Origin of the sequence: Candidatus Accumulibacter phosphatis, assembly GCF_012939955.1 — a bacterium.
GTDB lineage: Bacteria > Pseudomonadota > Gammaproteobacteria > Burkholderiales > Rhodocyclaceae > Accumulibacter > Accumulibacter delftensis.
In genome coordinates, this window is sequence record NZ_SPMY01000019.1 from 172,210 (window position 1) to 219,813 (window position 47,604).

Here is a 47,604-nt window from a genome sequence, read left to right on the forward strand (position 1 = left end):
CAGATCCGCTCCCAGCCCCACCGAGCGCAGAAAGCCATCCTCGATCCTGACAATCCCGGTCTTTCCAGTATCAAAGGGAGGCGCCTGAACCAGCGCCTTGCGCCCCCCAGATTGCCACCACTGCCTGCTCAGGCAGGGCGTCAGCAGTGCCGGCAAAACGCACCCGGGACCCCTGAAAGAAATCTCTGACAATCGGCTTCTTCCAACCTGAAAAACCAATCGCCCCTATCTCAGGCGGAAAACGCTCACGCATCCGTCGCCGCAGACCCATCCAGTCGAGCAGGCGCTCCACTTCGCAGCGCTTGCCTGTTTCGGGATCAATATAGCGCGCATAGTCCACCAGCGTCGCATGCACCAGGCTCTCCAGCGGCACCGGCTGGCGCCGCGAAGGCGCCTCGAGATCATCCACCGTGAGGCCCCAGCCGGCATAGAAAGGCATGCCAAAGCTGCGCACCCGCTTTCCCCAAAGCAAGCCCTCGAAACCCATTTGCGAGGTCACGACATAAACCGCCTCGGCATTCTCCACGAGCATCACCGGATGAACATCCTGCGCCAGAACACACACCCGGGGATCCCTGGCCGAGGCGACGAGATCGAAGTGCCCCAGCTTGGTTCCCGCCGCCACCTCGGGATGGACTTTGAGTAGCACCTGGCAATCAGGATTCTCGGCCAACGCGGCCGCCAGCATCGCGTGAAAACTGGATGCGTCGGCCAAGCCATAGCGGATCGAAGCGTCACCGACAGTTTGATCGACCGCCAACACGTAGCGCCGCGCCCCGACAAAGTGCGCGGCACTCACGCCTGATCCGGAGCATGGCGGTGTCGACGGACCGTCCCGGTCTTGAATGGGTGCCTGCAACGGCGGCAACCATTCTCGAGCGTGGTTGTATTTCGACACCCTGGCCGCCCGCCAGCGCGCGATCAAAGCTTGCGCCCGGACCTGCCGGCCATCCGTCAGTGCGGTGGCGACCAGCCCTTCCAGGCGCGATGGATTGCTTGCGTCATAGTAGATGCCCAGATCGTCGACGACAATCGAAAGCGGCGGATCACTATTGCCCAGCCCTAGCGAGCGCAGGAACCCGTCTTCCAGGCGTACGAGCGGCATGCCAAGGCCTTTGGCGACTTTCTCTGCCTTCGCCGCACTCGGCTTGCGGCCCCAGGCAAGCACCCCGGAAAGCCCCTGCCTGTGCGTCGTCAGGCCCAGATACGTGACTTCCGCGTCAAGCAAGGCAGGAAGTCCCGGCAGGCGCGCCATGGCGCGCGACGTGGTGCCGAACACAGCCGTGGTCAAGGCTTCCGCCGAAAGCTCAACATTCAATCCCTGCTGCTGCCAGTTCCGCAGGAGCATGCGTTCTGCTGGCCAGTTGTGGCGACTCCCTGCCAGCCGCCGGCTATTGGCATGATGATAGGGCATCAATCCGCTAGCCGTGCTGCCAAAACCTAGGCCACGAACACTTGACCACGATCCCAGAAAAGACTTCACCCAAGCCAGAAACAACAGCCCCGCGCTGGGCGGCGCCTGCAAGGCTCTCACCAGTTCGGACCAAGTTTGCAGTGGCACGGTCAGCAGCCGGGTTCCGTCCTGCCAGGACGCTTCAAATCGACGCCAATCCTGAAGTCTGAACGCCATTTCCGGGCCGCTCACCACCACCCATTGCACCCCTTGCGGCACCGGCCCCGAAAATCCCGGCGCCGTGACCCACACATCGACGCGAGCACCAATATCGACCGCGCGACTGGAGCCCCCGTTGAACTGGTTGAAGCGCACCACCACGCCATGCCCATCGATCTCACTACCCAGGCCCGAGCCGATCAGGCTGCCGCCGTTGCCAAGCACGCAGATGCCATGGGCACTTCTGTCCAACAGCCACTGAGCGAACTGCTCGCGCCACTCTCCTTGCATGAGTCGTACACGGCTCTTGATTTCACACGCCGGACAATTCGCGATTGGCGCTCCTGGCGGGTATCCCGCCTCAGTCAGCAGATCAAATGCCATCCGCTGCTGCGACCCAGCCAACTGCTCTGATGCCTGCACCAGGAACGGTCGATGCCGCTGTACCAACGGCCGCCCCAGATCACGCCGGAACGTCAGATAGCCCAGCAAGCTCTGCGGACTTCGCCCCCGGGCCCAGATTCTCTGGTACAGGCGCAGCGTGCGCTGGTCGTACCAACCGGCAGCGCGGCGGCGCCGTGCGATCCATGCCAGCACTGCCAGCGGCGCCCAACGCGTCCACCGCGGCAAGCTGTTTTGCCCACGCCAGCCAAGCCAGTTTGCTTTCGGATTCGTGATCGTCATCACGCCGCGCAGGACTTTCCCTCGACGAACTGCAGGAACGCGTCTGCATTCCGCCAGACGTCAGCCTGCGCCAGCACTCGTGCCGAGAGTTCGTGCGTCGTCGCGGCATAACAGGCAGGCACGAGTAAGTTCTGCAGCGCGGCAAGACACTCCTCAGCATCGGACGCAAACAGTGCCCCGCAGGGGAGAAAGCGCTCGGCATCGGGTAGCGGCGAACACACGGTCGGAGTACCCCAAAAGCCCGCTTCCAGGACTTTCAGCGCCGACTTGCATTGGGTGAACGGCGTCACTTCCAGCGGCGCGAGATTGACCCATGCCGTTCGCACACGTTCAGCGAAGGCAGCAAAGGGGACTTTTTCGTGGTGCACAACCTGACCCTGGCGGGCTCGCAGGTCGAAGCGCAACGGACCAGTGACTTCCAGCCGTGCCCGAGGATTGGCGTGCAGGAAGCTTTCAATTCCAGAAGCATACACATCGAAATCTCGATCATGGCTGCGTGTGCCCGGAAAATAGGTGACCACAGGCTGATCAAGAGTTGCTCCGCAATCTCTTTTGGCATCTCGCCAGCTCATATGTACCGCGTTCGGCAACACCAGAACTGCCACGTCCGGAAAACAACGTCGTACATGCGCCGCCAAGGCGTCCGTCGAAACGCTCACCCGGTCGAAACAGGCGAGTGCTGCCGCATGCTCGGCAAACTGCCGCGTGACCTTCGCCAGCGCCATTTGCGCATTGACCACACCCGGGCTGTAGCGCGACAGCTGCGGATCGAATATCAGATCGTCCACTTCCGCCAACACGGTCGTCCCCTGACGTCGCAACCACCACAACAGCGATCGCCAGATCAGGGAATAGCGCGGACGATGAAAGACCGCCACGTCGAAGCGCTGCCCGGGGCGCAGCTTTGACCAATGCAGCCAGGTCACTCGGTGACCGAGCTTCTGCAGCGCCAGGCCCAGGTTTTCGCAGCGATACACGAAGGAAGGGTCCCGCCAAAAGAGCTGTGGATTGCGGTTGCACGCCAGAAAGGCGATGTTCAGCAGCGATGCCCGAGAATCGGCAGGCGGCACCTTTAAGGCAACCACGGCTTGCTGACTGCTGGCGAATGGCTCAAGGAGAAATCCGGCCGCTCGTAGCTCAGGTTCGGATTGTAGAACGGGTCATGATGGAGAATGCCCTGCCAACGCTTGCGCATGTATTGCACTTCTCGCCGCGCACGCCTGATTTTTTCCGGGCTGTCCTCCTTGCCCCGGGAAACCGACTCGTGGTGATACAACTCGGCATAGGGCGTCCATACCACGCGGCGCTTCGCGTCGCGAACACGCAAGCAATAATCAACATCGTTGAATGCCACGAGCAGGTTGACGGCATCCAGCCCCCCGAGATCCTGATAGAGCTTTTTCCAGGTCAACAGGCACGCTCCGGTGACCGCTGACAGGTCTTGTGCCTGCACAGCCCGGCCGCAATAGCCCGGCGCATCGTGCGCCAGGAAGGAATGCAGATGATGGGCCAGGCCACCCGGACCGACGGTGTCGCCCGCGTGCTGCACCCGACCATCGCCGAAATAAAGCTTGGCACCAACCACGCCCACGTCCGCCTGGATCAGATGGCCGAGCATTTCCTCGAGCCAGTCCGGAGTGATGACTTCGGTATCGTTGTTAAGCAAGCAGAGCACCTCACCGAAGGCGTTTGCAGTAGCGAAATTGTTGATCGCCGAAAAGTTGAAAGCCTGTGGATAGCGCAAGACACGGACCTGAGAACGCCCTTCCAGTGCCCTCAGATACTGCAGGGTCTCCGCATCGCTACTCTGGTTATCGACCACCAGCAACTCGAAATTTCGATAGGTACTCCTGGACAACACGCTCTCGACGCAGGCATGCAAATGATGCAACTCGTCGCGCGTCGGAATGATGATAGTGACCATTGGGCCAAGCGCCGGCAACTTGTAACGCACCCGGCAATAGTGGTGTTTGGACAACGTGGTGTCCGCGTCGACCCCCAAACGCGACAAGTGCCCAGCCACCGGCTGAATCAGCAGCGCTTCGTCACCCACAAACCCGTCGCCTGCCGGCTTTGGCAAGTGCAGCAATACGGCCGTTATGTGTTGTATCGCCGCAGAAGGAATTCGCTCTGTCGCGCGCAGGAGATAAGCATGCAAACCTTCCCCCGCCATACCATTTGCGAGAGCCATGGCAACACTCTCGAGCGCTACTGACGACACTTCTGCCACCAGATCCGCGCGTAGCGCCACCGCCGAGCGAAGATAATTTGACGAGCGCAGCAGTTCGAGCGACCAATCCGGTTTGAACTCCGGCTCAACGCGGCAACCGTCAGCGTCCAGATGGTCATGATCCGAGTAAAGCAGCCTGCTCTGCGGAGATGACAAGGCCGTACTGGCGTACCAATACAAGGCGTGCTCGGCAAGAACCGCCCCGGCTGGGATCGTCATCCACCAGTCGTGTTCGCCGTGCCCTGAAACAGAACTCTCGTCGGCACGCTGCAGGCCTTGCAGCGAGTGCACACTGAGCCACTCGGGGCCGATCGAGAGTGCTTCCCGCATGTCTGTCAGCTCGTTTTCCGGTGCCAGCACCAGCACACGCACATGGAGATAGAGCTGGCTCTGGAGTGAGTTTAGAGTGATCTTCAGTTGATCGATCTCTGTCACCCCGGCGAAAACCAGCAGCCCGAAAGCTGGCCGTTTCCGCCACTGCTTTGAGTGCCGAAGCATACCTCGGCGGTCATCACCGGTCAGGGCATCAACGCGCTCCAGCCATTGAGCATAGCTCAGGGTGGGGTAGTAGCCCCGCAGGCGACCTGCAAGCTCATACGATTTCTTCAAACCCAGGAGTGGCGTATGCCAGTGCAGACCGATTTTTTCACGCTGACTGCGTGGCTTGGTGAGGAAAATGTGCCGTACTCGCTGCACTCGTCGCAGTGCTACCCCGGCGGCATTGACCTTTTGCAGGGAAAAGTTCAGCAGTTCGAAACTTCCGCCCCCCCCCATGGGCTGAAACTCCAGCCGTACCACACCAGGCTGAAAATAAAGGAGTTCAAGAATGGTGCCCTTGAGCGATACCGGAATGTGGTACTCGACCCAGGTTGTGGAGGGACCCGCAACTTCGGCCAGCAGCGCCGTCGTGAAGTCCATACCCCGGCGATGAAGTTCACCTCGTAACAACACCCAGCCGCTGAGGTAGTGCCCGCTCTCCGGCAGCAATTCCAATCGCGGCTCCGGCCCCGTCACCAGCCATTTCCCCGTGCCGTCCTCGTGGGCGACATCGGCCAAGCCCTGTGCATTCAGAATCACCCTGCGCAAAGGCCTCGGCGACGGCGAGTGGCCGGGAATGAATTTGTGCCACATTAAGCGACAGCTTCCGAAGACGAGTGCGGTGCCGCTACGGGTATCCTCATGGCACCGCGCTCAGCGTCGACGCCACAGCCTTGCCCCCACTCCTGCCAAAATTTTATGACTCAAAGACGGCTTGCCGGGCGTGCGTTGCGCGATGCCGAGGCGAGCGGCCGGCACCTCCTCTCCGTTGACGATAAATCCGAACTCCATCCCCGCTGGCAGCTCGTCTTTTCTCAAGCCAGAGAACTGAAATCCACAATAAGCCAGCGTCTCCGGTACCGTGGGCAGGTGCTTCAGGCGCAGCTTGACGACATCCTCCCGCCGCTTCTCAAGCTTGAACACCTGCTGCACGCCCTTCAAACGAACGTAGCACCGAACCCCCTCGACATCCAGGTCGCTTGGCAACGCCCAGCCGGAGACGGTGAATCCTTCATGCTCGGTAAGAAGTTGACCATTGACCGGCTGGTCCAGATGCCAGCCGGAAAAAAAACTGCGCCAGAGCCGGTGAGCTCACTCTCTTGACCTGAAAGGCCACGCCCGCCGATTCGCTAGCCGTCAGGTCAAGTAGCGATTCTGCATACCTGCTCGCCTTCTTGGCGGCGTCGCCAGGGCCAGACATACTCTTTTCCATTTCCCAGTTGAGCACTACCGGTACGTAGCCTCTCTCGTCGAAGGCAGCCTTCACCTCCTGCTGATATTGTTCCGGAATGTAGGAGTCAAGCGCAAACTCGCCTCCGCCACCCTGACGGCACCATACTTCAACCAGATCGCCCGCCAAGCCCTGCGCAAACACCTTGTCCGCTACCCGGTCATACTGCGGTGAAAAGTCCTCACATATGACCGATGCCAAGGCCTCCGACGCGGGGATCTGGCGATCTGAAAGCTTCCGGTAGGTAAGGTCGCCGGACACCACAGGCACTTTCGCTTTCGCAAAAAGAGTCCGACAGAGCGTCGTCTTGCCCGAGCCCGGTGATTCGAGAAGCAGGAACACAAACGGCCGCTGGCGGCGCACATGGACGACGTAACGTGACAAGGGATCGCCCGCCTGTTGAACGCTGTAGCCGACGATCTTCCAGGCATACTCCGCAAGGATTTCGGCGAGCTTGCCACGGCTGGGAAACAGGCGCTCGTCGATGCTCCTCTTGACCGAAACCCATTCACTCTTGCCCGAGGGAGCTATGCCCATCTCCAGCACCAGTGTTCCATTGTCGGACAAGGAATCCATCAAGCGATGAATCAGAGCTGCCTGATCCTCCGCATAGTGGAGTGCGGAAGCGAGCAGGATGACGTCGAACCTGCCGTCCGGCAACTGTTGCCAAGACTGCGCAAAGAAGTGGCAGTCCGGAAACCTGACCTGTGCCCGGCTGACGGCAACCCTGGATTTATCAATTCCGATAGCCTCGGATGCGCCATCAAACCGGGCATAGCCACAAAAGAAGCCTTCATTACAGCCGACATCGAGGAAACGCTTGCCCTGAAACGAAGGCAGGCGCAACGCCTTGAGCTTGGCGACAGACTCTGAAGCCCCATTTACGCCCGGAAAGCTTTGATACTGCGTCATTCACCTATTTCCTATTGCTTGATTCATCCAGAGCTGCGGACCAGCCGGCGACGCGCACGGGGCCAGGCGCCCAAAAAGTGGGCTTGCGATGCCGTCTTCAGCCCGCCGGATGGCGCAGAGGCACGACGAAGCTAGCTGCCGAGAAGATCACAAAAACCGCGCCAAGGCGTCACCGAGCGCCGCTTTCAAAGCGGCTGCGTCATAGTTCCTCGCGGCATGAGCCCTCGCCGCCTCGCCCATGCGTCGCCATAGCTGCGGGTCCTGAAACAGCAACTGCACCCGCGCGGCCACCGTCGCCACATCGCCCGGTACCACGAGGAAGCCGGTCCTGCCCTCCACCACCAGTTCCGACAAAGCGCCGCGATTGTAACAAACTACCGGCCGCCGGGCGGCCATCGCTTCCAGCACTGTGCGGCCAAAGGACTCCTCGACGCTTGAAAGGCTGAGCACGACATGCGCCTCGGCCAGCGCTGCCTGCGGCGTGGTGGCGTAGCCAGAGAACAGCACATTGTCACTCACCACACCTTCTCTCTGCTGTGCTCTCAAGGCCGCAATCGCTGGCGTCTCCGGGCCAACCAGCAAGCAGCGTATTCCGGGCGCGAGCGTGGCCAACTGCCGTGCCACTTCGACGAAGTCGGCCACTCCCTTCTTGGCCTCATTGCTACTGATCATGGCCACCTTGAAGCCGTCATCCTGTGCCGGGAAGGGCAAGTCGAAGTGGGAGCAATGCACAATATTCGGCACGACATGTATCGGCATCTTTGCTGTGTCGCCACTCTCGCCCTGCAGGTAACGCAACACCCTCCGCGAGTTGGCAATCAAGCCGTCCGCATGCGTCAGTAGTCGCTGGCGGATTTGCTCCGCGCTGGCCCCAAGAACGCCGCAGAGTGCTGGATCGCTCTCCGGCACTTCGCGGACGTGAACTGCCACCGGCAGCTGCAAGCTTCTTGCAGCCAATAGAGGCTCATCGTGCACCAGCGTATTCAGGTAGACGAGGTCCACCTCATGGGCTCGTATCAGGCGTTGAAAATTCATCAAGGTCGCCGCGCACGGTGCCATACCCTGCTTCCACCAACCATACGGAAGCACCGCGATGGCAGTCGCGCGCTGCCTGATTTGATCGAAATAACCCGAATGGTGCACGCCGGGGAGAGAGACCAACACGTTCATCCGCAGCTGATTGAGTCCGTCCAGAACATCGAGGAGAGAAATCTCGGCACCAAACAGCTGTGGCCCCGCCAGATGTGCGCACACCAGAACCATGGGAGCGTTGGCGCGCCGGGTCAGCGCCCCTGCAAAGGTCGGTAGAGGCTCCAAGCCCTTCTCTCCGCTGCGTTCGAGATAGTCGATCAGCGCACTGATTTCTGGAGCCGTTCCCGCGCCCTTCGTTGCGTTGGCAGCGCACGGGAGATGGCGCACCCGATAGCCACTACTGCTGAAACCCGGTCCCGGATCACGATCTTCACGAATGCCGTGGGCGAGAAAATGCCACAGGCCATCGACTCCTTTGTCGGCCAAATCCGGGTAACGCCGCATGTACCAGTCGGAATCGAACAATCCGGAATCCAGTACCCGCCACCCAAGGGGCGGCTTCGGCAGCCCGCCGACGCTGCGTTGAACCCTGCCAGCGCAACTGATCCAGACTGGCAAGACGGGAGTCTCCCGTGGCTCGGATTGCTCGCCAAGCAGCCAGGCATGATCGAGCACCTCCACCGACGGCGCATCGTCCAGCGGCAACGCAAGCCCGGAATGCGCCCAAAGAAACAGTCTCGAACAACGCACCGTCTGGCCTGGCAAGACCGTAAGCACCCCACGCTCTCTTAGCAAAGTCCGCACAGCTTCGCTGACCCGACCCAAGGTCGGTCGTGTAACGTCCGCAAGATGGAAAACGGCAAGTTGGCCAGCAAGCTCCGACAACTGGCGCAGGCAATCCTCGATCGTCGCGGCCTGCGGCGAATCGCTCGAGAAATCAGCCACCAGCAATCGCGCGAACTCGTTGGCAGGTGGCTGACGCAACATCGTTTCTGGCGCCGGAAAAGGGCGCTTCAGCGGTTGCGCAGGCAAGGGAGAAAAGCCTGCCCGCCGTATTTGCCGGTGCCAGGATTCGAACGACTCCTGGTACTCCCGCCGCAATCCGTAATCCAAGCTGCGGGCGTGCGTTTCCGATCGCTGGGTCAGTGAATGCGGGTGATGCCGCCCAAACGACAAGGGTACGCCGGGTAGCACTTCCTTGATCGCCCGCCCCCCATAAAGGCTCAGGATGCGATAGTAGTATTCGGCGTCAGCACCCACCGTAACGGCATCCCAATAGCCCAGGACGTCCACCGCCTCACGACGAACCATCAGCGAGGAAATATTGCCGTGTACCCACTGCGCCTGCGGACGCGGATGCTGTTGCGCGAAGACAAGCGCGGAGCTACAACGCACCCAGTTCGAAACCGACGCCTGACAGGCTGGCGAAGCGAGCAAGGCCTTTACCTGCAAGGCCAGTTTCTCGGGGTGCGACCAATCGTCTGCGTCGTGCGTGGTAACAAAAGCTCCCGAGGCATGTGCCAGCCCGGTGTTGCGCGCGGCATAGGCGCCCTGGTTGGCGCCATGTTGCAGCAGGGCCACGCGCTCATCGCGCCGCGCCAGTTTACGCACCAACTCGACGCTGCCATCGGTACTGCAGTCGTCCACCACCAGCACTTCGAGGTTGCGCCAGGTCTGCTGCAGGACACTCTCCAATGCAGTGGTCACGGTAGCGACGGCGTTGCAGAGTGGAACGATCACACTCACCTTCGGCTGGGACCCAGTCTCGATTGCGGGAACGGGCGCAAGCGCAAGGTTATCGAGCGACAGCGGCTGCCCTGGGTTTCTAAACTTAACTGCTGCCAGCCCCCCCAGCAACAAGGCCCGATTGATCCATTCCAGGCGCCGCCCAGCCGGCTCATCGAACCAGGTGTTGGCATAGGCCAAATACAGGTCAGGCGTGTTCGGTCGCTGCGTCAAGGCAAGCCTCAGCACTCGCCTGGCATCAAGCAGGCATCCCTCGCGGCGCAAGGCATCGCCTTCCAACAAGACCGGTCCGGCCGGGCTCAGGCAGTTCGCCGCATGGGACTGCGCAGCAAGGCTTGCCGCCCTGCACCAATTCCCATCCTGAAATGCCAGCCAACCGGCCAGCACCCAGGCCGCATAGGCGCGCTCCTCGGGGCGCGCGCCATCATCGACCAACAGCCTCTCCAGCGCGTCACGAGCCCACTGCGAAAAACCACCCCACAGCTTCGCTTCGAGCAAGCAGGCTCGGTTCTCCCTCGGCAATCGCCCCTCGCGACGACCGTACGCGAGGTAGTGCTGCAGCGGATCAATTCCAGCCGCGGCAACATCGGGATAGGTATGCAAATACCAGTCCGGACTGAAATGATCATCCCGTTGGGGCAAGGCCGGCTTTCTGCTACTCACGTATCGCCTCCAAGAACATTCCGCCGGCCCGACTTCTCCACCGCAATGGCAGCCTTTTCGCGCACTCGAGCCGCCCCCGCCACTCCCACGCCGACCCGCACATCACGTAGGTCGAGCGCTTCAACTTCGTTGCCTTGAAAGAATTATCACCGCAACGCTGACGCCGCTCTTCGCAAACCCTGTGGCACACTCGCCAAAGCCGCAGCAATAGGCGCAACATTGCGCTCCCAGCTCAGCATCTCCAGAGCGCCACACTCGGGCAGTGACGTAGCACAAGCGGTGGCGAACAAGACCTCGACCAGCTTTTCCGCCAGCGAATCCACCTGCCCCTTCTCGAAATAAGTGAAATTTTGGGACAGCTCCGCCAGATCGGCCAGAGGAGCAACATTCGACATCAACACTCGCTTTCCCCGTGCCACGGCCTCCAGTGGTTTCACCGGGGAAACCATTTCGCACACCGCAAACGGGCGACGCGGAATCACCACCAAGTCCAGCAGCGCGTAGTAATCGGACGCTTCGTCAGGGCCCACTCGACCGGGAAGAAACACGAATTCAGTAATGCCTAGCCGTTGCGCCAACGCGCGATAGGCCACACTGGCGGAACATTCGCGCACAGCGTCTGCGCCGACACCCATTGATGCCGACGATCCAACAAGCAGTAGCGAGACATCCACACCGCGTCGCCGGACAACTGCCGTCGCCTCGATCAAATCCTCCAAGCCTTCGTAGACATTGAAGGAACCAACATACCCCACCACGAAACGCGTTGTAATACCCACATCACCTTTCCCAAGGGGTGCTGGTCGCGACCGTGCAGGAAAATCAGAAAAACCATTGGGCACGAGATCCACTTGATCGCGCGCGACACCCCGCCGTACCAACTCGTCGCGCATGAAGCGGTTGATCGTAAATACGCGTTCCGCCGCCTGCGCCACGGCGGTTTCGCGCTCGACCACCTGCCGGTACTCGCTGGTATTCTCCCAATCCGGCTCGCGCGAAACACGCGAAATTTCCCAAAATCCGCGCACCTCATAAAAGAACGGCAGCCCAAGTGTCCTGGCTGCGAGCGCCACCGGCAACGCGTTTTCCCAATTCGACGCCGCCAATACCGCGCTGGGCTTGAACACACGCAGCAACTCGCTCACTGAATCCACCGCCCGAGCCAGATACATTGCCGGAGGGAGGCCGTGCCGGCTTGGCCTGCGGCTATGAACATAACGGACACCCTCAACCCGATGCGAGCTAGCGTAATCAGAACTGCCGAACCCTGGTTGATCCCACGGAACACCAGGCCGCGTCGCCGCGATCACCGAAACCCCTTCGCGAACCAGGGCCCTGGCTATACCATGTGTGCGTACCGCATAACCGTTGGACGAGAACGGAAACGAATGGTTTACGGCATAAAGCAATCTCCCGGGCATGCGATATCCAGAAGAGAGAGCCACTCTTGATGGACAGAGGTCGCTTAAACGATGCAGCAAGTCATCCATAAGTTCACCGAAAATCGTACCTACAGAGCGGCACATTGCTCACGAAAACAGAGATTTCCATACGGAACCGTAGGGAAGCGTTGATCAATTAGCTGTCGATGCGTTTCCCAGCCGCGCGGCAGCGGATTTCTTTGCATCCCGCTGCAATTTTGGTCAAACTGCTCAAAATTTCGCAGTTTTTGACCATTTTCGGCCACTTCCCGGGCCTTTCGTCCTATTCAGGACGCAACTTGTCTGTTGAGCGCCAATAGTTTTCGCTTCGTAATCCTCAGATTGGCCAGGGCGAACAGCGTGTGCAGTTGTGCCGCGTTTGTTCCAGCCCCTTGTAGCGCACCTTCTTGTAGTGGAAGAGGTTCTTCACGATGTGGAAAGGGTGCTCGACTTTGGATCGGATACTGGCTTTCAGCGATTCCAGCTTGCGCAGCAACCGACCAAACCCGCTCTCTTCCGAGACGGCTTTGAGCTTGCGCGCTTCATGGCGATCTGCCAGTTGACGTCCCGGTCCTTGAGCTCTTCCCGCTTGTCGGCGCCGATATAGCCCGCATGCAGGAAGACGTCCTTCTCTTCCCCGTGCAGCAGATGCTCGGTCTGCGTAACGTTCGGCTCGTTCGCCGCCGTTCCGACGACGGTGTACACCAAGCACGATCTAGGCATCGACGCCAATGTGGGCCTTCATGCCGAAGTGCCACCGTTTGCCTTTTTTTTGGTCTGGTGCATGTCCGGGTCACGGGCGTTGGCTTCGTTCTTGACCGACGACGGTGCGGCGATAACATGCGGCTCCAGCAGGTGGCGGAACTGCAGCACGGTGGTCGCATCCGGTGCGACCTCTCTGCACAGGTCGATTCCGACAAACGCCCGTAGTGCCTGACTGTCGGTGATGGCGTCGTCGACGCCTTCATCCGATAGACCATTCCACCGGTGAACGACGTACACCCGCAGCGTCGGCTCCAGTCCTACCTGCGGTCGGCCTCGCCTGCCCTTCGGGTAGTGCGGCTCGACTACCGCGAATAATTCTGCCCGCGGCATGATTGGCTCCATCTCGGCAAGAACCTCCTCGCGTCGCGTCCGTCGCTTCTTACGTTGAAACTCGGCCTGTGAAAAACTCATCTGCTTCATCGGAGGGTGGTTCGCGTAAACGTGAGAGGCGAATTATATCATAGGTATATGTGGTGATTAAATCAGCGTTTCCTTAACAAAAAATGACAGCAATAAACTACCAACCGGGCCTCTCTTGATCAGATCAACCCTGTCATGCCAAAACTCACGCGAAAAAGAAAAATCAGAAGACTCAAGATCGCTAAAAAGTGTTAATGCGGAGAGTCACACTATCGGAACCAAATTCAACGGTTGTATCGGTTCCGAATTGATTTATCTGCAGTTGCTCAACAGCTGTCACCCCCTGCACCCCTCAGGTCAATTGCATCCAACCCATCCTCCCAGTCGACTATAATATCATGGCCAGATCCCGTAAAAAAAAAACGAAAGTGTCATTTCCGGCATTGCCAAAAGCGATATCATCTCCCCCCCCCCGGAAATTATCGTGTCATCGCCTTCTCCACCGACTAAAATATCATTTCCACCCTGGCCGTCGACCAGATCGTTTCCTGCAGAACCGTAAAGTGTATTGAAAAAAGTCGTCGCCAATCACGACATCGTCAGACTTGGTCGCGTACACGCTCTCGACTGAAACTAAAAACGTCTGAGTTCACACTTGACTGTGCGCGGGAAACACGCAAATCAACAAATATATTGCTTTTTTAACCAGTCGTAGAAAATTATATCAGTACCGTTACCACCATCAACATAGTTTACTCCCGATCCGGCACTGAACGAATCATTGCCATTTTCTCCAAACAATACATCATCGCCAGCTCTGCCGAAAAACCTATCATGGCCATCGCCACCGATTAAGGTATCGTTTCCACCGTGACCGTCGAGTAGGTCGTTGCCTGCCGCAGCATAGAATGCATTGGCATAATCGTCGCCAATCAGAGAATCGTCAAGGCTAGTTGCATACACCTTCTCAACGGAGACTAATGTATCCGAGATCTCCCCTGACTGTGCGTGGGAAACACGCAAGTCAACGGAAAGCATTTCTTTGGACCAATTGTAGTAAACTATATCAATGCCTGCACCACCATCGACATAGTTGACTCCCGACCCTGGATTGAAGGCATCGTCGCCATTTTCCCCGAATAGACGATCATTTCCGCTCCGCCCGTATAGCCTGTCATTACCATCGCCACCCACTAAAGTGTCATTACCGCTTTTACCGTCGAGCAGATCGTTGCCTGCAGAACCGTAGAAAGTGTTAAATGAATCATCTCCAATCAGGACATCGTCAAACCTAGTTGCATAAACCTCCTCAATAGAAACTAACGTGTCTGAGTTAAAGCCAGATTGAGCAGTTAACGCCCCTAAGTCAACCGACACTCGTTCCTTCAGCCAATCGTAGAATATTATGTCAGTACCTTCGCCACCATCCACATAGTTTACGCCCGCACCGGCATTAAAGGCATCATTTCCCTCTTCACCAAGCAAGCGGTCGTGCCCACTGCGACCGAATAGCCTGTCGTCACCGGCACCCCCGTCAATCCAATCGGCACCCCTCCCCCCTTGCCAGCGCTTCGCCGTTCTCCGTGCCAACAACTGTCAAGTCGTCAACACTGATCAATGGCTTATTAACCATAACTTCCCCAGCGCCACAAATTTCAACAATCCATCGGTTGTCGATATCGGCGACGTACACCTTCTTCAGTTGATTTTCCTGAGGGGCATTCAAGAAAAACCCTGATGGTACGCTATTTTGTGCGTAAATTGTCGATAAAAAATGTGACATCCTTCGCAGTAGCCGTTATTGTTAGCGCAGGGGCTGCTCTCATAGAGAGAGTTGCTTCAGTTACCCACCCTTGTGGCTTGTCGCCCGACACGCCTGAAACAATGGACATCGAAGTCTCTGTATCGGATAAAGTCCGAATCGACAAGCCGATTTCTGCAATTGAGGCGAACGCAAAAACGATTTAGCGTTACCGCGGCATCTGGGTCGAGATGAAAGATAAGATCATAGGTGTGCTGCCGATTAGCGCTAATTGTATCGAATACGATAACAAACTCGTCTTTGAGATGAATCAGCGTACGGGCGTGGGTTGCGTCAGGTATATTCTGATGCGATGCGGTAACAAATGACGCATACTCACTATCACCTGAACCAAGCAGCGTTGAGCCTAGGTCAACAAAGTCTTGATCATCGGCAATTATTACATTGTGGGCGCGCGAGGCTTGAAAATAGTTCTTACTCCAGGCGCTTCCATATGAATATGGTCCACCGGAATCAACAATCATATTCTCACCATATGCATGGAATACAAAAATTTAACGCATCAGCGTGCCCATGAGCTTCTCGAGGACCAGAAAAAATCGAAAATAACACGAGCATCATTCGCCGGCGCAACACCACCAAAACCGTAATTCGGGCGAAAGATTGCGTACCCGGCCGCAGGGTAGACAAGCAAGTCAGGCGGAAGCTCGCCGGCAGCGCCATTTGTGATCACAAACTGCGCGTATGGTGTTGTAGTCTTAGGCGTGTAACGAAAGTTCGCAGATTGGAAAAGCATGCCGAATGGCGTGTCGCCTATAGCCGGTATAGCCCCATCCCCGAACCGAAAGAGTGCGGCGACTTCCAACCCACTCTCAATACGCTTTTGGTAGGCGTCAATACCGGAATGCCCCGTCTGCAGCACATAGTTTTGCGCATCATCAAACAATCGCAGCATATAGTAGTGATAACCAAACGATTGCTCGACGCTGAAGCCTTCGGTCTCAAAAATCATGTCATCGAACAATTGGTTTAACCGTGCCAAAGCGCCAACGTTCCATGCTTCGGCACCATATTCATCCGCAAATGCTAAGCTGGCATCAAAAACAGCCATCGCATCCATAAACCCATGGTTATTCGCTTGAAGGGCTGGGTGTTCATATAAGGAAACAAGGTAATCGACATGCTCGACAGCATACCCCCCGCAGTTCTGCATCTTCAGCGGGCGACAAAAACGTCTTTCAGAAATTTGTTATAAAAGTAGCCAATTTGAGCAAGTCGAAAAGCGGTAGGGTGATCATACCAGACAAACGGATTCGTACCTTCAGCTGTCGTCGGATTGGCGCGCAAAAAAATCAAAGAGCAGGATTTTCAGCTCCGACAGTGAGTCGACATTCCCATTCTCTACGCCATCATAGAGAAGAGCGTTCATCCACCCAAGCGAGTTATAGTAGATCATCCACGTATTGATACCAAATGGATTCTCACGCCAAGTAGGCGAAGTTGGAAGCGCCCATACCGGTGCACCTTTGTATAATTCAATTTCCCTAGACGTGATAAAAGTTTTTTGCTGAAGCTTGATTGTAAAATCTGTATTTTTCCGGGGCCCATAAAGTTTCAGGTTCAATCAAGGCTGACATTTAAATTCCTCTCTTATGGAATAATAGGAAATCGAACGACACCAACGAATGTATATGCATTGTGCGCCCAACGTTGTCCGGTTTAAATCAGCGTTGCCCTAGTGCGGACCCGCCCACCGTGAGGCGCATACCCATCCTGAGTAGCCTGTCGTCTCAAGCGTGTGCGGGCACAAGCTCGAAGAGAAAGTAAAAGAGCCCAAGATTTGTTGGCAACGGCATCGGGCGCGAAACACAACTCCAGTTCGGAAGTGTTCGCTTGACGAGTTCCTGATAGTCCCAAGAATACGAATACGGAGTGGTCTCGATATCACGAGACAACGCCCGGTTGTAATTGCGTACCACTTTTCCTTCATCTCCAAGCCACGGCTCAAGCAAATACACGGCTATTCGGGAGATGCGCGCCAATTCCTTCAACGCGACTTCAGGATGAGGCAAGTGATCTAACACAGAAACCGTAAATGCAACATCAAAGGCCCCATCTGCCAGCTCCTTCAGCGAAGACTCGTCGCTAACTTGCACGTTCAGCCCGAACCCCTTGGCCACCGCGACGGCCGCGCGATTAACGTCAACGCCGGCCAATAGTGTGTTGGGCATCCTGTCGCGCATCGCGAGCAGGTTCTTTCCAGCGTTGCAACCGAACTCAAAAACGCTCTTCGGTGAATGCCGGGCAAGCTCTTTTGCCAAGGCCTCCGACCACTCTTGACGCTTGGTGTAGGTCGCATGAGAGGCGGCGTCCAGCGACGACCAATACGCTTTTGCATCATCGGCTTCCGACTCCGGAAAAGTTGCTGCTGGCCGGATTTCATGAGCGCCCGGCTCGGCTCCAACGCAATGTACCTGAATTGCCTCTTCAGACACCGAGATCACCGGCCTAGGCGGCACCGGCGCACGAGCTGTCCTAATATTGCCAAGAGAGTCACGGATGAAGGCTATGACATCCAGCCGGTCGCCTCCGCCCGCATGCGAAAAACACGCGCAGGGCTCGTTCGAATACCAGCGAGCGTCTACTCGCTGACCGTCAACCAGCAAATAAAAAGCGGATTCCGGGGCGTATCCGCCTTTCGAAGCGCCGAGCTCGCACCGCGCCAATACCTGTCCGTCGCGCCACTCTGCTAACGCGGTCAGAAAAGGGGCGCCATCCACATCGAACCAGACAAGCGGCTCCTCCACGCCTTCCTTGTCGTCCAATAGGACGGCGACTTGACTGGCCGAGTTACCGCCAGCAAGCGCAGCAAGAATTTTCTCCAGCATCGCCTTGGGCGGTACCGCGTGACCCGTACCCCATTTCCCGAACCAGCAAGCCATTTCTCCCTGCTTTTGCCGGAACGAATGGGCTGACAACCGTTCCCAGGTTGCAGTTCGCAGGTACGGCCCGGCATGCTTGAGGAGGTGCCAGTCGCCGCGGTTCTGTAGGTAGAGCAGTTCCCCTATTCCTGCCTTCTCCCGTCCGGTGAGATCATGGTCGATTCCCGATTCAGCGAGAATTGCCTGAATCGAAAACCGCTGAACCTCGTCCGACGCGTCGCCATTGAGCCCATTTTCATCGGCGGAACGCGGAAAGGCCGCCCTAAGATAGCTTGCAACTGCGGACGCGCCATATTCGCCAATCGACGTTTGAGGGTTCCACACCAGGCCGGTCGCTCGCAAGCGCAGACGTGGCAGTACCGACAGCACGGCGAAACCGCCGCCGCTGCCGCCAATTAGCAAGGGCTTGCAGCTAAACGTTTCGGAGAAGTGATCGACGATCTCGGCAATCAGGTCAGGCAGATTCGGCAAATGGTCATTGCCCGCATACCACGCCAGCGACACGTCGCCGCTCCGTGCCATGGTTGGGTCGGATACGGCCAGAAGAGGCAGCTTTAGCGCTTCCGACAAGCCAAGCCCTGAAAAAAAAGGAGCACGCTGATCATTCCGATTAGATACGGCACCGCTGAACGGAACCAGCAGCGGCTGCCCTCCCCGCCCTGCACGGAGTATTTCGCTGCCTTGAATCATCAGATCAATCGATTCAACCCCGATAAGTATGCGGTAGATGCCATCGCGCGGGAAACCCGTCTCCAGCGCCACATCCAAACTTGGGTAGGTGAATACGGGCTTGTGCCATCGATCGTAGTCACACAAGCGAACGGTAGGCGAAGATGGCAGTGTTGCGTCTTCACACAATTCTGCTCCATGCGACTTTTGTAGATTTTTCAGACTGGTCAGCATATCCAGGGCAACAAGATAATAGTCCTCTATGTAGTGAAATGGGCTGATACCCCAGCGGTGATTCACCGCCCCTCTCATCAATTCTATTGGAAACTGCATGAACTGCTCAGCGCCAAAATCGCGACTCATGCGCCGGTACATCTTGTCTAGCAGGCAATTGGCATTGGCAATCCGTGACTCGCTGAACATTGCGCCAAATGCCTCGCCAGTAGCGGTCTCCCTACTCCAATAAACCTTGTTGACGCATACTTTTTTTTAACACTCCTGTGCCCCGAAACTTCTCAACGAGAAAACTCCACCCCGCCTCCCACAAGGCAAAAAACTCACCGCTGCCCGACCGTACTATCGATCCCCGCCCGGCCGAGCAGTCGAACTCGGTGCCCAGGAACTCGTTGGAAATCGTGCATCCGGTTCCGTCTTTGGTGACATACAGATCGAAGCGCTCATCAATAAGATCTATCCGTTAAAACGTCAAAAGACCAATTGTCGATTTCGGCCAAAAATAGTTTCTTGATGTCCTGCGTGACCATCCGGCGCTGAAATGTTGACTTTATTTTTTTTGAGATGCACCTCTTCATCCAAAGGCTGTAGTGCGAGTGACGCCAACGAGCTACGCGCGTAATAAGCGAAAAAGTTCGAATTCACCATGCACGCCACCATGGTTAAAGATGTCACGCGAAACACAGCTGCCTAGGATTAGCACCTTGAGTTTGGACGGTATCGCCACTTGGGTTCAGTGTTTCTGAAAGTAGCGACCAACCGAAAGCATCGGCACGCCATCGAGGTTGTCAGGCGTGTATTCGACAAAGACAAGCGCAATGGTATTGCCGTCCCTTTGTACCGGCAGCATCAGCTTGTTGTGTCCAAACTCGTCAAAACACCCGTTTCCGTTGAAATCGTGGCCGTATTCATGGAGTACGTACCTGAGGCCTTCACCGCGCATAGGAAGTATTGCTAGACTGTTGTGAACCCAAATCGGAAAACGCATCCGCTTGAGTACGTCCGGATGCCCAGGTTGCGAGTAGGAGGCAACGTCGGCCCGATCTGAATAGCGACGGAACTTGCGAACATCTATACTTGTAGCCGTGTGCTTCCACTCTGCCGACACGCCTGCGAGCGTGTCCTTATGGTCGATTTCTCCGCTAAAAAATCCACCAAGCTGTTCGATCCCGGTAAGCTCGGACGCCGACCCCGAACCTTGGTAGGCATACCCGACAGCCTGTTCAAGAGAACCACCGGTGCGCAAGTTTTTTTACGCCTGCCAGAAAATAGGAACCTTTTGTCGAATGATCCTGAGTCCACGAATACGTGTAAGTTCCAATTGTCAACGTCAGAGCCTTATCTCCTTGCTCTACGGTCACTTGGTTGGTCACGGAAGCAACGCCTTCAACTGTTGTCAGATATTCATCATTGCAGTTCAAACGCGGATACGGAGCAACCATTTGGTGACGGAGCCCAATTGGTCGGCGCGAATAGTTTTCCTTTCCAGAAAAGCTCTCCACGGACGCGCACCAATCGCTCTGGCATCGATAAATAACCCCTAGCTGCACCTCGTTTTCTGGCTGACCAGCGATCGTACGCCACCCGACCGCAAACGAAAAAGCCTTGGTATCGGGCTCTAATGCGGCCGCACGAAACGAAATCGTCAAAAAACAGATTGCCACAACAAGAGCAAGGACGGTCTTCACTTGGCGTCCTACTTCAGCGAAAAAAGCTTGAGTTCAACGCCAATCAACTCGCTTGTAGCGCTTTGCCTCCTGACGCGCAGGCTGGCTTCCCTGGAGAGGCGGAGGAACTCCGCGGGCTCCGAATACAGGCGAGAAATCGCCGCCGCCATTGCTCGCCAGTCTTCCCCGGGGACGGCAAAGCCACACGTCGCATCGACAAATTCCGGAATCGCTGTTACGTGGTTGGTTATCGGAACCAACCCAGACGCCATCGCCTCATCGCGAGACACTCCCTGTGAATCCATCCGCGTTGGGCAGAGAAAGACTCCGTACGTCTGGTGCAGCTCGGCAATTTCCCGCTGTGAAAGAAAACGTCGCTCGATGTACACGTTCTTGAAGTGCCGCAGCGGCTCAAGAATCTCGTCGAATAGCGGTCCATCGCCGATCATATGAAATTCCAGGTCGTTGAAAAACGGCTGCCTGGAAAGTTCGACGATCGTCTTGACACTGAGGTCGTTGGCATACTTTGCCGAGGCGTAGGGACGAATCGACAGGATCTTCTTACGCTGCTCCACCGGTTTTGAATGGTAGGCAAAGAGATCGGTATCGATCGGGTTGTGTATGATTGAATAACTTGTTTCCGGCAAACGGAAACCGAGGTCTTCCATAACCTCCTCGGCAAAATACCGTGAGACGAAAATGAGCTGGAAATTCCTTGGCAACGGTTGCAACAAGTTGCGCCAAAAGTGCATTCGCTTGCCGCTTTCCGCCTTTGCCGCTTCGCGCTCCCTTTCGTTCTTGAAGTTGTAGTCGCGACGGTGCCATGGCTGTATTTCGGCGCCATGCACCCAGACGAACACCTTCACACGGTCTAGGTACTGCTGCAGAACCTGCCACATCGACTCGTTGAGGAAATGCACCAGCACACTCTTGTACGGCCCGTGCGTCAGCATCTTGTGCAGTGCTTCCTGCGACCCGGTGGTAACATCAACGTCATGAAACTCGTGGTAGCAGAGCGCCTTGGCCGGCTGCAGGCGAAAGACGTCGACCTTCACCCCACGCGCGCGATAGGCGGCCACCCGGCTATGGACGAAGCCGTTGCGGTAGAGGGCGTCGTACGAAGGGTAATGATTGGTCAGCACTAATGTCTGGCTACGGCACAGCAATTGAGCCGGTTCCAAATTGCAGTGTCCCCATAACAAGGATCGGACTGTCGCCGCCCCCGGTCCCAGAACTCGCCAAGCCAGCCGTAGAAACCTCGCACCGTCAGGTTTGTCTAAAACATGGTTGCGATTCGCCGTATGAATCACATGGCTAATCTTCTGTTTTTTTTGCGTCCAAAAAATTGCAGCATATATTGAACGTCGAGTCCTGGAGTCAAGTCCAGATAGGTTTGAATTTCCCCAACCGCCGGGACATCGGACAGAGCAATGTCGCTTTTTGCATAAAAAATATTGATGCTTGCCTTCCTGGAGCCTTGATTCGATACGCAACTCGCCAAACATGGACACGAAGGAGACCTCCGAGCTGCAAACATTGCCGAAGATCTCCATAAGCTTTGGCGCTCGCCATTTTGGCAAGCTGCTTTGGTCAAGTGGTGTCGCCGGGATCCTTTCGGCCACTGAGACCAGTTCGTCAATGCTAATGCCGCTGTCGAATGGCAAGTCATCGACACGGGCCATCATTTGAGAAAGATCGCTCGTCCTACTGGCATCTTGACAATAGTTGAAAGGGTCAATCGCCAAGCCGGGATTATCCCAGAAATGTTCTTCCGCGTTCAGCAAAGCGCCGATTGTCTGATTTGGCGCCCACAGTGCGGTAGTGGTGAGACTTGACCGCTTGGCTAGACGGTCGCCAAAGTGATAGGCCGATCCCACTTCGGCACGGGCGACGCTATCGGATGACCATCGATAACGCTCCACCTTGCCAACCACTCGCCTGTCTGTGTACTGCGTGGCTATTACCAAATCAAGGAGGTAATTAGGTCCGTAGTAGTCATTCGCATCGAGAATGGCAAGGCATTCTCGGTTGCGGAGATGATCAGCAAGCAATACGTTGTTCGCCTCCGCATCGCTGAGCAATGCGATGTTTTCATCGGCAGGTAGTTGCCAACCTTGCCCTAACAAATTGGTTGAGGCAACCAGGGACAGTCGCTTATGCTCATGTCTCTGCCGTTGAAAGCTGGCGATAATATGCTCGCCTTCAGCCTTGGTGGAAGCGCGAGCGAGGCAGCAGACGACTGGCAAGAAATCACCGGGGCTGCGCATGAACGCTTTGCTTGCAACATAGGCTAAACGATGTCGATAAGTGTGCTCCAGCATGACTTTTCTGAGCCCGGCCAGTCGATATTTTTCTGCTGACTCACCTTCTAGTAGCGTCAACCGCTGTACGATTTCCTTGCCGCTATCGCTGGAGATAACCAGATCGCCGAACATCAGGCGCACACCACGCGAGAAATTGCTAACGGTGATGGTGTTCGACCCGAGCAGTTCATAAACCCGGCGTGCGAACATGGTTTGCGACTGCTTGATGGAATTAAGATTGATCGAGTACCGGTAGCCTTTGTAGGCCTTGTCGATCTCGTCGAAGGTCAGAGTGCCGACGATGTAGGGTTGGTATTCAGGCGGAAATTGGTAGTTGGTATCGGTTTTTCCGAAATTGCGGTCAAATATTTCGAGCGGACGGAACCTTGGGAACTCCGCAACGTAGTTTTCCAGATCGCGTGTGCGCTCAGGATAGCGCACGTAATAGGCACCGGCAAAGCAGAACGCGTCCTTGCGATTGTATAGTTCGATTGGATTGTGGATTTTTGGCTGGCAGGCGAAGGGCAGAAGATAAACGTTATCATGAGCGAGCATTGCCTTGTATCGAGCAATGCAGTCAATGTCGGTTGTGAAGACGATATCAAATTCTTTTGCGGTGGTCAGGAACGTTTCGAAGTGGACCGGATCTTCCTTGTTCCAAAAAATCCTCGGCACATGATGCATGCGACACCATTGCAGGACATCCTTCAGCTCATGACTCAAGCTGCCAATCTTGCGATTCCACAGCCCATCCTTGCCTTGCCACGCAGATTCGATGAAGAGTATATCTGGACGAAAAGACTCTAGCTCCTTCAGCGAATTTTCTGGAGATAGTTGGAACAGGTCGCATTCCGGCGCGTAGGAATGGAAGGTGAATTCATCCATAACACAGGCGACCTTGAGGCTTTCCAAGGATATCGTGTTTGTATCAAAGCATCCCAATGAAAGTCTAAGGTGCTTTTGGCATAAGTGAATGTTACTGCGGAAATGTTTCTCGCCCAGCAAAGCCCCTGCTTGGCGATACAAATCCACAGCCGCCGAATAGTTACCGCTGCGGTATTCAGCATACGCGCGCCGGACAATGGATTTTTCCTCCATGATTACCCCCCTAATGATGATTTCTATGCCAAAAATCAAAACATACCATCCATATTCGGTGTTTCTTGCGTTCCACTGCAGAATCGATAAACGTTCGATGCCTGACAACGACATATACCACGTCGGAATGGTGCAGAGTCCTTTACAGGGATGTCAGTAATCGACGTTTGTGGACTATCGGTCACAACTTCTAACGACATTACGATTTCCAGCGTTTTCGGTGCGAACTCCCACTATCCCCGTTCTCCTTCATGCTGCAGGTGAAATTTACCCAACCCGACGGATTGGGGCATGCCCATATACGTGACAATATCGATAATGGTGGCCCGGACACGGGATTCGGTAATTTGCCGCTCGGAGGTTCGGGAGAGCAGGCAGTCGCCCAGTTGCTTCAGCCAGCACATCATGTTCTCCGCAAAGCTGCATCGGTCGTAGCCGCTATCGCTCTTCCAGGCGGGGTTTCCCTTGGCGTCGATATTTTTGAGAATGGCGCCAGGGGAATGACCGTCTCCCCAGTAAAGAGCGCCGTCGCCCGACGGAATGGTCGCACGGGCGTCCCGGTCCGCAATGGCGATATGGCAGCCTTTCGGGTTGTAAGCGCCGGCAGACACTTGGGAGACTTCGCTTTCCACTTGGTCAAGCAGACACCCGGGAACACTTCGTCGTCTGCCCAATCAGTCGTCGTAACTTTAACGATCATTGCAGAGCGGGTAGCCACCCCGTATCATGAAACATATTGAGGCGCGGTATGCTCGCCGACCAAAGTTAGAGGCACCAGGGGTGGTGCTTGACAGAGGCATCAGAGTGGGTCCGCCCGGCTCTTTTCCTGGCATCGCGACGTCATTGTCGGCGATGCTTTTTTGCGTCCGAAGATGGCGTTGTTTCACATTAACACCGATGATGTTCTTGGTGGTCTTCTCGTTGACGGCCAAGTGGAGCTGGCACCAGGTGCTACGCTTGCCGACTCTGTGCGGACGTACGCTCCATTCGCCTTCGCCGAAAATCTTCATGCCGGGCGAGTGGGCCACGACATACGTCGGCTCTTGGCGTGATCGGCCCTGGATCGTCATCGAGATCTCATGAGAGGTCTGGATGGCCGTTTCCGAGTACTGCAGCCCGGGCTTGGCCCCGATTGAGCAGCGAACGGTCGTACGCCGGCCAGTTCGTTACCCGATAGCGCTGCTTTAGCTCAGCGTTGCCAGCCTCCGTACTTAGCTTCGCTGGCATCGCGCCGTCGGGGGAAAAGCAGCTTGGTCTCAGACATGGCGGCCGCCTGACCACCATCAATGACCAAATCATTATGGCGTGGGCACCAGGCCCAACCGAAAAGCATTGAGATACTTTTCACAGACTCAATCAGAAAAATGGGAGACCCAAACGGATGGCGGCCAGTATACGGTGCGAGGCTTTGCCGTCTCCGTACGGATTGATGGCCCGGGCCATGGCTTGGTAGGCATCGTCGACGTCCAGAAGGCGGAAGCTTTCCGAAATGATTCGATCGATGTCAGTACCGACCAGTTTGACCGTACCTGCCTCGAGCCCTTCGGGTCTTTCGGTGGTGTCACGCATCACCAGGACAGGTTTACCGAGCGATGGCGCTTCTTCCTGGACGCCCCCTGAATCGGTGATGATCAGACTAGCCCTGCTCATCAGGTAGACGAAGGGCAGATAATCCAATGGATCGAGGAGGTGTACGTTCCTAGCAGCGCCCAGGATGCGGCGCACCGGCTCTTGGACGCATGGATTGAGGTGTACCGGATAGACGATGTCGACGTCCGGACGGCGACTGAGCGCCTTCAAAGCCTGGCAGATGCGCTCGAAGCCATCTCCGAAGTTTTCCCGCCGATGGCCGGTGACAAGAATTAGGCGTTTGTCGGGAGAAAGGTAGTCAAACTGCCGCCGGAATTGTTCGTTCAGCGCCGGGGTGGACTGAATTTTTTCAATGACTTGTTGGAGGGCGTCGATAACTGTATTGCCGGTTACATGAATGCGGCTGTTGGCAATCCCTTCGCTGACCAAACATTGCCGAGCTCGCTCGGTGGGGGCAAAGTGCATGGCAGCAAGGCGGCCGACGAGGCTCCGGTTCATTTCTTCGGGCCAGGGAGCATAGATGTTACCCGTGCGCAATCCGGCTTCGACATGGCCAACCGGGATTTTTTCGTAATAAGCAGCCAGCGCCACTGCCATCGTCGTGGTGGTATCGCCGTGAACAAGCAGAAGATCGTAGCGAGTGCGCTTGAGAAGATCGCGCATGCCCAGCAGGATGTTGCTGGTGATATCAGTGAGGTCCTGGCCCGGTTTCATAATGTTCAGGTCATGCTCGGGGCGAATCTCGAACAGGTCTAGTACCTGGTCAAGCATTTGCCGGTGCTGGGCCGTCACGCAGACTTCGATTTGCACGTCCGGAGCTGACTTGAGAATGTTGACAACGGGTGCCATCTTGATGGCCTCGGGGCGCGTCCCAAAAACGGAAAGGATTCTCATTTCTACCTTAAGTGCGATGAATTGGCGACAGATAGCAGACAGGCGTCTTTTTCCAGTCTGGTCTCTGTTACTTCGAATCGAAGATTTGCAGCGGCAAACTCGCCTTGCCAGAGTTGCACGATTTCCTTCTCATCTTCGCGGATGTAGTCGTCGAGCAGCAGATCCACGCGAGCGCCCTTGAAATGGCCAAGAATAAGCGGGGCAGCAGGGTAACGGGCATGCTTACCAGTAGCGGACGGCGGGCCATCGACCAGGACCAGCAAACGCAGTTCGGTGGCGAGCTGGCGTTGAGCAAGCTTAGCGAGGATATCGTGGCAGTCGTAATAGGAATAGGCGTTGCCGTTGGCAGCAGCGTAGTCTTTAAGCGGTACCAGATGGAGCTGTACGGCTTCTGCCAAACCGGCTTGTTGGAGTTGATTCAGCGTCCTGCGGTAATAGTGCTCCAGGTGATCGAAGGAGACGACTTCGATGCTCCGTTTGCCTTGGCGGCGAAGGGACATCTTGGAGACAGCCTTGGCGATGATCACTGTGGAGATGCCTGAGCCAAATTCGAGAATCAGGTCATAGTCGTTGATTTCGAGCAACTCGATGAGATAAAGCGCGAAGTCGGGGCTGATCGGCCAGCTATGACGTTCGGTGTTGATGTTCGGAAGTTCGCCGGTGGCGAAGTAACTGTGTAAGCCAACCACAGCTTCGATTTGCTTGGCGGCATTGGCGACTTCTATTTTCAGGCTGGAGTCGAGGAACTTGCGAACTCTAATGAGGTCGTCGGCTTGTTTCTTGAGCTGAGCCGCCAAGTCGGTTTGTTGTTGCCTGAGCATGTGAGTAATGTCTTCAATGCCTTTGGCGACGGAGGGTAGTGTTGAAGCGTTAGCGACCACCACTTCCCCAGTCCCAACCTGTACGAGAGGGGGCCCACCGGGAAGGCCGAGTTGAGCAAACTGCTGCCGAGTTCTCGCCTCAACAAGCAGTCCAAATTCCGCGCCCGGGGTACCAACGGCAATGGCGCTCTCGAAATGCTGGAGGGCTTGCGACTGCCGGCCAACAACGGCTGCCGCACGCCCAAGGCTGTTATGAACCCCGGCGACCAAGATCTGGGTGAGAAGCTTCTTACTACAACCCCAGTCTTTGGCAAGTCGAATGAATTCCCGGGCAACCCCGGAGTTGTTGGCTTGCAGGTTACCGGCGGCAGCGAGGAGCGCAAGCTTGGCGCGGTCAGGGTGGTGCTGCAGGGCACCGCGTTCTATCTTGGTCAAACCGTCCCAGTCACCAAATTGCCACTGGATGCGGGCGCGTTCGAGTAGGTTTTCGTCGTAGGGAACAAGGGCTGATCTGGCTCAACGTCGACGATCTGCATCGGTATAGCTTGTACCTTCTTGGCCTTACGGCGCCTGCTGGCCGGTTTCTTGCTCACAACGCGGGCTCCCGCAAGAGCAAATCCTTGATCAAGTCGATTTGCGCTTCTGCCCTTACCAGTTCTTCATGCATTCGCTGCTGGCGGTGGATAATTTCAAGGTTGTCGCTTTCTTGCTGCTGCAACCGTTGCTGCGCGTCGTGGAGCCGTCCAGTCAACACCAACGTTTCCTTGTCCAGCTCCGCCTTCGCCAATTTCAACTGCTCGATCTGTTGCGCCTGTTGCTTCAGCGCTTCAAGCTGCGCCAGCCCCTCCGCAGCCAGCTTGGCCTGCTCGTCCCGAGCCTGGGTGAGCTGTTGAATCTGCACCTGCCGGTCGGCAGCGAGCTTTTCCTGGGCCGCTTTCGCCTGGTTGGCTTGCTCCAGTTGGGTTTTCTGCTCGGCGACTTGCTTGGTCGCTGTATCGCGTTCCTGCTGCAGCTTGTCGAGTTGAGCCTGACGCTCGCCAGCCAGCTTGGCCTGCTCGTCCCGAGCCTGGGTAAGCTGTTGAATCTGCACCTGCCGGTCGGCAGCGAGCTTTTCCTGGGCCGCTTTCGCCTGGTTGGCTTGCTCCAGTTGAGCATTCTGATCAGCGAGTTTCCCGGCCTGCTCATCGCACGCCTGGTCTAACTGCCTCAACTGCGCCTGTAGACCGGCGACCTGTTGCGCCAGCTCCAGGCTGCGGAGTTGCAGGATATTGCGTTGCAGTGTCCAGCACGGGCAATCGGGATCCTGGCTATCATCTTCAGACAATAAGTCGAAGCCATGGTCTTCCAACCAGCGTACTATCCGCGGCGCGGGCTCAGCCCCCTCGTAAAGGGGCTCGCGGCCACAACGTAGTTTCACCTGGCTAAACCGTTGTAGTTGTGTTCCGTCCCACAGCGCCTGCAGAACCGGCAGCTCTTCGCCAGGCAGGTCAATCACGAGCAGATTGTCCCCTCCCGCGTCCACCTGCAGCGGTTCAAGCAAGGTCCTCGCAGCAACGGCTTCAATCGGCACTTCCTCCAGGGGTTTCAGCCCCGGCAAAAGCTGCAACAGGCCGGTTGCCGGGTGAAGGCTGCCGGTTTCGGGCAGGCTGTACCGATGAAAAACAGCCGGCCCTGCGATGCCGGCAACGGCATTGCATAGCACCTGCACATTGGGCAGCTCGTCCGTCCGCACCCGCAAGGCTGCAGCGACTTGCGCGTCAGCCTCAACGAGGACTAGCCTTTTCGGCTGCAGGGACAGATAGGCATCGAGTTCGCTGCATTGGCCAGAGCCAAGATGCACAAGGGTATCAATTACCTGCTGCGTCTCCCACTCCTGTGCGGTCGATCCTTCTTCCACGGGCGTCATTAGTGCCTGGCTTTCTAACCGCATGCTTGCCTGCCTTCCGAAATGCCGAATTCGATGTAGTGGACGAGCGGATTAACGCCAGCTGCTGCGACGTCCGGATTCGATTGTAGATAGTACCTGGTGTCAAACATAGGAGAGGGATTGCGACCTTCGGCAGTGCCGAAGCGGAGGTAGTGCTCGGCTGGATCGATTCTGCCGGAGATCACATCCGGATATTCGGCGAGATACCACTCCTTGTCAAACAGCCCCGATCTATTGAGTACCTCAACCTGTCTGCGAAGCTTCTCTTTCTTTCTGTCTGGACGCCTGAACGGTCGGACAAGAGTACGGAGGAATTTTTGGTTTGTCCAAGCGGCGGCTTTCTTCTCGGGAGCTTTTAGTTGAAGCTCCCGTGCAAGCTCTGTTGATTCCTCCACTTCTGGGGATTTCTCATCGGGAACGGGGTTTTCACGCGTCAGAGTTTCCTGATACTTCAGGAAGTAGAATTCAAGCTCTTCCTGAACTTGGTGAAGTTGTTCGAGGAGCAACTCGTTCTCTTCCAGCGCTTCGCGCTTGCTCGCTTCAATCGTCTGATTGTTGACGTCCCCCTCTTGACGAGCCTTCTCGATCAACGCCATCCGGGCGAGCATCTGCTGCAACTCCGCGCCCGTCGCCGCTTGTGCCTGCTCAAGCTGTTGCTTCTCCAGGATACCTTCTCCAGTCTTTCCTGCACCTCGTGCAGTTGTATCGAGCAGCAGACCATTCTCTTCCAGCGCTTCCCGCTTGCTCGCTTCAAGCGTCTGATTGCTGATCTCCCCTTCTTGCCGAGCCTTCTCGATCAATGCCATCCGGGCGAGGATCTGCTGCAGCTCCACGCCCGTCGCCGCTTGTGCCTGCTCAAGTTGTTGCTTCTCCAGGAATACCTTCTCCAGTTCTTCCTGCACCTCGTGCAGTTGTATGAGCAGCAGACCATTCTCTTCCAGCGCTTCCCGCTTGCTCACTTGCAGCGATCGATTGCTGCCTTCCAGTTCTTCACCAGCCCGCTCCAACTTCAACGCGCGTGCTTTGAACTCCTCCAACTGCGCACCGGTCGCCGCATGAATTCCTTCGACCGTTTGCTTCTCCAACACCACGCGCTCAAATTCGCATTGCACCAAGTCTAATTTCGACCGAAGCTGATCACGATCTTGCCGCGTCTGAAGATAGCACTTGAGCAAGGCGTCGAGAGCGACCTCCGATGCTCGAGGCGGCAGGTCGCCTAATGGCTGCGCTCTGGCGTCCAACTCACTTTCCAGAGCACCTATGGACGGGTTGTCAGTTACTAAACGCCGCGCCAGGAAGCGCTCGGTTTCGCCGGACGAAGGCGGTTCCCGGCCTACCGATTCCGTTGCGACGTTCAGAGCAAGCCCGATTGTTCGCGTGGTTTCGGCTAGTGTGTGTGGGTTTTCGTTGGCGGACTCCGCACTCAGCAGGAGAGCGCGCTGACGATAACGACGCTGAAAGCGGATCAAATGACGTGTGTTGACTTCCCAGTCCTTAATAAACTGGAAGGGCTCAATGCCGCACATCAAAGCCTGCGCCAAGGCAGTTTCAGCTCGTGTAAAAAACAGCAGGAACTGCGCATCCGGATAGCGGGCAGCCCAGAAGTCGAGCAGCCACGGGCAGCGGTTGACTACTAGACGCTCGGAATCGGGGTCGTCGTCCGTTAGCAGCGACGCAAGCGCTTCCTGCATTGACATATCCGGTTGCAGGGCCTGCCGTAATTGCAGCGGATCTGCGACACTACTGGTCGCCAATAGTTGATCCTGCCACCCGGAAACGGCATCGTCGGCAGCCTCTAGTCCCGCGTCTGCCAAAGTGGGAACCACCATTTCCCAACCGGTGTAAGGACAACCTGTAGCAATTACCAGCTTCATGTCTATCTGATCCCGTTATTTGGAACAATGCCACATCGCACGACGACGACGGCCAAAGCAGCATCTCCCCTTTTCCGACTCTGGCTGTATAGCCGTCAACCGTTCTCCGAACAAGACACTCAACTCACACCGGCCTGGTGCCCATCGTAGTCAGTCCAACAGACTCAATCCTCCATCGGGAAAGCCCCCTGGTGTAGGACTGTATTCTTAACGAGACTTCCAGCACGTGCGAAATAGGGTGAAAAACCTTGTGCTTGCTGGAAATCGGCGATCCTGCCCTGCGTGAAACAGCACACTAGAAGTTATTCGCCACCCCCACAATGACGGCAATCCGGAACAAGGCCTCCACCACATCCCTGAATATCTGACGAGACTTCACGTCGATTTTCGGGAGCACCATGATCCGGTCGCCCGCGCGTACAGTCGGCGCACTGCCTCCAAAAAAGCCGCTCTTGGCCTCGTCAAAGCTGCCATCGCGGTGGGCAACGACCACTCTTGAGGCATCGGCATTCTGGGTGTAACCCCCCGCGTTCTGGATGTAGTCCGCAAGCGTCAGAGACGGATCGAAGGCGATGGTATTCGGAAAGATGACCTCGCCACCCACCAGCACCAAGCCATCCTTCGTCGGGACCCGGAGCCGGTCGCCATTCTCCAGCAACAGTTGGTCGCGATCAGCGGCCTGGGCTATGTACACCTGCCCGGACGGCTCGATCTTCTTGCCTCGTTCTACCCACTGAAGGAGAAGCTCTGCCTCTTCCTTGCGCAGTTGCGCTTCTTGATTGGTCCCCGAGCGCGCCGTCAAGGCCGCATTCTCCAGAAACAGGAGCGTCGTTTTCAGGGCCTCGCGCTGCCGCTCCTGGGCACTCAGGCGGAAGAGTTGCAGGTTCTCCGAGTCGGAGCGCTCGGAAAACTGGATCTGGCTTATGAGGGCGCCCAGCTTGGTGCCATAAGGAAGCACGTATTCGTGAACGCTTTCGTGCTCACCCTCGACCCGGACAGCGATGGTACCGGGTCTCTTGTCGGAGGTGAACTCCAGCCCGTCTCCATTTCGTAGAGAAACGATCCACGCGTCGGAAAGCGGAAAGTACTCGGTGTTCTTTACGGTCCCCGTATTGCGCACCACGCGCACGTGCGTAGCCAGTGGTGAGGGCTTGGCAAGCTCGATCAGTTCAGCGACGGTCAAGGTCGGCTTGCTGAATTCGAATTGCTTGGCATTTTCTGCCAGGCCGCTGACTTTCACGGTGTTCTGGCGGGCACCCACGAAAATGACGTCGCCATCAGAGAGCTGGATCAGTGGAATCCGCCCCTCGAGCAAGAAATCGTAGAGGCTGACCGAGGCGCGCGTCGCATTGCCGCGCTTGACTTGAACATTGAGGAAGGACCCGCGCTCGGGATCGATGCCACCTGCCTGGTCGATGAAGTGCAGCAGGCTGTCCATGCTGGTGCCACTGTACAGGCCGGGGCGGTTAACAAAGCCGCTGACGAAGATGCGTACCGGCTGAGCCGCAGCCAGGCTGGCATAGCTCGACACATTGGCACGAAAAACCTTGCTCGCGCCCGATGTAACGACGCGCTGCAAATCCTGATTGCGTACACCCAACACGTGTACCGGACCAACGTGCGGGATAAAGATGTTGCCCTTGGGATCAACGGTCAATGGCGCATCGAACTCGAAGGCACCCCACAAGCGGACCTGGATCTTGTCGCCGACAGCGACGGCGTAATCAGGATTGAACTGCGTGGCGCCTTCACGGGCAAAAGCACCGCTGAAAAGATTGGCGCCAAAGACGTCGCTACTGACATTCGAAGAATAGTCAAAAAACTGAGGCGACACCGTCCGGACATCAGGCACTACGGCGGCAGGGACAGCGGGCAGCTGTTGCGCCTTGGGCACTGGCGGTGTAACAGGCCGATTCTCGGCGGTGCCGATACCGAAGATGTCGGTATCGGCGGCGAAAGCTGCGGGGAAAGAAAGCCCAAGCAAGGCCAGCACGAGGACAAGCCATGCCAGAAATCTTACCCACGAGTCACGCGTTGATGCGACACGCTGAGCACGGGCCTGTACGGTGAGCATTTTCGTGGTCGTTAAGCTAGCAGGCAGCCGCATCATGAGTTTCAATCCTGGTGGTCGCGGATAATGGCGGCAAGCAACTGCAGTATGCCGGCCAGCACAAGCACGGAGAGAGCAAAAACGATTATGTTGTATGCTCTGCGCGGTTCGAGCGGATACTGCGGCAAGGTCGGGCTTTGCACGATGGAAACCTTCTTGAGGTTTCGTGCCGCATCGATACGCCCTTTTTCCAGTGCCGTCAGCGCTGTCTTGTATACGTCTTGGGCAAAGGCAGTCTGCATTTCAAGGCGCTGGTACTCTTCTACCGTCCGGTTGAGTGCGCCACCGCTTGGCGAGGTCAGTCGTCCTTTCTCGGTCCGCACCTGGCCTTTGATGGCGGCAATCTGCAGGTCGATCTGCGCAACATCCGGTGCTTTGGGACTCAAATAGCCGAGCATCGCTTCTCGGTTGGCTTCAAGCTGCGCAAGTTCGCCCTCCAGGCGAGCAACGATGCCACTAAGAGTTTCTGCCGCGGCCTGCGGAGAAATAAAGCCCTTGGCATTCTGGAAATCGACGAGTTCTCCTCTCGCCTTGAGCACGCGTTCGCCGATCTCAGCGACTTGTTTTTCGAGAAACTCGACCTGATCACGCGCCAGACGGTGGCCAATATCGTTCATGAAACGCTCGCCCTCCTCCACCAGCGCAAGGTCGATGGCCTGCGCCTTCTCAGGCGTGTAGGCCTGCACCTTGATTCGCAGTACACCCACCGCTTCGTCAACCTCGATACTTACACGCGACAGGTAATGCAAATAAAAGAACTCTTGCGAGGCGTCCTCAAACCACATGCGCGAGAGAGGATCGTGCTTCCAGTCGCTGTAATGCGCACGCAACTGAAGCTTGGCCTCCAGCTTCTCCATCATATCCACGGACAGCAGATGCTCGCGCATCAGCCTCAAGTCTTGATTATTTCTGGCGCCGGTGAACAGTGAAGCAATATTCCCGGCTTCGCCCGCAGCCATGTCGGTGCTATCGACGACCACGTCGGCCCGGGATACGTAGCGATCCGAGGCGATGATGCCCCAGTAGACAATTGCCATCAGGATCGCCACTAAAGCGACTCGCAAGGCGCGGCGGCGAACAAGATGGGGAGCCAAGCGTCCGTGCACACCGCCAAAGAACCGCGGCAAGGCACTCTGGCGGATACGGTCTAACATGCGCCGATACTCTCCTTGTAAGCCTTCAATGCATCCTCGATGTCGTCAAACCAATGCGCGCGGCCATTCTGTAACCAAATGCCGGCAGAGCAAAATTGTCGCAGCGTCCCTTCGCCGTGCGAAACCATGATCAAACCTGCGCGGTCGGCCATATTCTTGAACGCCGCTGCGGCCTTTGCTCTGAATGAAGCGTCTCCCGCAGCGGTCACTTCATCGGAAATATAGACGTCAAAGTCGAAAGCCAGCGAAAGGGCAAACTGCAGGCGGGATCTCATCCCGGATGAATAGGTCTTGACTGGTTGGTCAAAGGCATCGCCCAACTCGGAAAAGTCCATGACGTAGGCCAGTCGGTCGGGAATATCGACTTCGTGACCGTGAATTCGGGAGACGAACTTGGCGTTCTGCCGACCCGTCAGGGAACCTTGCAGGCCTCCACCAAAACCCATCGGCCAAGACACTCGACAATGGCGCCTGATGCTTCCACGGTTCGGCGTATCGACTCCGCCAATCAGGCGCAACAGCGTCGACTTGCCAGCACCATTGCGGCCGACCAAACCCACGCTGACGCGCGGTGGAATGGTAAAGGAAATACCCTGTAGCACCCACTTGCCTGGACCGTGATCCGTTTGGTAGCGCTTATGAACGTCTTCAACGACGATCATTGCATCAGCAGACGGCGAGCAAAGCGAACGTGCAGTGCCAAGCCAAAGAAGAACGAAACAAAGGCAAAGGCCGTGACATAGCCAAGGTCAAGGCCTGTGACGGCAGTGTAGCCAGGAGAGAAAGCAGCACGGGCCAACTCCAAACCTTGCATGATCGGGTTAAGCAATAGCCACTCGCGCACTTCAGGCGGCAACATCACAGGAGAAAACATCACCCCGGATACGAAATACAGAGGGAGAAAGCAAAGGCTCGCCACTTTACCAACTTCCGGAATCAAGGTACTTCCAACAGAGAGCACAAGCCCGAGTCCGGTGCCAAAAAGCCAGAAAAGTACGTAAACCAACATTACCGTCAGCGGATCGTAGGGAAGAACGTCGAAGCCAAGCAACGACATCCCTGCAAACATGATCAGCCCAACAAACAACTGAATAACCCCTTCCAGAAACGCGCGCACCAGCACCACATCCACCGGCTTGACCTGGCGATAGGCAAACAGCGCACGATTCGCCGAGATGGCAGCCATCGACCGCAGCGCCGCATTTCGGAAGAGGTTGTAGCCGAGGATAGCGATCGCCAGGAACAGTGCAAAATCCATACCCAGCGTAATTCCGTGGCGAATTGCCGACAGCACCACCAACAAAATGCTCAGGTGCGCCACCGGCTCCATCAGCAGCCAGACCCAAGCCGCCCGCCCTCCAGACACTCGACTGACTGCTTCGCGCAGAAAAATCGCGTTCCAGACGGACAGTGTAATCGAAGCTGACGACCGTATATTGTCCGTGGGCCTGGCGATAGTTGGCGCTCCTGTAGCTTCGATGTATCCCTCGTCCAAAAAACTTGGGGCTGCCGGCCCCAGTATTCTGACCCAGGCACCAACTGCATGTGCAAGCCCACCCTGGCCTAAACACTGCTAATCGTCCTCGCCAGCGCGCTGGCGCAAAGCCATCGCGGGTGAGCAAGCATCGAGCCGGCGCCGGCCGCCCACCGGGCATCGCTCAGCAGCCGGAAGGAGCCGCTCGAAGAGGATCGCATTTTAGCGATGCTGACGTTGGTGGTCAATTGAATCGGTACCGCAAGGGTCATTAACGATGTCCCCGTTGGCAAGCCTCAGTCAGACGGGGCGCTCGCCACGTCGCCAGCAGCCGGTCGCGCTAGGCTGGGCTGGACTTGAGGAAGGTGGCGCCTTCGACCAGCGCGCTGATGGAGAGCGCGGAGGGTGGCACGACGGCAACTCCTTTGAGCGTTATGCCGTGCGAGATCAATGCCAGGCCGGGTCGTCTTGGCCCTCCTCTGGTGTGCTTGCTCGAGTTGACGATGGAACATCTACTCGTGCAGACGAGGGAAACACCCCTGGTCGAGCGATGGTCCGGCGCAGAAAGTGTGAATTTCAGGTCGGTGACGATCACCGTGTCGGTTGGCGCAATCTTTTCTCAATCAATAGAATGGATGCGTCCACACCATCGACGCGCCGCCCCCCCCTCACGCCGGCATCACGCAGCCCCCACCAGGAGCATCCACATGAACCGCCCCCGCGTATTCGCCATCGACGGCATCGTCCCGGTCGTCGACCCCAGTAGCTACGTTCATCCATCGGCGGTTCTGATCGGCGACGTGATCGTCGGCCCTGGCTGCTACGTCGGGCCCTGCGCCAGCCTGCGCGGAGACTTCGGGCGCCTGATTCTCGAACCTGGCGTCAATGTGCAGGACAGCTGCGTCATGCACGGTTTTCCCGGCAGCGATACGATCATCGAGGAGAATGGCCATATCGGCCACGGCGCCGTACTGCACGGCTGTCGCATCGGCAGGAAAGCGCTGGTCGGTATGAATGCCGTGATCATGGACAACGCCGTCGTCGGTGAATCGTCGATCGTCGCCGCCTGCGCCTTTGTCAGAGCGGGAATGGACGTTCCACCGAACTCCCTGGTCGCCGGCGTTCCGGCCAAAGTCATGCGCCGGCTCAGCGAGCAGGAGATGGCCTGGAAAGTCGAGGGAACACTGACCTATCAGGAACTCACCCGACGCTCGCTGGCAACGCTGGTCGAGACCGAGGCGCTGACCGCCGTGGAGCCGGACCGCAAACGTTTCGACATGCCCGGCGTTAAGCCGCTGATCGAGCTACGCAAGCAGGCGCAAGACGGCGACGAGCGCGAGTAGTTGGAGGATGGCACTGGATTGCCGCGTCGGCTGCGCCTCCTCGCAATGAACCTGAACCGGCCAGCCAAAGCTCCGACGCCCCCTGTGTCAAAATGGACCTCGATAGGGACGCCCGCACGCACATAAGTGCGAACCCGCATGCGACCACCAATGCGCGCACTATGCGCACAATGCGGACGCCGCGCTCCTGCTCGCCGAACAGACAGCGAGCGCAATTTACAGCCGTGACGCAGCGAGCCAACTGATCGACCTGCAACTGCTCGGCGCTCGCCCCGCTTACTCGCGATTGACGATGCGCGTTCGACCAGATATGGTCGACGGCCACCCTATCTGTCACGGTGCTTATCTGTTCACTCTCGCCGACTCGGCTTTTGCCTACGCCTGCAACAACGACAACCGCAGCACGGTTGCCTCGGCGCGCCCTATCGACTTCCTCAGCCCGGCACGCGAGGGTGAACTGCTCGCAGCCGAGGACAGCGAAGTCGGCTCATCAACCAACACCGCCGACCTGATAGCGGATGCGGTTGAAGGAAACCCGCAATGAGGCCTCGACCTCGACGGTCGCTCCCTGCCCTCCCCCCCGCAGCACAGCAGGTCGACGATACACAGCGCAACACCGCGGTGCGCGCTCGCCTGCGCAACCCCGTACCCCCCAGTCGACACCAGCGCGCATTTGTCATGCACGCCCGCACGCGCTCGACCACATCAAGGAATACCCGTAAATGAACGAAGCTTTTATCTGCGACGCCGTCAGGACTCCGATCGGCCGCTATGGCGGCGCGCTCTCCAGCGTGCGCGCCGATGACCTCGCCGCACTACCGATTCGCGCCCTGATCGACCGCAACGCCGGTGTGAACTGGGCGCTGGTCGATGATGTGATTTATGGCTGCGCCAACCAGGCCGGCGAAGACAACCGCAACGTCGCGCGCATGGCCGGCCTGCTCGCCGGCCTGCCGGTCGAGGTGGCGGGGATCACGGTCAACCGCCTCTGCGCCTCGGGCATGGATGCCGTCGGTATGGCCGCGCGCGCGATCAAGGCCGGCGAAGCCGAACTGATGATTGCCGGCGGCGTCGAGAGCATGTCGCGCGCACCGTTCGTAATGCCCAAGGCCGACAGTGCTTTCTCGCGCAGCACCGCCATCCACGACACGACGCTTGGCTGGCGCTTCGTCAATCCGCTGCTGAAGAAACTCCACGACACGCACTCGATGGCACAAACCGCCGACAACGTCGCTGCCAAATTCAGCGTCTCGCGCAGCGATCAGGACGCTTTCGCCCTGCGCTCGCAACAGCGCTGGGGTGCTGCGCACGAAGCCGAGCGCTTTGCCGACGAAATCATTCCCGTCCGCCTGTCACAAAAGAAAGGCAGCGCGAACGTCATCAGCACCGACGAACACCCGCGCCCGGACATGACCCTGTCCCGATTGGCAAAACGCGAAGGCATCAACGCTGCGGGCCTCACCGTCACCGCCGGCAACTCGGCGGGCATCAATGACGGTGCCTGCGCGCTACTCATGGCCAGCGAAGAAGCGGCCGTCAAGCACGGCTTGACGCCGCGTGCCCGCATCGTGGCCATGGCCACCGCCGGCGTCGCGCCGCGCATCATGGGCGTCGGTCCGGTACCCGCGATTCGCAAACTGCTCGCCAAAACCGGGCTGCGTCTGGAGCAGATGGACGTCATCGAGATCAACGAAGCCTTTGCCGCGCAATGTGTCGCCGTGCTGCGCGAACTGTCGATCCCGATCAACGCCGCGCACGTCAATCCAAACGGCGGCGCCATTGCCGTCGGCCATCCACTCGGCATGACCGGCGCCCGGCTGATCACCACCGCCACCTGGGAGCTGCGTCGACGCTCCGGCCGCTACGCGCTGTGCGCTCTATGCGTCGGCGTCGGCCAGGGCGTGGCGATGATCATCGAGCGCGTCTGAGCCAGCCAGCTAGTTGAACTGCCCGGCGTGTTCAATCTTCCGCATTCAGGTCCGTCATCAGGTCCTTGACGGTGGCGAACGACTTCAGACCACGACTGCAGAAAGGGTAAGTTTTGCGATGGTTTCGCGCGCCAAGGAAATCAACCGCTTGCGCGTCGCAAATGTCTGTTGCAAAACGAGCCGATGAAATACGCCAGGTGCGCGGATCGACCACGGCCGTTTAGGCGACCGTTAGGCGAACCCAAGCCAAACGGCTAACGCGCGATTGACCGCCAGCATGGTTTTGTCATCAACGTGTCCGAAGATGTCACCGACTTTCTCGCAGGGCACGGTCTGAATCTTGTCAATCATTACTTGCGACAGGTGTTTAAGGCCGTTTTCGGCGGTCGGCTTGATTTCGACCCGAAATAGCGGGGTCTCCCGCAACTCGCTCGTTACCGGCAGGATGGTGACGGACGGATGCGTTGCAAACAGGTCGGATTGCACGACGAGAGCCGGTCGCGGCTTGCCGTAGGCTCCCTGCAAGACGATTGTCACCAGGTTGCCGCGCTTCATGCCGACCAGCCATCACGGCTGGCGGCTTCGTCGAGGAACTCCAGAATGTCCTTTTCCTGCGGGTCGTGTTTGAGGAGCGCGGATTGCCGCACGCACTCCTGGGCGAAACCGGCGCTGCGCGTATCGGGAACCCAGATTTGAACCGGCCGCAAGCCGCTCTTCCGCAAATTTGTCCTGTGCTTTTGCACCCGTTCGATAACACCTGCCATTTCGCGCCCCATTTGTTACATGCAACACTATACCAAAAATGATGTTACATGCAACAAAATTGCTTCTCGAGCCCCCGCCGTAGCTTCTCGCCTCTGCCGTCGGGCGGTCCCTAGTTCTATTGAGAACGGCCACTATACTTGCAGCGCAATGCTCTGTTGGCTCTGTTGGCGGCAGGCGTTGATGCCCGGCCATCTGTACGAGGATCGTGCCTCCGGTGCCAAAGATGATCGGTCTGGCTTGGCTAGGGCGCCCCGCCAGACCCTTTGGCCAGAACCGGCGCAGCTTGCCCGCCGTCGTGTTGCGGCACCAGCAGCGCCTCGATTTCAGCGACATCCTTTTCCGAGAGCACCCCGGCAGCCGTTTTCAGGAGCAAGGTACTGGCAAGGAATTCATAGCGCGCCTGCACGAGATCACGCTGGGCAAAGAACATCTGCCGTTCGGCGTCGAGAACGTCGGTATTGGTGCGGATTCCCGCCCTCATTCCGCGCTTGGTTCCTTCGACCGCGACGATGCTGGCGTCAACTGCCTTGCGATAGGCGGCGACCTTGCCAACCCCGGTCTCGACAGCCAGAAACTGGCGCTTGACTTCGACCATCACCTCATTGGTGGCCAGATCGAGTTCGGCCATCGAGCGCCCACGATTGGCCACCGCCTGCCCGGTCAGGGCATTCACCCGGCCACCGGCATAGAGCGGAATGTTGAGTTGCACACCGACGGTGTTGATCGAGCTTTTCTGGTTGAGGGTCGAGAGCGTCTCGTTCTCCGCTTTCATCGCCCGCGCCACCAGGTCCAACTGTGGCAAATGGCCGGCGCGCGCACGTTCGACTTCCAGGCCAGACAGCTCGACGACCTTCCTGCGTGCCCGGATCTCCGGGTTGTGCTCCTGTGCCAGCGCAGACCATTCATCGAGTTGGCTCGGCGTGATACCCGTCGGCATGAAATCCGGCCGCAGCACCCACAGATCGCGCAGCGGCGTACCGGTCATGCCTTCCAGCACGCGCCTCGTCACGGCCACCCGGTCGAGCGCCTCGGCACGACCGGCGCGGGCAAACTCGAGCCTCGACTCGGCCTCGGCAATCTCGGTAATCGTCCCTTCGCCGCCGCGCCGCATACGCTCGGCAAGCTCGCGCTGGGCGCCATAGGCGGCAATTTCGGCATCGGTCAGGGTCAGGCGCTCGAGCGCCAGCAGTGCCTCAAAGTAGGCGGTCGACACTTTGCTGGCCAGTTCCGCTTCCTTGCGATCAAACACGGCGTTGCTGTAGGCGGCCTGCACGCCGCCTTGTTGATAGCGCACGTAGCTCTCGTAGTTGAAGAGCGGCTGGCGCAGGGTAATCGCCGCCTGCTTGTCCTTGTAGTCGAGGTCCTGCGTCACGTTGGCCACCGTCGACTCGCGATCGCCGGTGTTCTGCGCATAGCTGCCGGTAATCGAAATCGTCGGCAGCAGGCCGGCGCGCCCGATGTCGATCGCGTACTGGCCAGCGTCGCGCTCGAAGCGAGCCGCCTGGAAGGCCGGGTCGTTCTGGCGTGCGGCTTGATAGGCATCGAGCAGACCCACGGCAAAGGCGCCCGAAGACAACAGCGCCAGGCTGCAGGCGCTCAGTGCAGGCAGGCGGTTGCGCATACTCACTCCTCGGTCAGTGCTGCATTCATACGGTCGACCAGCGGCTTGAAGAGGTAGTTGAGCATTGTCCGCTCGCCCGTCTTGACGAATACCTGCGCCGGCATTCCAGGCTTGATTTCATGCATCTTCAGTTTCTTCATGCCGGCTTCGGTAACCAATACCTTGCCGCGGTAGAACGGCGGCAACCTGCCTTGCGGATCGGTTGTTGCGTCGGCGTCGACCTGCACGAACTCGCCGGGTATCTGTGGCGTGGTGCGCTGGTTAAAGGCCGGAAAGGTGATCTCGACCGGCAGGCCCGGGCGGACCTTGTCGATCAGATCGGTGGGAATCTGAACCTCGATGCGCAAGGGCTCATTTTTCGGCACGAGGTCCATCAAGGGCGTTCCCTGCGCCAGAACACCACCGACGGTGTGCACACTCAGGCCAACAACGATGCCTTCACTCGGCGCATGCACGGTGGTGTTGTCCAGCTCAAAAGCCAGGCCTTCAAGGCGACTCTCCAGCGAGCTGGTTTCCTTCTGCACCTCCGACAGGGCGTTCTCGACCTCCTTGTGGTATTCCTGCTGCCGCGCCACCAAGCGCATCCGTGTCTCGCCGATGCTCTGCTGGGCGCGCCCGAGATTACCGAGATCCTCGGAAATGGCTCCATTGAGCTGCGCCAGCAGGCGTTCCTGCTCGGACAGGCGATTGCGCGGCAGATAGCCTTCGGCCGCCAACTCGCGCAACCCCTTCAGTTCTTCAAGGAGCAAGCGCGACTGTTGCTCTTTCGAGCGCCGCGTCGCCTCGAGTCCCTTGGCGTACGATTGCAAGCCCGCCAGCATATTCTGCATGGCAGCCAGTTCGGCTTGCAGTCCCGCCTGCCGCGACCGCAGAAGCTGCGTCTGCACGGCCATCGCGCTGGCCGCTCGCGGATCGTCCTTGTTCTTCAACAGTTCTTCGGGAAAGACGATCTCCGACTGCCCCGCCACATCGGCCAGCAAGCGCGCCTCGGTCGCTTTCGCCACCAACCACTGACTATGCGTCACCTGATGTTGCGAGCGCGCCGTCGTCGAGTCGAGCCGTAGCAGAACGTCGCCTTTACTGACTTCGTCACCGTCCTTGACCAGGATCGCCTCGACCATTCCCGGGCCCAGATTCTGTACGGTCTTGCGATTTCCCGTAACCACCACCTGCCCGCTGGCCGGCACGCCCTGATCGAGCGGCGCCAGCGCCGCCCACAGCATGAAGCCACCGAAACCAAGGGCCACTATCAGCCAGCCGATTCGGGAAACGCGGCGATGATTGATGTCCACACCGCTGGCAGCGGCCTTGGCCGTTTCGGCCGAGACGTCGGTCAGTTCAGTGATTTCGCTGTCGGAAGCGTTCTTGCGCTCGAACAATTTCTTTGCCATCGCCCTCTGCCTGGTAAATCAGACGCCGACGACGGGCGTCGATGGAAGACCACTGGCCGCCGCCGCAGGTGTCGCCGGTCGAGCCGTGCCTGCGCTACGCCCGGCTGGCGGTGACGTTGGGGCATTTGCCGCATTTGCCGCATTTGCCGCATTCGGTACATTCGGCGCGTTGGCTGAGCGCATCGCCGCCAGGATCTGGTCGCGCGGACCGTGTGCCTTCACCGTCCCCTCGTGCATCACCAGAATGCTGTCGGCAACCGCCAGTGTAGTCATCCGGTGGGTGACGATGACCACCGTCCGCTTTTTCGCTTTCAGGCGCCGGATGGTGTCGGCCAGGGCGGCCTCGCCGAGATCGTCGAGGTTGGAATTCGGTTCATCGAGGACAATAAAAGCCGGGTCGCCGTAAAGTGCGCGTGCCAGACCGATGCGTTGCTTCTGGCCACCCGAGAGCGCGCTCCCCCCCTCCCCGAGCGGCGTGTCGTAACCGTTGGGGAGCAGCAGGATCAATTCATGGACACCGGCGGCCTGCGCGGCCGCCAGGACCTGGTCCGAATCGACTTCGCCAAAACGGGCAATATTCTCGGCGACCGAACCGCCAAAAAGCTCGATGTCCTGCGGCAGATAACCCAGATACGGGCCCAACTCGTCCTTGTTCCACTTGAAAATTTCCGAGTTGTCCAGGCGCACCGATCCAGCCAGCGTTGGCCAGATGCCAACCAGCAAACGCGCCAGCGTGGACTTTCCGGAAGCGCTGGGACCAATCACGGCGACCACTTCACCGGCCTGCAGCTTGAAGTTCACATTCCGCAGGATCAGCGTCTTGCTCCCCGGAGCCCCCGTCGCCGCGTTCTCGACGGCCACTTCGCCAAGCGGCCGGGGCAGCGGCATTCCGGCAATGCGCGCCGGGTACATGCCCAGCAGTTCGCTCAAGCGCTTGTAAGCCGAACGTGCCGAAACCAGTTGCTTCCAGTTGCCGATCAGGGCCTCAACCGGCGCCAGCGCCCGACCAACGAGGATCGAGCCGGCGATCATCATTCCCGCCGTCATCTCTCCCTCAATGGTCAGCAGCGCGCCATAGCCCAGCGCCAAGGACTGCAGTGAGATGCGAGCAAAGCGGGTCAGCGCGGTCAGCATACCGGCACGATCGCTGGCCAGCGCCTGTTGCTCGAGGAACTTCTGGTGGAGCTTGAACCAGCGCCCGCGAATCGCCGGCAGCATGCCCATGGCTTCGATCACTTCGGCATTGCGCAGGTTGTTGTTGGCTTGCGCGTTGGCCGCCATGGAGAGCTTTTGTGCCTCGCCAAGGGGCCCCGCCGAGACGCGCTCGTTGACCACCGCCAGCGTCACCAGAAGCAGGACACCGACCAGAGCGAAAATGCCAAGATGGGTGTGCAGCATAAAAATCACGATCAGATAGATGGGCATCCACGGCGCATCGGTCAGCGCCACCAGCCCGGCACCGGTCAGGGTCTGGCGCATCGAAGCCAGATCGTGCAAGGCCTGCGCGGGATTCTGGCCTGCCTGCCGTAAGTTACGTTCGAAGGTCGCATTGAAGATGCGCTGGTTGACATCGAGATCGAGGCGAGCGCCGACGCGGACGAGGACCATCGAGCGGATCCATTCGAGCAAGGACATCAGTGCCAGCAGGCCGAGCGCAATCAGCGTCAGCATCAGCAAGGTGGTCGGATTGCGACTCCCGAGTGCACGATCGTAGAGCTGCAGCATGTAGATCGACGGCGTCAACATCAACAGATTGGTGAAAAAGCTGAACGCGCCAACGGTCATGAACGCCTGGCGAAACGACAGCAGCACCCGCTCGAGCTCGGGGCGTTTGGAGGGATCAGTCATGCACACTCTTCCTCGGAAACGATGATCCCAAAAAGAAAACCGGACAGGCGCGCCCTACGGCGCGGGCCGCTGTCTGGCTGCCGGAGAGCAAGCGGAAGCACTTGCGCATCCGCGCTTCGGACGGCTGCCTGCGAGTGGATCGCACGTGCCGCAACGGCGCCAGCGGCCAGCACCATGCAATGGGGAACCGTGATACGCATGAAGCTTTCCCAGGGGACGCGCAGGGCCTGTCACGGCTTCGACGAATTTGTTGTTGCATCTTGGCATCAAGAGCCATGCTCAGCAGTCACTTTGGCCGCAGCCTCAGGCATCTCGTGCAGCGGACAGCAGCTGACGCCCAGTCTGGCCAGGCGCAATAATGACATAAGCAGCAAGGGTAATCCAGCCCGCTCCTTGCCTCGATGTGACAATAGTCACCGTTCCCCATGTATTGCTGATGCGCTACTTCCGGCACCTGGCACACACAAGAACGCGGCACGCCAGCTCAATGGCGGCAGCCGACATCGCGGCCAAGAAAATCCTTGACGCCATGGGGTGCTCCCTTGCGCAAAGTGATCGAGGCGAAATCCGTGGGTTCGGAAGCTTTCGTCTGAATCGCCATCCACGGCTAATGGCCGGACAGGGCCAGCAGTGTCGGGTGGCAGCGGATGACCGAGCCTTGACGCTCAAGAACGGCGCTCTTGAGATTGTCGTGCAGGGCGACACGCCTGCAGCCGTCCCAGGCGGCCAGCACGCCGACGTGGCGACGCAGGACGTTCTCCCTGTAAGCGCCGAGGTCGAAGCGCAAGAAGATCTGCCGCGACCAGGAGAGTACGGCAAAAAAGCCCATCAGCGTCCGGCTTACCCGACCGATCTCCAGGTGGCCGAAGTGCCCCCAGTCGATCTGCATCTGCTCGCCTGGCAGAGTGCGCAAACGCCGGTAGGCGACGGCCGGCTCGAAGACGCCGTCGATGACGCAACAGTCGAAGTGGCCGTGCTCGTTCAGGCTTGAGCCGAACCGATGGATGAAGGCGACCGCCCCGATCCGGGCCGTGGAAGGGCAATCAGGGCACTGTTCGCGCAGGCAGCGGCCTCATGCGGCGATGGGCTGGGTCTCACCAGCCGATCGCCCGCCGCACGGCGGCCCAGTCGATCTCGCGCAACAGCGGCACGGCGTCTTCGCACAGATTGCGCTGCGGCGGCTGGCCGCTGGCCAGGGGCAGGCCGCAAAGACGTTTGCGCGACCACGCGGTCAGCAGTCGCACCTCGTCGGTGGGCCGCTTCGGGTCGACCAGATCGGCGCGCACCTGCACCATCGGCACGCAGTCGCGCGACGCGCCGGCAGCACTTTCGTAGCGCAGCGCACGCCGTTGCCGGTCGAGAACGCAGGGTCGACGCGACCACAGGCCGGTGCGTTGCGCGCGGCGGAGTCCAGCCCGGCCAGCGTCGCCTCGGTCGTCGCCAGCGCCAGCCGCGGCCCCCACCAGGCGCTCCTCGGGTCACGCGCCGCCGGTTCGGTCATCTGCGGGCGCTGGCGAGCGGTATCGGCCTCGTCGGTGCGCGCTGCCGCATCCAGTCGCTGGGCCAGCGCCGCCGGATCGCGGCTCTCGGTCTTCCAGCGCTCCTCACGCTTGGCGCGGCGCGCTGCGATGGCCTGTGGCGTCATCGACCCCCCGAGTTGGCGCAGCGAGGAAGCAAAGCCCGCATCCTGCTGGGCCACGAACTTGCGCAGCCGCTGCGCCTCGGCCTCGAGCAGCGGGCCCAGCGCGGCCGCTTCGAGCGCGCTGCGTCCGTCGCGGGTGAAGATGATCATGTCGGCATAGACCGTGCCGCCGTCGGCTTCACCCAAAACGCGCGGCTGCGCGAAGCTGTCCTGGGGAACGCCGTGGCTGTCGCGGTCGCGGCCGAACTTGCCGCGGGTCGCGCGGTCTTCGAGCTTGCGGGCTTCGGGCACGCGGTTGGTGGTGAAGTACAGCAGCCGGTGTGCCCCACCGAGCACCGACCACAGCGAAGTGTCGGCACGGCGGCGCACATCGTTCGGCGCCGACCAGTAGACGGTGAAGTCCTGCTCCACCAGGCGCGGCGGCCCGACCACGGCCCGGCCCCTGTTTAACCTACCAAAAAAAACCTCTCTCATAATTAATTGCTTGCAGGGGAAATGAATTTCTAATGGCACAACAAGCGCGTAATGGGCTGTCAGGCGATCAGTTTTCGGAGTCCGCCGGGTTGTGAGTGGATGCCCAAGGCGCGATAGATGGCCATTTGCTCTGGCTCGGCGTTGATGGCCTTGCGGACATGGAGCGTGCGGCCATCGCGCTGGCGGAAAGTCGTCGTCCGGCACTGGATCGAAAGGGTCTCGCGCAAAGTCGTCCAACTGTCGTGAATGCCAGCCGCCTTCAGCTTGACGCGAAGGAACTGCACGCACTGGTAAGCCAACACGGTAATGAACAGATGGCCGTCGGCGCGATCTTCCGTGTGATGGTCGATCGGCCGCAAGCCCAGTTCGCTCTTCAGGCTGCGAAACACACTTTCCAGGTCGGTCAGCAGAGTATAGGTGCGCCAGAACCGCTCTTCATCCCAGTCGAGTTGGCCAGGCGACCTTGGCTTCGCTGGCGATGCCCGCGTCCATGATCACCAGCGCCCCCGCCGGGGCGTTTAGCCCGGTGAACATGCCGGCCAACGTGCCGGCTTCGCTGACATTCCCTTCGAAGGTCTGCGAGCGGCGCACAAAGCCGCTGCCGTCGAGCACTAGACCAAGCGTCACCAAGGGGCAATCGCTACGCTTCTCCTTGGAACGGCCACGCTTGACCTTGCGATTGCTCGGGACTTCGCCTTCGAAGTAGGTCTTGGTCAGGTCGTAGAGCGTGCGAACGGTGCCAAACAAACACGCTTCAATCACCTCCCGATGCTTCATCAGGACGTCCGAACCCCGGTAAAGAGCCATGTGCAACATCGACAGGAAGTCGACGTCGATCAGTTCGCCCAAGGCGCTGTGCTTCTGCAACCAGTTCCAGGTC

The 47,604-nt window shown here is 58.3% G+C and carries 38 protein-coding genes and 6 pseudogenes (1 of these 44 only partly in view); 4 read left to right on the forward strand and 40 right to left on the reverse strand.

What is annotated here, in order from left to right; genetic code table 11:
• The 24 genes and pseudogenes from E4Q23_RS24535 to E4Q23_RS07770 form a co-directional block, all read right to left on the reverse strand.
• A protein-coding gene (locus E4Q23_RS24535; RefSeq protein ID WP_336511628.1) for a hypothetical protein crosses the window boundary here: on the reverse strand, positions 1-21 show its 5' end (the start). It extends 489 nt beyond the left edge of the window; the window shows 21 of its 510 coding nt (coding positions 1-21); the start codon lies at positions 19-21; the stop codon falls past the left edge of the window.
• A gap of 49 nt (positions 22-70) precedes the next feature.
• The gene (locus E4Q23_RS23675) at positions 71-2,209 is read right to left on the reverse strand and encodes a glycosyltransferase family 29 protein (protein WP_336511629.1); all 2,139 of its coding nucleotides are present in this window, start codon (positions 2,207-2,209) and stop codon (positions 71-73) included.
• 86 nt (positions 2,210-2,295) lie between these two features.
• A complete protein-coding gene (locus E4Q23_RS07675) occupies positions 2,296-3,381 on the reverse strand; it encodes a glycosyltransferase family protein (protein ID WP_169066079.1) in 1,086 nt (361 codons plus the stop codon).
• The gene (locus tag E4Q23_RS07680; protein WP_169066080.1) at positions 3,369-5,582 is read right to left on the reverse strand and encodes a glycosyltransferase family 2 protein; all 2,214 of its coding nucleotides are present in this window, start codon (positions 5,580-5,582) and stop codon (positions 3,369-3,371) included. Before E4Q23_RS07680 ends, E4Q23_RS07675 begins: the two co-directional genes overlap by 13 nt.
• Before the next feature lie 135 nt (positions 5,583-5,717).
• Entirely contained in the window at positions 5,718-6,050 is a 333-nt protein-coding gene (locus E4Q23_RS07685; protein ID WP_211203674.1) for a hypothetical protein, read from the reverse strand.
• Between the two features lie 25 nt (positions 6,051-6,075).
• Complete coding sequence (locus E4Q23_RS07690) at positions 6,076-7,206, reverse strand: methyltransferase domain-containing protein (RefSeq protein ID WP_169066082.1); 1,131 nt, start codon at positions 7,204-7,206, stop codon at positions 6,076-6,078.
• Positions 7,207-7,353: 147 nt separating this feature from the next.
• Positions 7,354-10,647 (reverse strand): glycosyltransferase, encoded by a 3,294-nt coding sequence (locus tag E4Q23_RS07695; RefSeq protein ID WP_169066083.1) that lies wholly within the window; start codon positions 10,645-10,647, stop codon positions 7,354-7,356.
• A gap of 146 nt (positions 10,648-10,793) precedes the next feature.
• Positions 10,794-12,173, reverse strand: coding sequence for a glycosyltransferase (locus E4Q23_RS07700; RefSeq protein ID WP_336511630.1), 1,380 nt, complete (start codon positions 12,171-12,173; stop codon positions 10,794-10,796).
• A 182-nt stretch (positions 12,174-12,355) separates the two neighbouring features.
• Positions 12,356-13,253: pseudogene (locus E4Q23_RS07705) on the reverse strand (IS5 family transposase).
• A 336-nt stretch (positions 13,254-13,589) separates the two neighbouring features.
• Positions 13,590-13,781: a hypothetical protein gene (locus E4Q23_RS07710; protein WP_169066085.1), complete on the reverse strand. Its 192-nt coding sequence runs from the start codon at positions 13,779-13,781 to the stop codon at positions 13,590-13,592.
• A gap of 93 nt (positions 13,782-13,874) precedes the next feature.
• The gene (locus E4Q23_RS07715; protein ID WP_336511631.1) at positions 13,875-14,786 is read right to left on the reverse strand and encodes a calcium-binding protein; all 912 of its coding nucleotides are present in this window, start codon (positions 14,784-14,786) and stop codon (positions 13,875-13,877) included.
• Positions 14,787-15,032: 246 nt separating this feature from the next.
• Positions 15,033-15,479, reverse strand: coding sequence for a heparinase II/III domain-containing protein (locus E4Q23_RS25145; RefSeq protein WP_169066087.1), 447 nt, complete (start codon positions 15,477-15,479; stop codon positions 15,033-15,035).
• 38 nt (positions 15,480-15,517) lie between these two features.
• Positions 15,518-16,168, reverse strand: a complete 651-nt coding sequence (locus E4Q23_RS07725) for a heparinase II/III family protein (RefSeq protein WP_169066088.1) — start codon at positions 16,166-16,168, stop codon at positions 15,518-15,520.
• 108 nt (positions 16,169-16,276) lie between these two features.
• A complete protein-coding gene (locus E4Q23_RS07730) occupies positions 16,277-16,579 on the reverse strand; it encodes a hypothetical protein (protein WP_169066089.1) in 303 nt (100 codons plus the stop codon).
• 166 nt (positions 16,580-16,745) lie between these two features.
• Positions 16,746-18,800 (reverse strand): class I SAM-dependent methyltransferase, encoded by a 2,055-nt coding sequence (locus tag E4Q23_RS24800; protein WP_336511633.1) that lies wholly within the window; start codon positions 18,798-18,800, stop codon positions 16,746-16,748.
• Positions 18,801-18,842: 42 nt separating this feature from the next.
• Positions 18,843-19,037 (reverse strand): annotated as a pseudogene (locus tag E4Q23_RS24540) (DUF6270 domain-containing protein); the annotation flags it as partial.
• On the reverse strand, positions 19,021-19,260 hold the full coding sequence (locus E4Q23_RS25150) for a DUF6270 domain-containing protein (RefSeq protein ID WP_423753327.1): 240 nt from the start codon (positions 19,258-19,260) through the stop codon (positions 19,021-19,023). The gene E4Q23_RS25150 and the pseudogene E4Q23_RS24540, both read right to left, overlap by 17 nt.
• Before the next feature lie 273 nt (positions 19,261-19,533).
• Positions 19,534-20,046: a hypothetical protein gene (locus E4Q23_RS07740; RefSeq protein WP_169066091.1), complete on the reverse strand. Its 513-nt coding sequence runs from the start codon at positions 20,044-20,046 to the stop codon at positions 19,534-19,536.
• Positions 20,024-20,488 (reverse strand): hypothetical protein, encoded by a 465-nt coding sequence (locus tag E4Q23_RS07745; protein WP_169066092.1) that lies wholly within the window; start codon positions 20,486-20,488, stop codon positions 20,024-20,026. The genes E4Q23_RS07740 and E4Q23_RS07745 overlap by 23 nt, the downstream gene beginning before the upstream one ends.
• Positions 20,489-20,496: 8 nt before the next feature.
• Positions 20,497-23,976 carry a glycosyltransferase gene (locus tag E4Q23_RS07750; RefSeq protein ID WP_169066093.1) on the reverse strand — a complete coding sequence of 1,160 codons (3,480 nt, stop codon included), beginning with the start codon at positions 23,974-23,976 and terminating at the stop codon, positions 20,497-20,499.
• Positions 23,977-24,101: 125 nt separating this feature from the next.
• Positions 24,102-24,562 (reverse strand): annotated as a pseudogene (locus tag E4Q23_RS07755) (IS5/IS1182 family transposase); the annotation flags it as partial.
• 226 nt (positions 24,563-24,788) lie between these two features.
• A pseudogene (locus tag E4Q23_RS23695) lies at positions 24,789-25,095 on the reverse strand (hypothetical protein); the annotation flags it as partial.
• Positions 25,096-25,224: 129 nt separating this feature from the next.
• Positions 25,225-26,352 carry a non-hydrolyzing UDP-N-acetylglucosamine 2-epimerase gene (gene wecB, locus E4Q23_RS07765; protein ID WP_169066096.1) on the reverse strand — a complete coding sequence of 376 codons (1,128 nt, stop codon included), beginning with the start codon at positions 26,350-26,352 and terminating at the stop codon, positions 25,225-25,227.
• Between the two features lie 2 nt (positions 26,353-26,354).
• Entirely contained in the window at positions 26,355-27,236 is an 882-nt protein-coding gene (locus E4Q23_RS07770) for a class I SAM-dependent methyltransferase (RefSeq protein ID WP_169066097.1), read from the reverse strand.
• A 48-nt stretch (positions 27,237-27,284) separates the two neighbouring features.
• On the opposite strand from E4Q23_RS07770, the gene E4Q23_RS07775 reads away from it, so the two are divergent.
• On the forward strand, positions 27,285-27,656 hold the full coding sequence (locus E4Q23_RS07775) for a hypothetical protein (protein WP_169066098.1): 372 nt from the start codon (positions 27,285-27,287) through the stop codon (positions 27,654-27,656).
• Positions 27,657-27,762: 106 nt separating this feature from the next.
• Here the strand turns inward: E4Q23_RS07775 and E4Q23_RS07780 are convergent, their stop codons facing one another.
• From E4Q23_RS07780 to E4Q23_RS07805, 6 genes are all read right to left on the reverse strand, one after another.
• On the reverse strand, positions 27,763-29,103 hold the full coding sequence (locus tag E4Q23_RS07780) for a hypothetical protein (RefSeq protein ID WP_169066099.1): 1,341 nt from the start codon (positions 29,101-29,103) through the stop codon (positions 27,763-27,765).
• A complete protein-coding gene (locus E4Q23_RS07785) occupies positions 29,094-30,974 on the reverse strand; it encodes a hypothetical protein (protein WP_169066100.1) in 1,881 nt (626 codons plus the stop codon). Before E4Q23_RS07785 ends, E4Q23_RS07780 begins: the two co-directional genes overlap by 10 nt.
• Before the next feature lie 295 nt (positions 30,975-31,269).
• Entirely contained in the window at positions 31,270-33,084 is a 1,815-nt protein-coding gene (locus tag E4Q23_RS07790; protein WP_248595301.1) for a polysaccharide biosynthesis/export family protein, read from the reverse strand.
• Between the two features lie 5 nt (positions 33,085-33,089).
• Positions 33,090-34,238 (reverse strand): chain-length determining protein, encoded by a 1,149-nt coding sequence (locus E4Q23_RS07795; RefSeq protein ID WP_248595302.1) that lies wholly within the window; start codon positions 34,236-34,238, stop codon positions 33,090-33,092.
• The gene (locus tag E4Q23_RS07800; protein WP_169066101.1) at positions 34,232-34,900 is read right to left on the reverse strand and encodes an ABC transporter ATP-binding protein; all 669 of its coding nucleotides are present in this window, start codon (positions 34,898-34,900) and stop codon (positions 34,232-34,234) included. The genes E4Q23_RS07795 and E4Q23_RS07800 overlap by 7 nt, the downstream gene beginning before the upstream one ends.
• Positions 34,897-35,733, reverse strand: coding sequence for an ABC transporter permease (locus E4Q23_RS07805; protein ID WP_211203675.1), 837 nt, complete (start codon positions 35,731-35,733; stop codon positions 34,897-34,899). The genes E4Q23_RS07800 and E4Q23_RS07805 overlap by 4 nt, the downstream gene beginning before the upstream one ends.
• 686 nt (positions 35,734-36,419) lie before the next feature.
• Between E4Q23_RS07805 and paaY the strand changes: the two genes are divergently transcribed.
• The 3 genes from paaY (at position 36,420) to pcaF (ending at position 38,983) form a co-directional block, all read left to right on the forward strand.
• Positions 36,420-37,055, forward strand: a complete 636-nt coding sequence (paaY, locus tag E4Q23_RS07810) for a phenylacetic acid degradation protein PaaY (RefSeq protein WP_169066102.1) — start codon at positions 36,420-36,422, stop codon at positions 37,053-37,055.
• A gap of 292 nt (positions 37,056-37,347) precedes the next feature.
• A complete protein-coding gene (locus E4Q23_RS07815) occupies positions 37,348-37,599 on the forward strand; it encodes a hotdog fold thioesterase (RefSeq protein ID WP_248595304.1) in 252 nt (83 codons plus the stop codon).
• 178 nt (positions 37,600-37,777) lie between these two features.
• On the forward strand, positions 37,778-38,983 hold the full coding sequence (gene pcaF, locus E4Q23_RS07820; protein WP_169066103.1) for a 3-oxoadipyl-CoA thiolase: 1,206 nt from the start codon (positions 37,778-37,780) through the stop codon (positions 38,981-38,983).
• 231 nt (positions 38,984-39,214) lie between these two features.
• Here pcaF and E4Q23_RS07825 read toward each other — a convergent pair whose 3' ends face one another.
• From E4Q23_RS07825 to E4Q23_RS25160, 10 genes and pseudogenes are all read right to left on the reverse strand, one after another.
• Entirely contained in the window at positions 39,215-39,538 is a 324-nt protein-coding gene (locus E4Q23_RS07825) for a type II toxin-antitoxin system PemK/MazF family toxin (protein WP_169066104.1), read from the reverse strand.
• Positions 39,535-39,690 (reverse strand): antitoxin MazE family protein, encoded by a 156-nt coding sequence (locus E4Q23_RS07830; protein WP_423753324.1) that lies wholly within the window; start codon positions 39,688-39,690, stop codon positions 39,535-39,537. The genes E4Q23_RS07825 and E4Q23_RS07830 overlap by 4 nt, the downstream gene beginning before the upstream one ends.
• A gap of 299 nt (positions 39,691-39,989) precedes the next feature.
• A complete protein-coding gene (locus E4Q23_RS07835; protein WP_169066106.1) occupies positions 39,990-41,369 on the reverse strand; it encodes a TolC family outer membrane protein in 1,380 nt (459 codons plus the stop codon).
• Between the two features lie 2 nt (positions 41,370-41,371).
• Positions 41,372-42,760: an HlyD family type I secretion periplasmic adaptor subunit gene (locus E4Q23_RS07840; protein WP_169066107.1), complete on the reverse strand. Its 1,389-nt coding sequence runs from the start codon at positions 42,758-42,760 to the stop codon at positions 41,372-41,374.
• A gap of 18 nt (positions 42,761-42,778) precedes the next feature.
• Positions 42,779-44,608: a type I secretion system permease/ATPase gene (locus E4Q23_RS07845; RefSeq protein WP_169066108.1), complete on the reverse strand. Its 1,830-nt coding sequence runs from the start codon at positions 44,606-44,608 to the stop codon at positions 42,779-42,781.
• A 607-nt stretch (positions 44,609-45,215) separates the two neighbouring features.
• Entirely contained in the window at positions 45,216-45,497 is a 282-nt protein-coding gene (locus E4Q23_RS07850) for a hypothetical protein (RefSeq protein WP_423753325.1), read from the reverse strand.
• Positions 45,498-45,542: 45 nt separating this feature from the next.
• Positions 45,543-45,632: pseudogene (locus E4Q23_RS25155) on the reverse strand (transposase); the annotation flags it as partial.
• 70 nt (positions 45,633-45,702) lie between these two features.
• Complete coding sequence (locus tag E4Q23_RS07860) at positions 45,703-45,894, reverse strand: hypothetical protein (protein WP_169066109.1); 192 nt, start codon at positions 45,892-45,894, stop codon at positions 45,703-45,705.
• A complete protein-coding gene (locus tag E4Q23_RS07865) occupies positions 45,840-46,682 on the reverse strand; it encodes a hypothetical protein (protein WP_169066110.1) in 843 nt (280 codons plus the stop codon). The genes E4Q23_RS07860 and E4Q23_RS07865 overlap by 55 nt, the downstream gene beginning before the upstream one ends.
• Before the next feature lie 101 nt (positions 46,683-46,783).
• Positions 46,784-47,604, reverse strand: a pseudogene (locus E4Q23_RS25160) (IS1634 family transposase); the annotation flags it as partial.

What these genes read in the sequence shown, in the direction of transcription:
- E4Q23_RS25145 (WP_169066087.1), bottom strand. Translation starts at nt 15,479, where the DNA reads ATGATTGTTGATTCCGGTGGACCATATTCATATGGAAGCGCCTGGAGT.
- E4Q23_RS07840 (WP_169066107.1), bottom strand. Translation starts at nt 42,760, where the DNA reads ATGGCAAAGAAATTGTTCGAGCGCAAGAACGCTTCCGACAGCGAAATC.
- E4Q23_RS07780 (WP_169066099.1), bottom strand. Translation starts at nt 29,103, where the DNA reads ATGCGGTTAGAAAGCCAGGCACTAATGACGCCCGTGGAAGAAGGATCG.
- E4Q23_RS07725 (WP_169066088.1), bottom strand. Translation starts at nt 16,168, where the DNA reads ATGCAGAACTGCGGGGGGTATGCTGTCGAGCATGTCGATTACCTTGTT.
- E4Q23_RS24800 (WP_336511633.1), bottom strand. Translation starts at nt 18,800, where the DNA reads ATGCTGACCAGTCTGAAAAATCTACAAAAGTCGCATGGAGCAGAATTG.
- E4Q23_RS07700 (WP_336511630.1), bottom strand. Translation starts at nt 12,173, where the DNA reads ATGTGCCGCTCTGTAGGTACGATTTTCGGTGAACTTATGGATGACTTG.
- E4Q23_RS07795 (WP_248595302.1), bottom strand. Translation starts at nt 34,238, where the DNA reads ATGTTAGACCGTATCCGCCAGAGTGCCTTGCCGCGGTTCTTTGGCGGT.
- wecB (WP_169066096.1), bottom strand. Translation starts at nt 26,352, where the DNA reads ATGAGAATCCTTTCCGTTTTTGGGACGCGCCCCGAGGCCATCAAGATG.
- pcaF (WP_169066103.1), top strand. Translation starts at nt 37,778, where the DNA reads ATGAACGAAGCTTTTATCTGCGACGCCGTCAGGACTCCGATCGGCCGC.
- E4Q23_RS07800 (WP_169066101.1), bottom strand. Translation starts at nt 34,900, where the DNA reads ATGATCGTCGTTGAAGACGTTCATAAGCGCTACCAAACGGATCACGGT.
- E4Q23_RS07785 (WP_169066100.1), bottom strand. Translation starts at nt 30,974, where the DNA reads ATGAAGCTGGTAATTGCTACAGGTTGTCCTTACACCGGTTGGGAAATG.
- E4Q23_RS07825 (WP_169066104.1), bottom strand. Translation starts at nt 39,538, where the DNA reads ATGAAGCGCGGCAACCTGGTGACAATCGTCTTGCAGGGAGCCTACGGC.
- E4Q23_RS07845 (WP_169066108.1), bottom strand. Translation starts at nt 44,608, where the DNA reads ATGACTGATCCCTCCAAACGCCCCGAGCTCGAGCGGGTGCTGCTGTCG.
- E4Q23_RS07850 (WP_423753325.1), bottom strand. Translation starts at nt 45,497, where the DNA reads ATGCAGATCGACTGGGGGCACTTCGGCCACCTGGAGATCGGTCGGGTA.
- E4Q23_RS07690 (WP_169066082.1), bottom strand. Translation starts at nt 7,206, where the DNA reads ATGACGCAGTATCAAAGCTTTCCGGGCGTAAATGGGGCTTCAGAGTCT.
- paaY (WP_169066102.1), top strand. Translation starts at nt 36,420, where the DNA reads ATGAACCGCCCCCGCGTATTCGCCATCGACGGCATCGTCCCGGTCGTC.
- E4Q23_RS07815 (WP_248595304.1), top strand. Translation starts at nt 37,348, where the DNA reads ATGCGCGTTCGACCAGATATGGTCGACGGCCACCCTATCTGTCACGGT.
- E4Q23_RS07835 (WP_169066106.1), bottom strand. Translation starts at nt 41,369, where the DNA reads ATGCGCAACCGCCTGCCTGCACTGAGCGCCTGCAGCCTGGCGCTGTTG.
- E4Q23_RS07790 (WP_248595301.1), bottom strand. Translation starts at nt 33,084, where the DNA reads ATGATGCGGCTGCCTGCTAGCTTAACGACCACGAAAATGCTCACCGTA.